A 57,671-nucleotide genomic window follows, 5' to 3' on the forward strand; every position below is an offset into this window, starting at 1 on the left:
GACTTAATTTATGCTTTTGAATTAGCATTGAAGAGACGCTTTACAATTTTTATCTGCCAACTATGGGATAATAACAGCCTTTTGCAAATCTTATATAATTATAACCGCTTGAACAAATTTCAGCGCGAAGGCAGCGGATTCATTACTCCACAAATTTTATCCGATTTTTTTACTGGCAAAACGCACGACCGAAAAACATCCACTCCACTGCTCTGGTATAAAACAGCAGCAGCATGGGAACTCAAAATATCAGCGAGTTCCGACTTTAAATCCATATTAAGTACTATTATCAATTATCTTCTAACCTCAGGAAAAGCGGAGCCCAGGCTTTGGAATATACCGTTGCTGAATGATCTTCTTTACGGTTATACGATACCATTATCCGCGTCAATGGGCTATGAACTTTCCTTGGATGAAATACGTTCGATTTTTTTTGACGCTTTGCAATCAGGACATACTGACCGTTGCACCTATTTATGGGAAAATAATCCCAAGCTGCGAAATACTATCCTGGCAGAATTGTTCAATTTGCCAAGTCCTGCAAACATGCTGCAATATCTGGCGGCCCTGACCAGAATAACAAGAACCTTTATCCAGGCCTTCAACTGCCAATTTCACGTGTTAGGACTACCATTGTGGGAGAGCTATTACACTTATTTTCTGGGTTATCCATTGGAAAATCCCCATTCAAGTTTGCCCAAAATTACTATTACTCCCGCCTTGCAACTGGAGATTTTTCAGTCATTTATCCAACAAAATAATTTCGACCGGACTATTGATCTTTGGCAATACCAGGAAAAATTATTCATAGAAAAATATTGGGACATGGATCAGCTAACCGCCCCAATCACAAACTGTTTCATAGCGCTTCTTCAAGCGCTGCCAGAAAGAGAAAACCCATACTTTTCGGCAATCGCCACAATGCTGGAAACAATCTGGCAATATCAGGAAAAATCACTGGAAACAGGGCTCAATAATTTAAATACTGTAGAGCTTAGGCCCGTCCTGAATAAACTGATATCCCATACGGATTCTCTATCATTTGCCGGCAACCTTATTCAGAAAATTTCAAAACCTGTTTCTCTCCGTTATATTGACAGGCTAAAACAACGGGAGAGACAACAGATCGCATGGGCAGAAATACCGGGAACCTTCAAATTTTTTCTGGAACATAATGAGCAAACCGATGATCCAGGTATGTGGAACTATGAATTTAACCCGTATAATCAACCTCAATAATGTCATACTCGACCATGCCGCCAGGTGTTTGTACGGTCACGGTATCATCAACATTTTTACCGATTAAAGCCCGGCCGATTGGAGAACTGTAAGAAATTTTATTCAGCTTGATATCGGCTTCGTCTTCGCCAACGATTTGGTAACGAATTTCTTTATCGGTTTCAACATGGCAAAGCAATACTGTAGCGCCAAAAACAACCTTGCCGTTATTTGGCAGCTTACTGATGTCAACGATCTGGCAATTGGATAGCTTGCCTTCAAGCTCCTGTATGCGTCCCTCATTAAAACTCTGCTGCTCACGGGCAGCATGGTATTCGGCGTTTTCTTTCAAATCACCGTGGGCGCGGGCAACAGCAATTGCCTCAACAATGCGTGGGCGCTCAACTGTTTTTAACCGTGTTAATTCTGCTTTCAGGGCTTCTGCGCCCTGTACTGTCATTGGATGTTTTTGCATAACGACCTCTAATGTAAATCCTGTAACCGGGTAACTGTTTCCCTATCCTCATACTTCATTGCCAGACACGCAGCTTCAGCGCCTGACAAGGTAGTAGTATAACTAACCTTATGCTGTAATGCATTGCGCCGTATTGCAAATGAATCAGCAATAGCCTGCTTTCCTTCCGTGGTATTGACAATAAAATCAATTTCATTGTTTTTAATAAAATCTACCACATGAGGCCGGCCTTCCGCTACTTTAAAGACCCGGCGGCAATCAAGACCGGCCGCTTGCAGGGCAAGCGCTGTACCGCGGGTGGCTATAATTTCAAATCCCAGCTCAATTAACCGCTTTGCAATTTCCCCGATTTTGGTTTTATCGGCATCCCTTACTGAAACAAATGCACGACGCCGTTTAGTAATATTCGAACCAGCGCCAAGCTGAGCCTTCGCGTAGGCCTGACCAAAACGCCGTGCAATTCCCATAACTTCACCAGTCGATTTCATCTCTGGCCCTAAAATACAATCGACGCCAGCAAATTTAACAAATGGAAACACTGGTAATTTAATGGAGTAAAACGGCGGCATGGGATAATGCTGACTTAATCCCTGTTGCTTAAGCGTTTGGCCGATTTTACAGCGTGCGGCGATTTTCGCAAGCGGAATACCGGTTGCTTTGGAGACAAAAGGTACCGTACGTGAAGCGCGCGGGTTCACTTCCAGAACATAAATATCATCCGCCTGGATTGCAAACTGGGCATTAATTAATCCAACCACACCTAATTTTAATGCCATCTGGCGTACCTGTTCGATCAAATCCTGTTGCACCACTACGCTTAAACTGAATGGCGGCAAAGTACAGGCTGAATCACCAGAATGAACGCCAGCCTGTTCAATATGTTCCATAATGGCGCCAATCATAACGTCCTGGCCATCACAAACGGCATCAATATCGACCTCTATCGCATCATCCAGGAATTTATCAAGCAATACCGGCGAATCGTTTGACACGGCAACTGCGTTGGCAAGGTAGTGGCGTAAGTCCTCTTCATGATATACCACTTCCATCGCGCGTCCGCCCAGTACATACGAGGGCCGAACTACCAGGGGATAACCTATCTGTTTGGCCAGCTCTACTGCTTCCTGCTCACTGCGTACGGTGCCATTTGCCGGCTGGTGTAAATCGAGTTCTGTTACCAGTTTTTGAAAGCGCTCGCGGTCTTCTGCCATATCAATTGCATCCGGCGATGTTCCAATAATCGGCACACCATTGGCAGCAAGCGCCTCCGCCAGCTTTAATGGCGTCTGTCCGCCATAGTGGACAATTATCCCCATTGGTTTTTCAACAGCGACAATGGCTAAAACATCTTCCAAAGTTAATGGCTCAAAATATAGTCGGTCTGCGGTATCAAAATCGGTAGAGACTGTTTCAGGGTTACAGTTAACCATAATCGTCTGATAGCCTGCCTCCCTGAGAGCCATTGCAGCATGGACGCAACAATAATCAAATTCAATGCCCTGGCCAATACGGTTTGGCCCGCCGCCCAGAATGATAACCTTTTTACAGTCCGTTTCAGGATTGGCTTCACAGACCGCCTGGTAACATGAATACATATAGGCAGTAGCGCTTGGGAATTCACCGGCACAGGAGTCAATCCGTTTGTAAACCGGGGCTACGCCCAGCTCTAGCCTCTTTTCCCGTACCTGTTCTTCGTTGCAATACAGCATTCGAGCGAGATACTTATCAGCAAAGCCTCGGCGCTTCAGATTATGCAAAGCGGCTTTATCAAGCTCATTAATTGTTTTGCCATAGACTGTTTTTTCAATCTGTACCAACTCTTGGATCTGCGCCAGAAACCAGGGATCGACTTTGCTTTCCTGATGAACTTCTTCAAGCGATAATTCATGACGAAACGCATCGGCAATATACCACAACCGATCCGGGGTCGGCTCCCGCAAATGGCCGCGCAGAACACTGAGCTCCCCTTTTTTAAACAATGGCTGCAACCCGTAACGGCCAATTTCCAGACCGCGGATAGCCTTTTGCAATGACTCCTGGAAGTTAGCGCCTATCGCCATCACCTCCCCCACTGATTTCATCTGGGTAGTCAAGGTCGTCGAAGTTTGCGGGAATTTATCAAAATTAAAGCGCGGAATTTTAGTAACGACATAATCGATACTGGGTTCAAAAGACGCCGGGGTTTTGCCGCCGGTGATTTCATTAGCAAGCTCGTCAAGGGTATAGCCCACGGCAAGCCGTGCCGCGATCTTGGCAATAGGAAAACCGGTCGCTTTGGATGCCAGAGCAGAACTGCGCGACACCCGCGGATTCATTTCTACCACTAACATGCGGCCGTCTTCCGGACTAATCGCAAATTGGACGTTGGAACCGCCGGTATCTACGCCTACCGCTCTTAATACCTTGATTGCAGCATCACGCATGCGTTGATATTCTTTATCAGTCAGTGTCTGCGCGGGTGCAACCGTGATTGAGTCGCCGGTATGAACCCCCATGGGATCGAAGTTTTCTATGGTGCATACGATAATGCAATTGTCATTTTTATCACGCACCACTTCCATTTCGTACTCTTTCCAGCCGAGTACTGACTCATCGATCAATAATTCGTGAGTTGGCGATAAATCGAGGCCGCGGGCGCAGATTTCTTCAAACTCTTCCCGGTTATAGGCAATCCCGCCGCCGCTGCCGCCCATGGTAAATGAGGGGCGGATAATCGCAGGATAACCAATCTGTGCCTGCACCTGAAACGCTTCTTCCAGACTATGGGCAATGGCTGAGCGCGGCATTTCGAGGCCAATCTTTTGCATCAGTACCCGGAATTTTTCCCGATCTTCTGCCCGGTCAATGGCTTCACGGGTAGCGCCTATCATTTCGACAGAGTATTTTGCAAGCACCCCTTCCCTGACTAAATCAAGCGCACAATTCAGCGCAGTTTGTCCGCCCATAGTCGGCAAGAGAGCATCAGGGCGTTCCTTTTCGATGATGCGCGCAACTTCTTGCCATTGTACAGGTTCAATATAAGTCGCGTCGGCCAGTTCAGGATCGGTCATTATGGTTGCGGGATTGGAGTTTACCAGAATAATGCGATATCCCTCTTCCTTCAGCGCCCGAACCGCCTGGGTGCCTGAATAATCAAATTCACAGGCTTGACCAATAACAATGGGACCTGCGCCAAGAATCAGAATTGATTGTATATCCGTACGTTTAGGCATAATAGCTACAAAAAAGATAAAGTGACCTATTTTACCGGCTTTGGTTTAAACTTTATACCCTTTGAATGGAACAATTTTGTTTTGTTGGGCTTTACAGCCCAACCTACGCTTTTTTTTTATACAACATGTAGGTTGGGCTGTAAAGCCCAACACTCCTTTAATGCGATGTCAGATGATACCAGACCAACCCCAACATCTCATGCAAAGCAATGGTCAAATAAACCAGATTTCGAGAATCAGGCAAATACCTTTTCTCCCAACGCTCATCTTCCCAATACAGGGTAAAATCAGTCGGCGCCGCAATCGGATTTAACCCTTCTGCCCGACAAAGCAGCATCGAGCGCGGCATATGCACTGCCGAAGTAACTAGATAAAACGGTCGATTACCCAGCAACTTTTTTAATTCCAGCGCCTCTGCAGCCGTGTTAATTGATTGCGATTCCAATACCAGCCTGTTTACCGGAACCGCCAATATTTTCGCAACGGTTGCCAGATGCTCAGCTTCTGGAATTTCCTGACCATAACCGCCGCCCGATAGCAACAATCTGGCTTCAGGCAATTGCCGGAAAAGCCGTACCCCTTCAATTAACCGCTTGAGACTCGCGCTATATAACAGCATATTAGCCGGTTTGTTTTCCTGATTTGATTGACCGCCGCTTAGAACAACAACCCATTTAACTGCTGGCTCCGGTGTTACAACTGAAGGATACTGCCCTTCCAGCCAGCTGGTTAATGTCCGGGGCAACCAACTGGTGCTAATCAGCAGAAAAATGAGAAAAACAAACATAAATGCTCTGAAAACAAATCGACTGACTGGTTGCCGATATAAGACCATCAGCAAAATGGCGAATAAAATCAGCGCCAGGAGAAACGGGTTTAATAACGCTTCCAATAAATGGCGCAGAACAAACACTATCTTACTCTCCTCATCAGATATAGCCCCAATAACGCAAATAATATCGTAGGACCCAATGCAGCCAGAACCGGCGGCCATTGAAAAACCTGACTGACCGGCCCAAAAAAGCGGTTGATAATATGGAAACCAAACCCGACTGTTGCGCCCGCCAGAAATTTTGATCCCATGGTTGATGAGCGCAAAGGTCCAAAAATGAAAGGAATGGCAAGCACCATCATGACCACAGTCGTTAACGGCTGAATAATCCGCTGCCAGAAAACCAGTTGATATCCGGTCACCGCCTGATGGTTATTTTTCTGAATCCGTAAATAACGGTTTAACTGGTGCAGGGTCATTTCATCCGGCTCACTGCTGCTGGCGCTCAAAATTGCCGGGTTTACCGATACATCCCACACCATCTCGTTAATCTTGCGGGCCTCTGTATGATCATCGCTAATAATTGTTTCGGCAATGTTATGCGCCAGCCAAGTGTTATTGACTAATTCAATTCGTTCAATTTTACGGGTCAGCTTCATACGATGGTTCTGATCAAATCGAAATTGATACACATTTTCCAACAGGCTGTTCGGCAAAATATTCCCGATTGCAATAAAGTCATTCTGATTGCGCAACCATACTCCGCGGGCGGTGCGTAATGTCTGGCCGCCGCTTAGCGCTTGCATACGATGATCATTAGCGATGCGGGATAAATGCGGAACAACTGTTTCGCCTATCACCGTTACCAGAGTAATCATAATAAAAGCGGCTTTCAGTACTGCCAGCGTGATCTGGCCTATGGACATGCCTGCCGCCCGCATAACAATCAATTCGCGGTGATTGGCCATAATACCTAAACCTATCAGGCAACCTAACAGACTGGCCATGGGGAAAAACAGATAGACCTGATAAGGCATCTGCAGGAAAACATAAATCGCCGCCTGCCAGATGCTATAATCACCACGGCCGATATCATCGAGTTGATTGACAAACAGCATAAATATTTCAAGGCCGGCCAGCATGAGGACAACCAGACCAATGGCAGCAAGTACAGTTTTCGCAATATAGCGTTCAATAAGTTTCATGCAGAGCTATCCCAATTTAACCTGGTTGCGCCAGACAAGATATAAGCCAATCAGCAAAAACACGACATGCAGCCACCACATGCCGAGCCAGACTGGGATTTTACCGGCAACGATCCAGTCACGGGCGATAAACATAAAATTGGCGTAAACAATATATAATAGGATTGCCGGCAGTAATTTGGCGAATTTGCCAGAACGCGGATTGACCCGGCTTAAAGGTACTGCAATCAATGTCAGGGTTAACACCATCAATGGCACCGAAATCCGCCATTGCAATTCAGCGGCCTTGCGCAGGTCCGGATTATTTACTGGTAACAAATCCGATGTTCTGGCGGTACGCATATCGTTTTCAATGACCACCTGCGGATGCGGCAATCGAGCTTTATATTGCTCAAAGGCAACAACCTGATAATTAGCCTGCCCGGGCTGCCCTTCATATTCACTGCCCTTTTGCAGAATCAGATAATCCTCCTGCGTCTCTTTATCAGTCTGGGCAAATGCTTTATCAGCCCACAAAATATTCCACTGCGGCACATTATCTTTGATAACCTGCCGGGCAAGAAAAACATTTTCCGCCTGAGTATGGTTCCGGGTCATCGCCTCGACATAGAATACCTGCCGGCCATTGGATATCTGTTGAAACCGGCCTGGCACTATGGTCTGAATCAAAGTCTGAATACCGGTTGCTTTTAACAATTTTGCCCGCTCAGTGGCGATATGGGGGCTTGCCCAAATCATGATGACAAATACAATGCATGCAACAACGACAGCCATGATATAACTATGTTTCAGCAATTGCGCCGGACCATATCCGCATGCCTGCAATACGGTCATTTCGCTCTCGGCATATAGACGGCCATAAGCAATCAGCAAAGCGACGAAAAATCCTAATGGCAGCAACAAGCCCATCAGATTAGGCATTTCCAGCATCATTAACTTCATGACAATCATCCCGGGTATCTGCCCACTGGCCGCTTTATTCAAGTAACGGACAAACTGATTACTCATAAAAATAAGCATCAGGATCGCCGTTAGCGAAGCCAGGGTAATAAATATCTCTTTTGCCAGATATCGGAAAATCAGCACGTTTTGTCTCAATATAGTTATTATCAGGAAGCAATCTTCCAAAATTCCCTCTCCCGCTGGCGGGAGAGGGTTAGGGAGAGGGTGGTTTAAATAAATACCCACTTCCGCGCACAGAGCACTTTCATTAGATAGCAAGGCTCATCAAATTTCGGTAAACTATCAGTTTTTACAGTGGATAGGAAGCAAAAATGAATTATGGATTGGTTGATTCCCTGGTTAACAGCAAAGATGCCTGTCTGGTAATCGGTGTGTTTAAAGACAGCGGCATAGAAAACTTCAAGGGTCTTGGCGATCAACAAATTCTGGCCGGTTTAGCCAGCCGGTTGCATGATGCCGGCGACATGGCCTGGCAATGTGAGACTAATGGCCGTAGCCTGTTAGTAATTCATTGCGGCGACAAAGCCGATTTTAATGCCGCATCATTGCGCAAAAGGATCAGCGATATAACAACTGCCCTGCTGAAACAAAACATTGAATCAGCAACAATAAGCCTGCCGCAGATTAACGGGCATGATGCTAACTGGCAGTTGCTGCAGATGGTTCTGCAAATTGATAATCACTGCTTCCAGTTTCTCGATTTTAAAACAGTAAATAAAAAACAACACAAACTCAGTACCATCAATTTTTCTTTATCGGATGCCGAGGCCCAAACCCTTGATATCGCATCAGCAATTACAACCGGGATCAGACTCGCCAAAACCCTCGCGGAAACACCGGCAAACCATTGTACGCCAACGCACCTTGCGACCCAGGCGAAACAATTGGGTAAGCAGCATAAAAAAATGAAAATCAAGGTTCTTGACGCCGATGATATGCGTAAACTTGGCATGGGCGCTTTCCTGGCTGTAGCGCAGGGCAGTGTAGAGCCGCCTTGTCTGGTGGAGCTTAATTATCAAGGCGGAAAAAGTGATGCCGCCCCGGTTGTGTTGGTCGGTAAAGGTATCACCTTTGATTCAGGCGGCCTGTCGCTGAAACCGGCAAATGCCATGGATGAAATGAAATATGATATGTCCGGTGCGGCAAGCGTTATCGGTACATTGCAGGCTTGTGCGCTATTAAATTTACCCATTAATGTGGTTGGGCTTATTGCCTGTGCCGAAAATATGCCAAGCGGGCATGCAGTAAAACCCGGCGATGTGGTGACCAGCATGTCTGGCCAGACTATTGAAATATTAAATACGGATGCTGAAGGCCGTCTGGTATTAGCTGATACCCTGACCTATGCCGAACGGTTCAAGCCCCGGTTTGTGATTGATGTCGCCACCTTGACTGGCGCGATGGTTGTTGCACTGGGTGCAGTAACAACGGGCTTTATGACTAATGATGAGTCTTTAGCCGAACAAATTATAGCCGCTTCACGCGACATAGATGATAAATGCTGGCGCATGCCGCTTGATGAGGCATATCAGGACGCTTTGGACAGCCCGATTGCCGATATGATTAACGCCGGCTTTGATCGCAGCGCCGGCAGCATCACTGCAGCCTGTTTCCTGTCGCGGTTTACCAAAAAATATCGCTGGGCGCATATGGATATTGCAGGCACCGCCTGGGTTTCCGGAAAAAAACGCCACGCAACCGGCCGCCCTGTTCCTGTACTTATTCAGATTTTACGCCATGTCGCAAATTCGCATTGATTTTTACCTGTTAAGCGAAAGCGGGTCTAACGCTCGCTGGCTGCTCGCCTGTCGATTATTGGAAAAAGCGTATCTGCGCGGGCATAGGGTGTTTGTTTTTTGTAATAATAAAGAACAGGCAGAATTACTGGATGAACTGCTCTGGACATTCCGCGAAGACAGCTTCATCCCTCACAACCTGCAAGGCGAAGGCCCAGAGCCGCCGCCGCCAATACAAATCGGCTACCAGGGCGAACCACGCGGTTTTAATGATATTCTGCTAAACCTGTCTGATACCATCCCGGATTTTTTCAAACGCTTTAAGCGGGTTATGGAAATCGTCGGCAATGATGATGATGCCAAAGCGATTAGCCGCACTCATTATCGAGAATATAAAAACCAGCAATGTGATTTACATACCCACAATATGTAGGTTGGGTCGTTTGACCCATGGCCGTCAAGCAAAGCTCCGATTCCTACGTGCCGCGGCTTGTCCGCGGCATCCATTGGATACTAAATCACGCACTCTGTATCATGGATACCGCGGACAAGCCGCGGTACGTAGGAAAAATTAGAATTGTAAATGTAAAAGCTTGACTGCGATGGGCCAAACAGCTCAACCTACGGTTTTACTTTAATTGCGCTTACCGGGATAAATGTCTCCACACCCTGACTGGTTTGCTGTTGTGCGCCCTTCCAGGCGTGGCCGTAGACTACTTCATAGGTTAAAGGGTATTTCCCGGATTCAGTCCGGTATTGCTCATAATTTGCCTTGAACGTTGTCCATGCCTGTTTACCGGTGAGACCGGTACAGCGTTGCGGGTTAATGTTACGCACGCCCTGCTGTTTCAGATTGTTAACAATGTGTTGCGGTGAAGGATAATGAACCGTCAGATGCTCCATATCTACGACAGGATCACCAAAGCGTTCTGCCATCAGAAAATCGCCGATATCATGCATATCAGCAAACTGATTGGTATGGCTGTACTGATGCACCCCTTGCCATGCCTGCCTTAACTCTTTGAAAGTATCCGGCCCAAGGGTGGAAAACATCAGGCAACCATCGGTATTCATTACGCGATTAAGCTCTCTAAATAAATCCCCTAGCGAATCTGCCCAGTGAATTACCTGATTGGCAAAGACCAAATCAAACACACCGTTGGCAAATGGCAATGTCATCATATTGCCATTCACCAACGGCCATTTTCGCCATAAACGTTGTTTTTTTGCCGCTTTGGCCAGCATGGCAAACGCCAAATCAACGGCAATAATCTGTGCGTCAGGATAACGCTTTTTCAGTTGATGGGAAAAATAACCAGGGCCGCAGCCGAGATCCAGAATATAACGCGGGTTAATTTTGAGATAATCCAGACGTTCAAACATCCGCAGTCCAATTTCATGCTGCACCTTGGCAGCCTGTTCATAATCGGCGGCATGTTGATTAAAAGCATTGCAAATTTCCTGCTGTCGATTCATCATCTTCTGGGACATAACATGGAGATCCAACTATCGTGCAATTAAAAATAACCAGTATACCACACTGGCTGCGAATACCAGCAATCTGTGTGCTTTGCAATCATTACTATCACGGCGATTTTGCAGTCTGTTCCCCCTGCTATCAGTTATTTGGCAAAATTACCAATCCCTGCATCATTTGCAGCATGCCGCTGGCAAGCGGCCAATCGTTGCAGTGCGGCAATTGCATCAGGCAAAAACCTGCCTTTGACAGGATTTATACTAACTATTTGTTTGAAGACCCCTTGCGCACCCTGGTACATTGGTACAAATACCAGCAATCCTTATTTTTACGCTCACTGCTGATCCAGCTCATGCTCGATGCGCTGCCTGTCGGGATTTATCAGCCTGATTGCCTGTTGCCGGTTCCCATGCACCCAGAAAGGCTACGGCAAAGAGGATTTAATCACACCGTGGAACTGGCGCGGTTGCTAGCCAGAAAACTGAAAATAAAATTTGATTTGGCCTTGTGCGAAAAAACAGTAAATACAGCAGCCCAGGTCGAGCTAAGCGGCGAGCAGCGAAAAAACAATCTCAAGCGAGCATTTAAGGTAAGAGTCAATGATTACCGTCATGTAACCATTATTGATGATTTAATTACAACGGGCAGTACTGCTAACGAATTAGCGGCAGCGTTAAAACAATCGGGTATTGAGCGAGTGGATGTCTGGTGCCTGGCACGCACCGGCTTATAAAAAAAGAGCCGCGTTTCCGCGGCTCAGTTAGAGATAACTCGGTTATTACCCGCCATCACCACCACCAGCAGCTGCTGCACGGCAACTGGCAGGTACATATTTGGTTGGAGTACCAGAACAACCCCAGATAACATCCCCATTAGCTCTGAGCTCAGGGGTTAATGTTATCACCGTACCCCCTGCCGGTTCTGTGCAAGTGACTGTGATAATACCATTTTCAATTGTTATACTCTGAACATTAGGTGTTCCACCAGCTGGGAAAGTATAACCAGCTTCTTCCGCAGTAGCCGGCAGTCTATTATTGGCAATTGCCGTTTCAGACACTGCCAGTTTTGCTGCAGCAGCCATATTCAACCCTTCAGTCACACGGGCACGAATGGTATAATCCTGATAAGCAGGAATTGCGATTGCTGCCAGAATACCAACGATTGCCACTACAATCATCAGCTCGATCAGCGTAAAACCTTTCTGTTTCATGGTTTGCTCCTTGATGAAAACGTTTCGCACACAGGATATCAATGCAAGTTGGATGCCAATATAGTTAGAGTAGGTTGAGCTGTAAAGCCTATAGCCGTCAGGTTAAAGAATTAAATTTCCAAATTCACCGTATCGTTCGGGCTGAGGAAGCGCTTCAGCGCTGTCTCGAAGCCTTAGCACAGTGCCAAGCCTTCGAGACAAATGCTTCGCATTTTCCTCAGGCCGAACGGGTATGGGTTGGGAATGTTGGGTCAAACGACCCAACCTACGTTCTTGCACTGACAAAAAAAGTCACATTTTGACATAAAATGAAATTTTCACTACCATAAATTATTTGTACAAGGCATAGCAAAATGAACCGAGAGCAATATTTAACCGGATTATTACAACGGACATTTAACCCGATTTTTCTCGAAGTGATTAACGAATCATCCCTTCATCATGTCCCGGAGAATTCAGAAACGCATTTTAAAGTTACTGTAGTCAGTAATTCTTTTCAGGCTAAATCACGCATTGAACGCCATCGGGAACTGAATAAATTACTGGCTGACCAGTTTGATCTCGGCTTGCATGCCTTAAGCCTGCATTTATACACACCCGAAGAATGGGAAAAAGCGGGTGGAAAAACCGGCCAATCCCCTGTCTGCAAAGGCGGTTACCGCCACGGTTGATATTTTTACCCCGGTGCCGCGTTTGCAGGGCTTTGTTGAATAAATCATTGGGGAAAGTCTGATTGTATGTAAAATAATCAAACCGACCATTTGTCATCCCCGCGAAGGCGGGGATCCATCCATCAAACAAAGTTAGGAGCTAACTTGAGACATGGATTCCCGCCTTCGCGGGAATGACAGTACTATTTATTCAACAAAGCCCGTTTGCAGCGGGTTGTTCTGAGCCATTCCAGAAATCATCCAGCATATTACCCACAGCCAACACGCTATCTGCCAGATGCTGTCCATTGGGTATATTGCTAAAGTGCAGACTGCAATTGACTATGCTAACGCCAAGATTCATGTTACTTAACGCATACATCCCAATTTTTGAGAATGAGGCGCGCTCGTTTTGGGCGAGAATACTCACAAGAGGCATAAGGAAACGCATTAACAATTCGGCATTGGTAAAATCAGGTTTCTTAATGAATTGATCAATGGCGATTGCCAAAGCAATCCAGTTGCCTAATTGCAAAGCCAGACTGATTTTATTGGCGCGCGGGAAAAAAAAATTATTTCTAGGCATACAGCTCTCCCTGTTATTTGCGCTCCTTTATAAAAAAATCTGTATTAAAATACAAGAGCACAGGGATTGTTTTCCCGCGAAACCAATTATTAAATTCGACCTATTAACATCAAAATAATCAAAATAAGCAGTATTGTTCCAATCAATCCGCTAGGTCCATATCCCCAATCTTTACTATAATTCCATCGAGGAAGACCGCCAACCAGCAACAATACCAACAGAATTATAAGTACGGTGCTTAACATGATTGCTCCTTGCATGTTGCTGGATTGCTTTTACAAGCAATCCAGACACAATAATAATCCTATCAATTAATTTGATAAAATCGGGTTATTGAATCAGTCACAGTCCGGTCTGCAAAGTCAGGCCAATTTTCTTTATTGAAGCCTGGAGCATTTTTTAACCGCTCCTCTGTGACGCCATTCAGAATATAGCAGTTATCGGTTGGATTGTAAGACAGCGATTGCCAGGGCACCGCAAAGAATTTATTGCCGAACCCGAGAATCCCGCCAAAATCCAATACCAGATAATTGACTTTACCAGACATTTTATCAAGGACTACTTCATTGATTTCGCCCAGATCTTCGCCAGCAGGATTAGTTACTTTTACCCCGGTAACTTCGCTGGCTTTGACGATAGTATGATTTTCCATTTTTCATTCCTCCATGAATTACTGAATATGCTGTGATTAGTCATCAACTTCACAAGTAATTTTTGTGCAATCACGGCAATTTTTTGCAGCCATATCAAAGCTGGAAGAAGCGGTACCGCGAGCATTCGCCATTTGGTCATCAGCGGCTTTATCAGACGCGACTTCACTGCTGCTGGCATTGGTGGTGCAGGTCCAGTTTTTGCTCATATCAGTTGTTGACGCCGCAAACACTGCAGATGAACCCAGTACACACATTGCAAGTACTAATTTTTTCATTTTGTCACTCCTTGTGTTGAAATTTCACTCCTGAATAACTGAAAATAATTTAACTATTTTCATAAAAAACAACGAAAAATTAAAAAAATACAAACTCATATTTCTCTGATTAATTACAACTATATTTAATGATAGTAGAATACGAAAATTATTCAAATCGATAATGAAAAAAATTACATATTAAATTTCATAAAAAACAATTCAAATAAATACAAATAATTACCGTATAATGAGAATCTGTAGGATACTGTCATTCCCGCAAAGGCGGGAATCCATTTTTCATGTTAGCTCCTTACCTTGTTTGATAGATGGATCCCCGCTTTCGCGGGGATGACAAATTTCTTAACTTAATAGCAATGGAAATACAAACTAACGATACTGTCATTCCCGCGAAGGCGGGAATCCATTTTTCAAGTTAGCTCCTTACCTTGTTTGATAGATGGATCCCTGCCTTCGCGGGGATGACAAATTTCTTAACTTAATAGCAATGGAAATACAAACTAACGATACTGTCATTCCCGCGAAGGCGAAGGGAATCCATTTTTCATGTTAGCTCCTTACCTTGTTTGATAGATGGATCCCTGCCTTCGCGGGGATGACAAATTTCTTAACTTAATGGCAGTGGAATACAAACTAACGATACTGTCATTCCCGCGAAGGCGGAATCCATTTTTCAAGTTAGCTCCTTACCCTATTTGATAGATGGATCCCCGCCTTCGCGGGGATGACAAATTTCTTAACTTAATGGCAGTGGAAATACAAACTAACGATACTGTCATTCCCGCGAAGGCGGAATCCATTTTTCATGTTAACTCCTTACCTTGTTTGATAAATGGATCCCCGCCTTCGCGGGGATGACAAATTTCTTAACTTAATGGCAGTGGAATACAAACTAACGATACTGTCATTCCCGCGAAGGCGGGAATCCATTTTTCAAGTTAGCTCCTTACCTTGTTTGATAGATAGATCCCCGTCTTCGCGGGGATGACAAATTTCTTAACTTAATGGCAGTGGAAATACAAATTAACGATACTGTCATTCCCGCGAAGGCGGGAATCATTTTTCAAGTTAGCTCCTTACCTTGTTTGATAGATAGATCCCCGTCTTCGCGGGGATGATAAATTTCTTAACTTAATGGCAGTGGAAATACAAATTAACGATACTGTCATTCCCGCGAAGGCGGGAATCCATTTCTCAAGTTAGCTCCTTCCCTTGTTTGATGGATGGATCCCCGCCTTCGCGGGGATGACAAATTTCTTAACTTAATGGCAGTGGAATACAAACTAACGATACTGTCATTCCCGCGAAGGCGGGAATCCATTTTTCAAGTTAGCTCCTTACCTTGTTTGATAGATAGATCCCCGCCTTCGCGGGGATGACAAATTTCTTAACTTAATGGCAGTGGAATACAAACTAACGATACTGTCATTCCCGCGAAGGCGGGAATCCATTTCTCAAGTTAGCTCCTTACCTTGTTTGATGGATGGATCCCCTCCGCGGGGATGACAATTTTCTTTACTGAACCGAAAAACCTGAATTTATCTTCCTAAACATTGCAGCCGCTTTTCTACTCACTTATAATGTTAACCTTTTTGTCAAACAGAGCGGGAATTGCCATGAAAGCATTGTCTACGGAAAAAATATCGGTGTTGGCACTGATTTTATTGATCACTGGCGCCATTGATAGCATCCGTAATCTGCCTGGCACTGCCCTGTTTGGTTCATCGCTGATCTTCTTTTTTACTGTCTCGGCGCTGATTTTTTTAATTCCCATTGCTTTGGTTGCGGCAGAGCTCTCGGCTGCGTGGTCAGAGGAAGAAGGCGGGGTATATACCTGGGTAAAAAACGCTTTTGGCGAAAATATGGCCTTTTTTACCATTTGGCTGCAGTGGATTAACACGCTGGTCTGGTATCCTTCTATCCTGTCCTTTATTGCAGGAACAATGGCCTATTTGATTAATCCGGAACTGGCTCAGAATAAGCTCTATCTAATCAGCGTGATTCTGGTTGTATTCTGGTCGTTAACGCTGCTCGGGCTATCAGGGCTCAGGGCATCAGCTACGTTTGCCAGTTTCTGTGCAATTTTTGGAATGATTCTGCCTATGGGGTTTATTATAGCCCTGGCGGTAATCTGGTTATTTCAAGGCAACCCGATTGCTATTGATTTAAGCCCATCTCATTTACTGCCTCACTGGCAAGACCATAATGCCTGGATGTCCTCTTTGACTGCAATCATGACTTCATTTTTAGGAATGGAGCTTGCGGCCGTTCATGTTCGAAACGTCAAGCAACCACAACGCAATTTCCCACGCGCCATGTTTTTCTCGGTATTGCTGATCCTGGGCACGATGATTTTTGGCTCGCTGGCAATCGCTTTTGTCTTGCCCCAGAATCAAATCAGCCTGGTAGATGGGGTTATGCAGGCATTTAACAATTTTTTCAGCGCCTATCACCTGACGGCGTTAATGCCGGTTACGGTAATTTTACTTCTGATTGGCAGCCTCGGCAGTATGGTTAACTGGATCATTTCCCCCGCTAAAGGACTGCTGCTGGCAGCTGACAATGGCTTTTTACCGCACTGGTTATACAAAAAGAACAACCATGGCGTCGCCTCTCGTATTTTAATACTCCAGGCAGTTATCGTGACTTTGTTATGCGGCTGCTTTCTGCTCTTACCCAGCATTAATGCGATTTACTGGCTGTTTACCGATTTGAGCACCGAATTATATCTGATGATGTATGTGCTTATGTTCATTGCGGCCTGGCGGATTAAGAGCAAATTTGCCGATATGCCCAGGCCCTTTAAAGTACCAGGCGGTAAATTCGGTTATTATCTGACTTGCACCCTTGGCCTCATCGGTTGCGCAGTCACCCTGATTGCCGGTTTTATGCCTCCTGAAAATAGTATGGACGTTGGCGGCGCTAATCATTTTCGGGTTATTTTTTCGATTGGTATCGTATTAATGCTATTACCTGCGTTTTTGCTTTACCTTCGGAAGAAGAAGCAGGTTGGGTAGTTTTAAACCAACCTGCAATAATTGTATTAAACCCTTGATATTCGTGGTCAATTAATACTCTCTTAAGCTTCTTATGATATAGTGCCAACCAAGTTTTTTCTCAGGATGCCCATATGTTGAACCAAAACTCTAATCCATGGCAAACATTGATTGATAAAGCAAAAGATGTTGTCAAAACACTGCGCGAAGCCGGCGCAGAAGAGCTGGCGAGAGAAATAGAAATCCTGATTATTGAAACCTGTGAAACTAAAAAATTAACATCAACTGAATCAATAAAAAAATACCAGGAGCACTATGAGCTGATATTAAGGGAGCTTCCTGAGAAACTGAGGCAATTTTATATAACAACTCAGATGAATGCCGCCCTGCTTCCTCAAAACGAGTTAATCAATTCAGTACTGGAAATGCAAAAACAAATACTCCTTTCCAGACTGACTCTAATTCGCAGCACATTAGAAAAACTTAAGAAAAATTTTCCAATTTCGCAAACTGCAGCACATGTTGAATTAAAATGCGAAAACTTTAAGCAAGTCATTAATAATGTCAGTGATCTGTTTAGAGTAACAAAAGAAATGGATAAATTTGAAAAGAATTTTATAAATTCCGCGCTAAAATTATTAGCTCCCTGCTTCGCTGATCAAAAACCATGGGATTCTCATCAGATTAAACTTAAACAAACCTTGGCACACCCCGCTATCGCTGATGTTATAAAATATATTGAAGAATTTGAATCTCAAAAGAGCGATTTTGTGGCCGCTTTACAGCAAAAGCATATTCCTCTTTTAGAGGAACTGCAGAAAGTTAAATCAAGCTTTGATCTAATCATCCCCGCGACAATACCAGAACAAGCCAAACCTGAAAGAGAATTTAATGACGCCCGGCAAAAGCTGGCAGATACCCTGTCATCTGAACCAAGGCCGCAATTATTACAACCACTGGAAGCAGCAGCTATTCAGTTCTTATACCAATTGGTTCTTGCCCGTCTAAAAGACAATCCGCTATTTACTGGCGAATACAATTTCCTCGAAAATCGCTCAATGCTCACCGGTAGTGATTTATTCGATGTCATAAAAAAGGCTTTAATCCGTGTTGAATCGATTATTAGTAATCAAAATCAAGAATATAGAGCTCGTTATAGCAAAAAACTAAATAGCTCATCAGGAAAGAAAAACCGGGATGCTATCATCACATTACTGAAGGAAATTGACGACAATCCTCAAAAGCCTGTTTCGGCCGCAAGAATTGCTGAATTAGATGAAAAATTGAATAACTCTATAGTTGAAGCGAAAAAAAGAACAGCCACTGTTAAAAAAATTGCAGAAATTTCAGGGCCAAAACCTTCTGAAACCAGCATTAATTGGGATGCCATGCCAGATCTGGCGCAATTTCAAACTGAAAGCCCGTTTGATTCAAACCTTGGCCATATCCGTCAATTAGTCGATCTTAATAGAGAATATCAGAAAATCGATCAAAAAATTATTCAGACGATCGTTCCAGATAGAAACCAGGGCAATAGGCTTTTTGGCCTCTCAAGCTCCTTCAGTGGATTACCTGGAATTAAAGAGTTGCTTTCCGGGATTAACCGTACTCAATCAGAGCCGCACAGTTTAACCGATTTGCCAGCGCTATCTTCCGATGCGGAAAGAGATGACATCCAGGCGTTAAGACATGAGCGCGCGATAATTGCACAAAGAATCACAGCCATCCAAAATGCGGTGAATCAACCAGCCAGCGAGCTCCAGGCACAACTCGCTAACGCACAAAAAAAGCTTGAAGAAGCGATAATGTCTTTCAGAAGAAAAATTGGGTCAACCCGTTGTCGTGTTAATACTGCAAATGACGATAGAGATGCCGCTTATCTGAATGCATTAATTATTACATTAGTCAATCGCTTTGCGGAGGCTAGAACGCAAGGATTTTTTAATCCTGAAAATGAATGCCTCAGACTGTTTTTTTGGCAATTGAAACTTCACCTGCCCACTGACGCAATCCAGGAGAACAAATCTGAATCGTGGATTCTGGAAACCGCTGTAAAGGCAGCAACACTGTATCGGACAACTCATGGTGCTTTCCTGACTGCCGAGCAAATAGCACAGCAAAATCAGGCTGACGCTTATGAAAAAAAATTAATGATGGAGTCATTGCATAAATTACTCACTGATTTTCCAATTGATTTTTATATCCTCAAAAATCAGGAAATTGCTGACCATGATAGTGTCATTGAAGTTTTCAATAATTTAAAGAAAACACTGCAAGGTTTTACTGCCAGAAACAACACATTAATTCTGCAATTAGATAATACCGGCATCAAAACTACCGGCGTGCTTAACGAATGCAAAGAAACGATTAATCGCAGAAAAGAGCAATTAAAAGCCCTTTTGAAAAAATACAACACAGACCGAGCTGAATTACTTGAGAGCAATGCCAACAATAGATATGAAGCCATCGAGAAACTGCAGCAAAAAGTTATGGCAGAAATCAAAAATTTAGCTAAAACTCAAGATATTGAAGCTGATATCAGTTCGTATGAACAGTTGTATCTGACTGAAAAGAAAAAAATGCAGGCGGTGCTGAAAGCAAAAATTCGACTGGCTGAAGAGGCACTCGCAGCTCGCAATCATTTTCAAGACAAGCAAAATAATGCTCCCGGCGTATCCCCCCTTGCGCAAAAGCCTCTTATAGATATTAAGCAGACGCTTAATAAACATATCTGCGCTGCAAATAACATCCTGACATCCACAGAACCGTTATCCAGTATTAAAGAATCGTGCGACATGTTTATCCAGGATCTAAACAGTCAGGTTAAGAAAGTGAAGGAATTTCTGGTAACCGCACTCAATATTGATAACAATATACTAAAACCGTTTCAGGATAAATCCACAGTTTATACTGATGAAAATCGTTATAAGCAGCCATTAATCACCCAGCTGGCTCAATCGCAGAAAACGTTAAAAGGTCTGCAGGATCAATTGCAAATGTTTAATCATATGCAAAAACCGGAACACTGGAATTCCTGGATCGATATAGTTGTAAACAAGCACCTGGAACTGGATACTTGCCGGCAAGAGCTCAGAAAAATCGATGAACTGGCCGGTATCGAACAGGTACGAATAATTCGTTCAAAATATCAACCTTATCTTATCTCTCTGACGCTTAAAAATAAATTAGTCAATGAATATGTCCGTATTCTCAAAAAATATAAACCAGAGGATACAATTAAACTCCCTAACCTTGGCCTCGATATCAGGATTCAATATTTGAACGATTTTGAGTCTAAGCCGGGGCTAGATAAGACCTTAAATAAAATAGATCCGCGTTTACTCAAGCTTGCGCAGGCGTGTCAGGAATTAAATCGCTTAAACCGCAACTTTATGGGATATGAGCCTAACGTACCGGCAATAACTCAGCAAGGCTATTTAACGACACTGATTGAAACCGTTAACCGCCATATTCATAACGATAAAATGGAACACTGGTCTGAAGGAGAAATTGGCCGCCGTCCTGGCTGGTTACAATCGTTGCGGCTGCTTATAAAACCCATACAGCAGGTATCGCATACTTATGCCAGAGCCCGCCAAATCTTTTTCCCGACTATTGGAGCATGTAAAACCGAGGCAATGCTGGTTAAGGAAGGCAACAAGTGTTATGAGGCGTTAAAACAGCACTTGCCAGAGCTAGCAGATCATTCGGCTCCGCCGGCACCATAAGAGCTTATTTCTGGGAAGAGAAATTTAGTGTTGGGCTTTACAGCCCATGGCCGTCAAGCTAAGCCAGGTACACAGGAAATTAGAATAGTAAATGTACAAAATTCCTTAACTGCCTGCTATGGGTTTTACAGCACATATTCGTTCGGCCTGAGGAAAATGCGGAGCATTTGTCTCGAAGGCGTGGCACTGTACCACAGGCTTCGAGACAGCGCTAAAGCGCTTCCTCAGCCCGAACGATGTGGTGAAATGTAGAAATTTAATTCCTTAACTTGACGGCGATGGGCTTTACAACGCAATCTACGATGGTTTGATCACAAGAACCTTGCTCCAATTAATCCTTGCCATGATGTCATGTATAATTTAAACTGCCTGAGTTATAAAAGCACCACTTGGAGCAATTCATGCCATACAATCAGCATTATTTTTTTGATGATCCTTTACTCCCCGCAGACGATCCCAAATTTTCTCGTTGTGCATTCTATAAAACTGACCTTTCCAGGCTCACAGGACCGACGACATTTAAAAATAGTGATTTTTACGCTCCGGTATTCGATGAAATCAATTTGGCAAAACATACTTTTGAAGATTGTAAATTCCATTACTTGTTACCCGCTACCTTTCTAAACCAATTGAACTCGCTCCCAGCCGAGAAAATCAGAGGTTTTCTCCTGAACAAAAATACTTTTAGTGATGATTTTATTTTTCAAGTTATTCGTGCAAATTGTACTAACATATTGCAAGAAGGGTTTAAATGTGGTTTTTTCACTGCAGATTCCCTGGACACGAAACTAATTGTATATAACCCTGTTCAATTTGCTATTAAATATGGTTGCGCCAGCAGTCTTCCCATTTTATTTCAGCACTGCAGGCCAGAAAAGATTGCAGAATCAGTTGATCGTTTTACCTGGGAACATACATCTGCCATCGGTAATCAAAAAACTTATTTTATTTCAAAATTCCGCGAGGAATTTCATAAATTTCTTACTCAGCGTCAATCTGATAAAAATATTCCCGAAACACTGGTGAAACAATTCGTGTCTCGTGAAGAAGCAACTCTGCCAGTTGTGTACAGCCAACAAGACGTGCCGGAAGCTAATTATGGCAATGGAGAAGCTTTTAAAGCGGATGCCGGTAAAATGCCGCTCGATCTTGCGGAGTATTATAGAAGCGCTGCCTCTTTAGAGCACTTATTTAAACACTATGAATTTACTTTTAAAGAGCCTCGGGAACGTTTAAACAATTTATTAGATATCGCTATTAAAGCAAAAGCATTACAACTGATTATATATTTAGTGCTTCATTCCCAGGCAACTCACAGCATTATTTCCAAAGGTCTAAAATATGTTCTGGCAAATCATCTGTGGACAGAGAGTGTCAATGCATTTTTAAATGAACGCGATTTGCCATCAAATATTGGTACACTTTTACTTATGAGGATAATGTCTGAGCATTCTGATCGCGCGATGGCAGCATTCAAGACATTTTTAACGCATCCCAACTGTACCCGCGACATGATAGTTGCCGGATCAGGTGATTTACTGGTAGATTCAATCCGTTCTGGTTCCTTGCATTATTTTAATGAGTTAATGGCCAGCCGACATGTGTATCCGGAATTATTATCTGCAAAGGTGCCTGACAGGCATTCAGGAACTAACATAAATATTTTACAATATCTTTATCAATCTCAGAGTAATGATCGAAATTTTGATTCTTTAGTAACCAGAATTGTTAAACACCCCAATTTTACTGCAGCAGCCTGCGGATCTCTGGCTGAGTGGGAAGCTCTTTTTCCGAAGACTTTTCCGGGTAGTAAAATGGAACAAATTATAATCCAACATTCGTTCCGCCCGAAGTATGCCACTTTTTTCAAAGCAAAATCATCGGTTCGGGATGGGGTCATCGCTTTACTGGAAGATTACACTTGTTGGTTTACAAAGTTTCATTGGGGACGTCATCACGTGCAAGAGGTCGAAAAACTACTGCGAGATATTAAACGAAAGCCAGCTATCGATAATGCAGCCCTGCTCGAACAACTTGAAACCTTTATGAATAAGCTCGGAAAATTTAATCAAACAGGTTCGTTAAGCAGACGAATGGCGTATATACAAAATCAATTAAGAAAAGACATTTTCGAAAAGTCAGAACCTGCTTCTGGTATTACTATCTAAGTGCGCCTACACCCTCTCCCGTATCGGGAGAGGGCTGGGGAGAGGGTTAAAATGACCAAATATTAACCATTTTTTGATTAATAGTATATAATTAATACCAGGCCTTGAAAAAGGTTATGTAAATGGAAGTCCAAACGTATAAGGAGATTACCATGACACACCAAAACAGAGACATGCACATTACTACTGAAGTGTTTAAAACTCCTGAAGCAGCTGAAAAAGCGTATCAGGATGCTCTTGATGAGGGCTATTTACCACAGGATATTAATGTGATTATGTCTGAAGATTCAAGAAAAAAATATTATGATTCCGTTCTGGTTAAAGAAGGTTCCAAAGCTTCTGAAGGTTTAGCTATTGGCGGAGCTACCGGCGCTGCAATAGGCGCTACTGCAGCGGCTGTAGCTGCTATCGGCACTAGCCTTGTTATCCCCGGGTTAGGTCTTGTTGTCGCAGGTCCAATAGCTGCCGGTCTTGCTGGAGCAGGCGCTGGAAGCATCACAGGCGGAATGCTCGGCTCGCTTATTGGCTGGGGCGTTTCTGAAGATAAAGCTAAAGTGATTGAATCAGGCATTAAAACTGGTGGAATTGCGCTAGGAGTCAATGAAACACGTCCTAATAGTCATTTATCTGCAAAATGGCAACAATATCGCAATCTGCAATAAGGTATTTTTTATTAAGCACCGTTAAACCTTGATTACGCTCCGCTGCATCAAGGCTACAATTGTACAGTAGCCTTGATGCAGCGCAGCGTAATCAAGGTTTTCTTTTTCACCCTCTCCCCAACCCTATGTGAAGTAGATTATCGATCTCTCCAGTAAGCCCTTTTCTTTTAAAAGCTTTTTGCAAACCCTTAGATGCCAGGGATGGCATCTGGAAGCGTCAGGATGACTTCATGCGTGTTTGCAAAAAGCTTTTAAAGGAAAGGGCTTACCCGCTCTGAACTTACAAGGCATAGGTGCCTAAACACGCGATAGAAACCTTGATTACGCTTCGCTGCATCAAGGCTACTTTCTATTTATTCAACAAAGCCCTCCCGATACGGGAGAGGGGGTAAGGTTGGGCTATCTATGTAAGAATCGGGCGTGTTCCAAATCTTCCAGCGTATTAATATCCTGTTGCGGCGGCGCGCAGGCAATATCTACCCGGATTTTGTACCCTGACCATAAAACCCGTAATTGCTCCAACGCTTCACAATGCTCAATTACACAGGGCGGCAGGTTGACAAATTGCTTAACAAAACCCGCGCGATACGCATACAGACCGATATGACGGAATGAATTACGTATACTGTCAGGTTCATCACGGTGAGCAGGAATGGCGGAGCGTGAAAAATAAAGCGCCTGATTAAACTGATCCCGAACAACTTTAACCACATTGGGATTATGCAACTGCTCAAATTTTTCAATTGGCCAGCATAAGGTAGCAACCGGCGCATCGCTACCGGCAATCATATTGGCAACCTGAGTAATCAGGGCAGGCGCAATGAAAGGCTCGTCGCCCTGAACATTAACTATAATATCGTCATCGCCAAAACCTTTACGGCTTATTACTTCGGCAAGGCGGTCAGTACCTGTTGGATGATCAACTGAAGTCATAATGACTTCTGCACCGAAATTACTGACATGATCGGCTATTTTATCATTATCGGCCGCAATGGTAATCGATGCCGGTTTAGCCTGGACAGCCTGGCGGTAAACGCGCTCAATTACGGATTGGCCAGCAATATCCATCAATAATTTACCCGGCAGACGAGTTGATTGATAACGAGCCGGAATAATAATATGGAACCCGGAACTGTTCACAATTTTTCCTTTTCTTCAAGCGTGAGCAGGCGCCCTTCCTGTTCCAGCATGACTGGAATATCATCTCGAATCGGATAAGCAATTCGATCAAAACGGCAAATCAATTCGTCATCTTTCTTAATCAGTTTGCCCTTGCAGAGTGGGCAAACCAGGATTTCAAGCAAGCGTTTATCCACGCGCTTCCCCTTGTGTTATCTGGTTACGGATATAAACCGGCAATGCGTCACCCGCGCTTACCGGCTGGATTTTACCACCTGATACCAATTGCAGCATATCTGCTGCGTCAGGATAAATGGTTTTTTCAATAATCATACGACCAAGTAAATCAGCAGTAAAAGATTCACGATACAGATTATAATTAACGCCGGCAACTATAATCGGACCCTCACCCGGCACGCTAATCGCATCAGCATTGCTCACCAGCTCCTGTTCCGAATACAGCTGGTGATCAAAACATGCCCAATATAGTTGGTTCATCCGGGCATCAATCATCGCAAGTATAGGATAAGATGCCTCATCCTGTTGTGCGGCGTAAGCAATAGCAGTCAAGGTACTTACCGGATAAAGCGGTAAATCATGAGCATAACCCAAGCCCTTCGCCATGCTGCATGCAATCCGCAATCCGGTAAAACTGCCGGGACCACGGCCAAAAACAATACCATCCAGCTGATTAAGCAGTAAACCGGCATCAGCCAGCAGTTGTTCAACCATAGGCAGCAATAGCTGCGCATGTTGGCGCTGGGCAGGCTGCTCAAGCCGTGTACCCACCCCATTTATAGTCAGGGCTACTGTTGCGCGCTCAGTTGAGCAATCAATCGCTAATAAGTTCATGTTCCAATTCAAGTTCGTTAATAAATTGTAATACCAATTGTTCATCCCGGGTCTTTTTAATCGCCGGCAAACTGGCCAGAATTGTCCGGCCATATTCCCGGCCATACAAACGCGGATCGGCGATCATCAATACCCCACGATCAGCAGTATCCCGGATTAACCGTCCTACTCCCTGTTTTAGCGCCAAAACCGCATTAGGCAATGATATTTCATCAAATGCCGAAATTCCCTGCTCTTTCAAATACGCCATTTTACCCGCCATAACCGGATCACGCGGACTGGCAAACGGTAATTTGTCAATGATAACACAAGATAGCGCCTCACCCTTAACATCAACGCCCTCCCAGAACGTTGCTGTACCGAGCAATACGGCGTTACCGTATTGGCGAAATCGGGCCAGTAAGATAGGTTTTGCCTCTTCCCCTTGAACCAGCAAGGGAAATTTTATCGCAGCCGCTAATTGTTGCGCGACTTGTTTTAAGGCCCGGTGACTGGTGAACAGAAAAAAGGAACGGCCGCCAAAAGCATTAATCACAGGCACCACCCTCTGCAGCAAATTATCATAATAACGACTGTCTTTAGGATCAGGTAAACCGCGGGGAAAATATAATAAGGCTTGTTGCTTGTAGTCAAAAGGGCTTGGCAATAACAGGGTTTTAACCTGCTTTAGCCCCAACGGCTTTAAAAAACATTCAAAGGAATCAGCCATAGTCAAAGTAGCCGAAGTAAAAATATAGGCACAGTCTTTCAGGGCCAGTAAAGCATTGAATGAATCAGATACATTAAACGGCGTAGCGTGTAAAACCAGCGTATGTTTAAAACGCTCCAGCCAAAGGATCATCTTTTTCTCGCCCTGATTAAAGCGTAAAGCCACCGCCTTTATTGATTCCAGACGCTCCTTACAACGTTTTACTCCGGCATTGTCGTTTAATTCCGCTTCTACAACACAGGTTTGTATCTTATCCAGTAACTCAAGGAATAATTGCCAGTTCTCATTAAAGCGCCGGCTACGAATCACCTGCTGCCAATTAACCCGGTCTTCGTATTCAGAAACAGAAAGCAAAAGCTGATCGCAAATCTGTTCAGCCTGCTGACTGTATTTTTTTAACGGCTGGTTTGGCAGATCAAGCACCGGCCATTCCCGCATTAAATCATCCAGCAGCTCACGGAGTTGGCGAGTTCCCAGGCGCTCGCCATTGAAATTGGTAGCAATTTCTGCCAATTGATGCGCTTCATCGAAAATCACTGCCTCAACACCCGGCAATAACTCGCCAAAGCCTTCTTCTTTCAACCGTGAATCAGCAAAAAACAAATGATGATTGATAACCACCAAATCAGCTTCCATTGCCCGTTTACGCGCTTTGACCAGAAAGCATTCTTCGTAATACTCACATTCACTGCCCAGACAATTTTCAGTGGTTGAAGTGACATAAGGCCATACTTGTGAGTCTTCACTGATCTCAGGCAATTCTGAACGCTCACCACTTACCAGCTGAGCAATTTTTTCTCGAATATGCAGCACCTCATGTACAACCTGCGGCGTTGCGAAACGCCCTTCTTCGGCATGCAATTCAAGACGATGGCGGCAGATATAATTGGCACGGCCTTTTAAATTCTGTATTTTGGCGGATAAGCCCAGCGCACGGATAAGAATCGGTAAATCTTTATGAAAGAGCTGATCCTGCAAGGTTTTGGTAGCCGTTGAAATCAATGCTTTCTGACCGCTCAGTAAACAGGGAATGAGATACGCAAATGTTTTTCCGGTGCCAGTTCCCGCTTCGGCAACCAGTGTCGATTTATCTGTAATGGCTTTTGCTATGGCGCGGCACAATTCAATTTGCGGCGGCCGCGCCATGAAACCGGGGATTGCAGTAGTCAGACGGCCTTTTTCACTTAATACACGCTGGCAAGAAGCAACAAGGTCATCCAGAGCAGACGCTACTTCTTCCACTCTTTTTCCAGGTATTGCAATTTGTCAGCAACACCCTCCCAGGATTTCGCATCATCCGGGGCATCTTTTTTGGCAGTAATATTTGGCCAGGTCTTGGCAAGCTCTGCATTTAAAGCCTGGAATTGTTTTTGATCATCGGTCAAATCATCTTCCGAAACAATAGCATTCACCGGGCATTCAGGCTCACAAAGCGCACAATCAATACATTCATCAGGATGAATAACCAGATAATTCGGCCCTTCATAAAAACAATCAACAGGACATACTTCAACACAGTCGGTGTATTTACATCGAATACAGCTTTCAGTAACAACAAAAGTCATTTGGCAAGCTCTTTGGTTAAGGTAATAATGCTGCTTATTAAAGCATAAGTGGCAGGGTTACCGCAATCTCAAGAGACAGATTAAATTTTGGGCTTTACAGCCCAAACTGCGTTTTTATGCTATATACGTTACGTTAAACATCAAACCATTCGTGTAGAAATGATTTTGTGATAAACCGGTATTTAAAGTCTGATCGTATGCTCTGCCTAACTCGCTTTTACCCCAGTTAACAAACTCATAACCCGCACCGACCTGCCAATGTTCATTCAGATTTTTTTGCAGGCCTATACCCAGGCTGTAACTAAAACTGGATTTTGTATGGTTGGAAAAATTGGGATTTACAAGCGCTTCAGGAATCAGCGGTGTATTGGTATAGCCATGCGAACGATTAAGACCTACGCCAACACTGCCGCTAATCCATGGGGTCAGGAAATAATTTCGGTCCGCCAGCAGTTTGCCTTTCACAGCTATTCGTCTGGCATTTACGCTGTACTGATATGAATGATTATCAAACTGCGGCTCGGTATCATCCCAGATGATTCCGTTCAGCCTGGCATTGGTCGTTGCAGCAAAAGCCAAACCGAACTGGCCTTGCAGTTGGTAAGGCAGCGGCTTCTGAAGGCCGAGAAACAATTCACCCGTAGCAAGAGTTTTGGTTTTTTTGGCTGCTACATAGGTTTTTTCAATTGTTGGGGTCAGATAAAAGGTTTGTGTTTCACCATTACTCGACCAGATAGGTCCGCCGCTTAATGCTGCTACCCAGGAACAATCTGCCAATTCAGGCAAAATGCTTGCTGAAGCAATACCAGCAGATAAACATAGTGGTAATGATAATAGAATAGCGCCTTTCTTCATAATCGCTCCCTGCAGCTATGATTACGGTTTTGGATACAATACTGTTTTAAAAAATTTACCAACAAAATAGTAAATTAAAAAATACCATGGTAACCTATTTTTGTACTGGTTATCAAGGAAAAGAAATGTCTACTAACATAGATACATTGGATGTACTATTGTTTTCTAAAATCAGGCCAGTAAAAAACGAAAGTTTTTCTGAATTTCATTAACATCGAACTTGTTCAGAAACAGAGAAAAACTTAACCAGGCGCTTAATGCAGCCAAATCTTTAAAGGGCGGCGGCAAATACACTGGCGGTACAAGCAATTGATGATCGCGTAATTCGGCCAGCAAAGGCAAATCATCCAGAACCAGTTTACCGGTAAAAAGCAACGGGATTAAATCGACCCGGCGCTGGCTGATCGCAAAACGCAGAAAATTATAAATCAGCAAAAACCCTTTGGCGTAAGACAAATCCTTGGTAAAAGCGCCGCCATCGGGCGTGCTGCCGCGAAATATCCTGACTGTATGGTTATAACTGTCATCCTCGCTTAATCCACATTCAATAAAATAGTTGTAGATATCGAGAAAATCAGCGCCTTGGCGAACTTTTTCCAACGCAATAACCCGATTGGTAAGCTTGCGAATTCGGCCAGGATAGGAAGAAAAAGTAACTACTTCCGTAATCACCGCCAGACCTTCCTGAATCACGCTGCTTGACGGCGAGCCTTTGGACAGGAAGTAGCAATACGGTTGCACAGCGCCATTAAGAGTTGTACCAACATGCACCCAACCTTCGTGCACTTCGAGGTATTTCAAATCCCTGTCGCTAAACATGGCATGCTGGCTAAGCTTGATATTATCCGCTCCTGCAGAGGCATCAGCAACCATATCATCGCTAACCATCACTGTGACTTTGCCTGGATGCAGCTCAAAGAAGGGGCTTAACCGCTCCTGTAACAGTTTTTGGGCTTCATACGGCGTATAATGTTTCAAATCAGCGTCCGATTGCAGCTGTACATCAAGTGCTGTTAAGACATCAAACAGTACGTTGCCAATTTCTGCCAAACGCGGCCCACCCGCATAAAACGCATCATCGGGACTGCCATAAAGTTCTTTTGAAATCTCGCTGAATGCTGGCGTACCACGGGCTGCAAGCATTTGAGCCGCTCGACTATATTCCTCGCATTGCCGCTTTATCAGCCTTGTCACCGGGGAGTATTGTCCCAATTTGTTCTGGGCATCCCGCAGAATTAATCTGAACTCCTCTTGCTTTTCATGAGCATCAAAAGGCAGCGGCTTGCTGTCATAATAGCTTTTATCTATCTCTGGCAGTTGCTGAGCCTCTTGTTCAAAAAATTTACGTCTAATCGAATCATCCCACTTAATAGTGTCCAGAATGCGGATAGCACGTTGCGCTTCCACAAGCCGAGCGGAAAGTTCCTGGATAACTACTAACTCATCGGATTCTATAGACATATTATTTTTACCTTATCAGGCTTGATCTGCCTGCATTTCTGGGGCAGAAGGCGGAGCAATATTCACCACTGCATTCTGTGTCCGGGGTGGCAAATCATAAAAATGGCTGATATTGGAAGCCGTTAACGGCGGCGGGATCACTAATTGTTCGCCATTCTGACTTTGCAGATAAACATGCTCACCATTAGTGGCATAACGTGATGAACACGCAGACAACAAAGCGGCAGAAACCATCAGTACTACTATTTTATTCACAACAGTCCTCATTTTATAACTAATTCAAGATCATGCAACACCTGAGCTATCTCAGCATGATATTTATCCGATAAAGGGGTCAAAGGTAATCTTAGCTCATTTTTAATCAAACCCATTTCACTTAAAACCCATTTCGCAGGAATCGGGTTTGACTCGACAAATAATAAGCGGTGCAAGGATGCAAGCTGCTCATTAACCCGCAGGCAAGACTGTTTGTCGCCATCTATTGCCGAATCACATATTTTTGCCATTAAGCGCGGCGCCACATTGGCGGTTACTGAAATCACGCCTTTGGCACCAGCCAGGATCCATTCCGCTGCTGTGATGTCATCGCCGCTATAAACATCCAGGCTACTCTCGCACAACGCTATAATCTGTTGCAGCCGGTCGAGCTTTCCTGTTGCCTCTTTAATACCGATTATATTTGATATTGACGATAAGCGGGCGACAGTCTCCGGTAACAAGTCACAGGCTGTACGCGAGGGAACATTGTAAAGAATAACCGGAATGGCTACTTCAGCCGCAATCCGGCTATAGTGCTGGTAAAGTCCTTCCTGAGTCGGCTTGATATAAGCAGGCGTCATAATCAGGGCTGCATGCGCGCCGCATTCCATTGCCATTCGGGTCAGTTCAATGCATTCCCGGGTTGCATTGGCCGCAGTACCGGCAATAACCGGAATCCGCTCTTTGACCTGCTCAACCACGGTTTTAATTACCAGATGCTTTTCTTCATGGCTTAACGTGCCTGATTCACCCGTTGTTCCTGCCGCGATAATAGCATGCGTTCCTTCTGCAATATGGAACTCCACTAACTCACGCAAACGCGGAATATCAACTGCATCATCCTGAAAAGGCGTAACCAAAGCGACCATACTTCCACGAAACATAAGCACCTCTTTTTATATCCCATTCTGCCAATACTACTGGCGTATCAAGATTTTCTCAAGGCCGATTATAAAACCTGGCTTAAAAATCCTGGTATTGCGCAATTTTTCACATGTCATCCCCGCGAAGGCGGGGAGATTCCCGCCTTCGCGGGAATGACAGGCATCACTTACTTGTTAATTTTATTTACACAATAAGTATTTTTTATACTAATATGTTAGTTGATGGAACTTAAAAAAAGGAAATTGATTATGAAAAAAACACTATCTGCTTTAACACTGATGGGCGCAGCAACACTTCTTTTATCAGCGTGCACTTCAACTCAGGTCGGTACAGGCCTTGGCGGTGCTGCTGGTGCAGGGATAGGGTATGCTGTTTCTAACGGAAGCGCTTTAGGTACAGTAATTGGAGCAGGCGCAGGTGCTTTAATCGGTAATCAGATCGGTCAGGAACAAGATCGCAGACAATGGTACCGTGATCACTATTACTACCGTTAATGTTGCCCCAAACTTACCTCTTTTGCCTCGCTTGACTAACAATCGGGGCAAAACATAAAATCATTGCTATACTGAAATAACAAATTTATTTACAAGGAATGTAGCCATGCGTCTAAAAAACAAAACAGCAGTTGTAACCGGCGCTGCAAGCGGAATTGGAAAAGAAATTGCTCTGCTTTATGCCAGCCAGGGCGCCAATGTCGCCATTGCTGATTTGAATCTTGATCAAGCGCAGATAACAGTGAATGAAATTGAGCAAAAAGGCGGTAAAGCCATGGCTGTTGCCATGGATGTCACTAATGAAGCTCAGGTTAACGAAGGAATTGACGCAGTAGCTGAACGCTATGGCAGCATTGATATTCTGGTCAGCAATGCTGGTATCCAGATTATTGATCCCATTGAAGATCTGTCGCTGGCCAACTGGAAAAAAATGCTGGCGATCCATTTGGACGGCGCATTTTTAACGACACGGGCAGCCGTTAAACACATGTATGCCGGTCAACGCGGCGGCAGCATCATTTATATGGGCTCGGTGCATTCCAAAGAAGCCTCCAAATTAAAAGCGCCATATGTCACTGCCAAACATGGCCTGATAGGACTGTGTAAAGTGGTTGCTAAAGAAGGCGCTGCCCATGGCGTACGTGCAAACGTAATCTGCCCTGGTTTCGTAAGAACGCCGCTGGTCGATAAACAAATTCCTGAACAAGCCAAAGAGCTTGGAATTACTGAAAACGAAGTGATCAAAAATGTGATGCTCAAAGACACCGTAGACGGTGAATTTACCACCACTGAAGACGTGGCGCAGACAGCGCTGTTTTTTGCCTCCTTTGAATCTAACGCATTAACGGGTCAATCATTAATCGTTAGTCACGGCTGGTTTATGGAATAATCATAACGGAGCTCATAATGAACGAATCACAAGTTCTTGAAAACGCATTTGCAATGCCTTTAACCAGCCCTTCTTATCCAAGGGGGCCTTATCGGTTCATTAATCGCGAGTATCTGATTATCACCTATGAAACCGATATCGATCTGTTAAGGGAAATTGTACCCGCCCCGCTGGAAGTGACAGAACCGGTAGTGAAATTTGAAGTAATCCGTATGCCTGACTCAACCGGTTTTGGTGATTATACAGAATCGGGACAGGTTATTCCTGTCAGGTTAAAAGGCAAGGAAGGCAGCTATACCCATGCGATGTATCTGGACGATCTGGCGCCTATAGCAGGCGGTAGAGAAATCTGGGGTTTTCCCAAAAAGCTGGCTCAACCAAGCTTAAGAGTTGAAAAAGAAACGCTGCTTGGTACACTGGATTACGAATCAACCCGTATTGCAACTGCAACCATGGGATATAAATACCAGACGCTCGATCCCAGGAAAGTTCAACAATCAATGACTTCGCCATCCTTCCTGCTGAAAATAATTCCGCATGTTGACGGCAGCACTCGAGTGTGTGAACTTGTTGAATATCAATTATCGAATGTTGAAATCAAAGGAGCCTGGACTGGCCCTGCCCAGCTGGAATTATTCCATCACGCGATGGCGCCTGTTGCTGGTTTACCAGTGAAAAAAGTGATTGCTGCTACGCATATTTTATCAGATTTAGTGTTACCTTACGGCAAAGTAGTCTATGATTATTTAAAGTAAGTGATAATAAATACTGTTTTGGTACGGATCAAGTATCTATCAGGGAACTATAAATGCTTATATTGCTAGGTTACGCTGTAATCCTGTTATGCGTTTTTGGGGGCTTCGTCCTTGGAGGCGGCCATATGGCCGCTATTATCCAACCGCTTGAATTATTGATTATTGCCGGGGCAGCCGTTGGCTCCCTGATTGTCGGGAATAGCATGATTCAATTAAAAGCAATTTTGCGCGCCTTGCCTAAATTGTTTAAATCCCCAACCAAGCCAAAACTGATTTACATGGATCTGTTAGGTTTAATGTACGCGCTATTAAATAAAGGGCGCCAGGAAGGTTTTATGTCGCTTGAAAGCGATATTGACGAACCGGAAAACAGTTCTATTTTTAATAACTACCCCCGTCTGATGGCAAAACATCATGTGATTGAATTTATCTGCGATTATTTCAGATTGATTATTACTGCCAATCTGCAACCCTTTCAGCTTGAAGCGTTAATGGACAGTGAAATTGAATCCCATCATAACGAAGAATTAATGCCGGCCACAGCCATTACCAAACTTGCTGACGGGATGCCTGCTTTCGGTATTGTTGCCGCCGTATTAGGGGTGGTCCATACCATGGAATCGATAACCCTTCCCCCTGCCGAGTTAGGGATATTGGTTGCTCGGGCATTAGTGGGTACATTCCTGGGTATTTTGTTAGGTTATGGTTTTATTGGGCCGCTCGGTAATGCCCTTGAGCAAAGAGCCAATGACACTCAAATGTTATTAATTGCGGTCAAAGTCATCATGTTGGCAAGTCTGCATAATAATCCACCTATTATTTCTGCTGAATTCGGCCGTAAAGTGCTGTTTTCAGAAGGCCGTCCAACATTTAATGAGTTAAACGAAGAAATTAAAACCGTTAAAGGATAGTTAGTATGGCAGGCAATCCACCTGGCAAGGAAACACAGCCAATTATTATTAAAAAAATTAACAAGCATCATGGTCACCATGGCGGTTCCTGGAAAATCGCCTATGCGGATTTCGTAACCGCTATGATGGCATTTTTTCTACTGATGTGGCTGCTGGCATCACTGAATACGGCCCAAAAAGAAGGTATTTCCGAGTTTTTCAAACAACCGCTCCGTATATCCCTTCTACTTGGTAAGAAAAGCGGGGAAACGCCGGTCAATATTAAAGGCGGCGGCGCCGATCTGCATAAAAAAGACGGCCAGGTAACAGCAAACAATCAAATGGTTATTCGTAAAAAACAAGTCAGCCAACAAGATCCGGCTAATGAAATGAAACAGCTTGAAGAACTGAAGAACACACTGACTGTCAGTATGAATACTGATCCCGGACTTTCTGATTTAAAAAACCGTATGCTGATGGATGTCACGTCCGAGGGACTGCGTATTCAATTGATTGATAATAAAAATCGTCCTATGTTCAGTCTCGGAAGCGATGAAATGGATCCCGATATGGTACAGGCACTCACAAAAATCGCCCAGCTTCTGGAAAAAATGCCAAATAAAGTAACCATTCAGGGTCATACTGATGCTCATCCTTATGAAAACCCGGATGATATTCTGCAGTCAAACTGGGAGCTATCAACCCAGCGGGCTAATGCTGCACGCCGGGCGCTAATTAAAGCGGGTTTACAGGAAGATAAAATTGTTAGGGTAAGCGGCTATGCCTCTACCATACTACTGGATAAAACCAATCCGTTGGCGCCGCAAAATCGCCGGATAAGTATTATTGTCATGAAGAAAAATGCATCTAACAAGATTTTAGAGCAGGATTAGGGCGTGTTGGGTCGAAACGGCCCAACCTACATTTACCGGAACTCTTCCCCAGCCTCATCCAGAGCCTGCCGCGCCACATCCGCAACAAGTTTATGCGCCGGAGCAGTCGGATGAACGGGATCAAAGAATAAATACCCCTCACAACTATCGGCTTCCGGTTTTAATTTAATTGCCGAAGCCATCCTGATCACTGACCCGCGCGTCCGCTTTTCAGCTACGATGTCATAGCAAGTGTCGGTCACATTATTAAATCCATATTGCTCAGGCGACGCAATGACCTGATCCAGAAAAGAATTGGCGTTAACATAGACCCAATCCACATTCTTATGTTTCTTCTTTAGCGCTTCAAATGATGCCAAAAGCATCTCGTTGTGGCGCTGGCTCAGTTCGGTTAACTGTTCACGGGAATTATACTCGCCGGCCGCGGGTGATTTACCCAAATCAGGCAGGTTTAAAACCATAATGTGCTTTGCTCCACGCGCAACCAGAAGCTCGATACCATCAACAATGCCTTTGTTGACACGCGCCAGGGTTTGCTCAGGGTCCTCAGGAACTACCAGATAATTATTAGCGCCAATCCAGACAATAAATAAACTGTCTTGGCTTGCTTTGTCTTCATGAGCAAGAAGATACGCGTCAATTTCACGTTTTAAAGTAAATAACACCCCATCATCATCTTCATTATCGTCCATAGAAATGCCTGCTCCGCCAAAAGCATAATCAAGCAGGCGGCTATTCCCTTCGCCAGGAAAATATGATTCAACAAGCTGCTCCACCCAGACTGGGCCATTGGAAAAACGGCCTTCATAATAAGGCGGTGATTGGGGCACTTGCTGCTGCATATAGTTATATAGGTTACCGTTATCAGACAAGCTATCGCCAAAAACAACGAAGTTTTTTAAGGGCGCAGCAGCAACAAGACTTGAAAAAAGTAAACTAAACAAAACAATTAGCAAATTCATAGGCGATCCTAAGTGCTTATAAAAACCCGACAATTATAAAGAATGCTCAGTAAACAATCAATTTTATTTACCAAAGGTATTGTTTAGGCACAAGAGGCTGAACCTTTCAACGCTACAATTTCGGTATTTTCTTCGACTGTTTGATTAGAGAAAAAACTAAAGTCATGAGTGGAAACATACTGCTGAGCTTCTCTGATTGCAGTACCGGGTTGTTCCTCGCCTGAAGCAGATAATATGTTTTCCATACCGTAAGTAAAAGGTTTGGAAGGCGGCTCAAACGATGTTTTTAATGGAATCAGTGCAGATAAAAAGCTATTGAATTCTTCCACACGCATTTTACCACGATAATGTTGACTGCCAGTAAGACTCTCTCTGTATTTTTCTTCCCATTCGACTAGCTTGGTAATTCGGTATTTCATGGCCTTGCAATTCAAAGCCATTTGATTAGATACAGCTTCGCAGCCCTTCATGTCTTTAGCTTGGAGCAACTCTAGCGCTTTCGAGAAATTATTGTGGAGCAGAATAAAACCCAGTTCGATCTCAGTATCGCGATAGAGATAGATTAATTTTGCTAACTTAACGCGTTGGCTTTTTTGCAGGAGTGAAGTACACATTACTCTATAAAGCTTATCCTTCATTTGCTGAAGAGACTCAAGCGAGCCAGCAGGAACTTTCCCATTTTTTGCAGCCTCCTTATAAGTTACTAAAGAGGCTTGCGCTTGTTTAATTAATTGTTCAAAGGTCTTAGGCATAATTTACATAACACTATTAAATTGTTTATATTTTATACCACAAACAAAAGCAATATACAATAGTTCTATTTTTTATTCTATTTTTTCAGTATAATAAACAACAAATTAGTCTGAGTAGTTAAATATGGTCTTAATAAGAAATCGCATTCCTGTAAAAATCGCTTTTTTTTCACCCTCAGGTAGGATTAAAGTAAAGTATAATAGGCTCGCTGATAATAATACCGACAAATTAATATTTAACACTGCTCAACTATACCAGCTCATAAATTGTTTTCAAAACAGTATCAGCTATTTAAAGTCGTTACAAGGGGACTGTTACTCGGCTATATCAAGATTCGCGAATAGCGCTGCAATGGCCTATCCTGGTTGTAGTGAGCCAGATCGGAAAGTACTTGCCAAAATTAAACCGGCTCAATTGCTGGCAAAAGCCTATACCGTCATCGAGTTTGATAAAAATGGCAGGCCGCGTAATAATCGTGAGCAGGTCTATATTGATTTCGGTGAAAAATTTGCAACCTATTGCCATGATAATCCAACGAAACTCACCCGGACTCAAACATTGTTAAATGAAGTGGGGATTATTATCAGCGCAAGCAATAGCGTGATTAGCCAAATGAATGTAATTACAGACAAAATACACTCGAAAAAAGACAAGGAAGAAATAACGATGGCAATTTATGCACTCAAATTGCACATTAATAATCTGACCAATATATTAACCCACTCCCCAATCCTGAAAATTGAGCCAGCCTGGAAAATCGCCGTGCGCGAGCAATGGAAAAAATTCAAGGAGTGGATTTTTGAGGTGATCGACAATATGCTCGGATGTTTTGATTGCACAGCCCCAAAACCTTAAAACAACGTAGGTTGGGCTGTAAAGCCTTTGTGCAGGACAATTTTTTTGTATTACGTGTAGGTTGGGTCGTTCTGACCCAACATTACCAATCTTCAATCACTTTTCAGATCTGAATCGCTTGATAAAAAGGCTTGTTGGGTCAAAACGACCCAACCTACACTTGCTATGGTGTATTTTGTTCTACTTTATTCAACAGAAGTAATCTTCAATTGTCTGCCGCAAACCCAGGCGCGGCTTAAACTCTGGAAAACCTCTTTCGCCATACCGCGAGGCAAGCATACTGTTGAATGATCATCATTAATTTTAAGCCCGGTAATCTGGCGGCTTTGCAAACCTGCTTCGTTAGCAATCGCGCCAACGATATTGCCCGGTTTTACACCGTGAATACGGCCAACATCAATCCTGAACGTTTCCTGCATGGCATTGTCCGTTTTAAATCCTTTACGGCCTTTATCATCACGGAACGGCCTGTCGCCACGGAATGGCTTATCGCCACGATCTGAACGAAAACCGCCGCTATTGCCGCCTTTAAAACCAGCGCCATCATCACGGCCACGGCCCTCTTTTCTGGGCGCCGCTTTAGGCGCGACTGATTTTTGCTGCCATGGTTTGTCTTTGTGCAGCTGTAATGCCAGAATTGCGGCAACATCCGCAGCGGTAAGCTCCGGATTGTTTTCCAGAAACTCATTAATAATCTTTTTATATGACGGTAAATTATCATGGCTGGCACGCTCAACAATACTGGCCATAAAACGCTGTTGTCTTGCTTGCTGAATAGTGTAGTCGTTAGGCACTTCCACTTTCTGAATACGCTGGCGGGTATGACGCTCAATTGTATTTAATATTCTTGATTCACGCGGAGTAATAAACAGGATGGTAACCCCGCTGCGGCCAGCACGGCCAGTACGGCCAATACGGTGAACATACGTCTCACAATCATGCGGAACATCATAGTTAATCACATGCGTGACGCGCTCAACATCCAATCCACGGGCAGCAACGTCTGTCGCAACCAGGATATCAATTGAGCCCTGACGGAACTGGCTGATGATACGCTCACGCAGAGCCTGGGTAATATCGCCGTGAATAGCCATTGCACGCAAACCCTGTTGCTGCAACAATTCAGCCACTTCCTCCGTACTGCTTTTAGTACGGGTAAACACGATAACGCCTTGATAATCTTCGACTGCTAAAACTCGGGCTAACGCATCCGGCTTCTGAACGGGCGATGCAAACAGGAAGCGCTGCTCAATGCTCTTGACCGTTGCCGTTTCAGAACGAATTTCAACAGAAACAGGAGAGTTCAAATAACTGCTGGCAATTTGTCGAATACGGTAAGGCATAGTTGCTGAAAATAAAGCGATTTGTTTCTCTTCCGGTAATTTGGATAAAATCAGCTCTACGTCTTCAATAAAGCCCATACGCAGCATTTCATCCGCTTCATCCAGCACAAAGGTTGAGAGGCTGCCGAGAATCAAAGTTCCGCGATCAATATGATCCAGAATACGGCCGGGCGTTCCCACGACGATTTGGGCACCGGCACGAAGCTGTTTGAGCTGACGGCCATAATCCTGTCCGCCGCATAAAATTGCTACTGTCGTACCTTTCTGATGCACAGAAAGCGCTTCAAACTGCTCAGCAACCTGAATTGCCAGCTCCCGGGTAGGCGCCAGAATCAACGCCTGCGTTGCCTGCGATTTAGTATTCAAACGGTGCAGGATAGGTAACGCAAACGCAGCTGTTTTTCCGGTGCCTGTTTGTGCCAGGGCAATAACGTCCTTTCCTTCCAACAGGCAAGGAATAGTTTGCGCCTGTACAGGAGAGGGTTTTTCAAAATTCATATCAGCCAGGGCTTTCAATAAAACATCGGATAAATCAAGAGCAGCGAAGTTTGCTATTTCGTGTGTCATAAGGTTTCCAATTAGATACAGTAATGTGTAAGCAGAACGAATATATATAAAATTTGTTCACTATAATAACAAAATAAACAGGATTTTGCACGAGTTTTATTTAATGCGTTTTTATGTCTTTGCTTTTATTAAAAATAAATCGCAAAGACTTAAATAAAAACGATTTGTGAACTTTCACGCATAGTAAAAACTATTCCGGCCATTGCGCGGTTTTTCGAAGTAAAAATCCACAGCCATATAAAACCATGCCGGTTAGTAATAGACACAAAATGCGAACCACAGTGGGTGTGGAAGCAGCGTCATATAAGAGCGCCTTGGCAGCCGCAGCAGCCAGAATAAGTAATGCCGAGCGTGTTATGAGCCTGTCTTTACGGTAATAACCAAAGCCAATTACCACCATGGCATAGAATAACCACAAGGCCGAAACCGCCAGCGAACTGTCCACCAGTTGATAGCAGGCGCTTAATCCGAGAATATGGGCAGCAGCGAGTAATATCCAACCATAATCTTCTTTACCTTTAAGCGTATTCCTTTGCCGTAGCAACATTCCCCACAGACTGCCGAATGAAACAGCAGCGACAATAGCCCAATACGGATCGCTATCGCCGAATAAATGCAGCAGGATATTAATATACTCAATGGCGAGAATAATAATCACTGCCAGACCAGGAACCAGATAGGGCAGCCTTTTTCTGCCCGTCCAGGTAGAGGACGGCAGGACAGCCAGGCTGATTACAAAAAAGCTGAATAACCAGGGCTTTAAATTATCCGGCAACAACTCCAGATAAACTGAATGGAAAAATACCAGCGTTGAAAAAGCCATAATAAGGGATTGGCTGCTGACTAATTGCTCTGCAAACCACTTGCGTGCCGAGAGATATAAACCCATCAGAATCATGGCAAACGCAATTGAGAACCATGGAGCAAGGCCGGGTAATGCCCGATTAATATAAAAATATTCCATAGCATAAAAAATAACCAAAACCGGAAAAAGGCTCCAGGCTTCTTTTTCAGTCATCGGTTGTTTGTTCTGCTGGGAATAAAAATAAGTGCCGATCGCAAATACCAGAAAATGCAAGGCCAGCACTACTGCGATAAACTCATCCTGTTGCAGGTTAAAACCAATCAGGCCAGTAATCAAAATCGCGAGATACGCAGCAATGGCTGTTAACGATCGTGATTTGACCCAGATTGACAAGGTTGCAAAAGTACAAGAACAGATTAAAAAATAATACAAAGAAAACAGGGTATCATCACGCAAATCAAGCGTTATCGGAGCAAGATAGGCACCCAGAGCCACAATAATTGAAAAAATATCATGCCGAAGACGCAGATACAACCAAATACAAACCCCGGACACCAGGCTGGTAAAACCAAGGCCGGCATGGAAGGTAATCAGAAAATATAATCGGTGCGCGGCAAAAACAGTAAGGTATAAAACAATTACTCCAGCGGCCGGTAACAGGCTCGCATAAGGTTTATCAGAAGACAGCAATAAAAAACCGCTGCCAATAAGCACGCCGCCGAAACACAAGGCCAGGCCAATCTGGCGTACGGGCGTTAGCCAGCCGCTATCAATCGCAAGCTTGATAATAAACCCTGCTGCCAGAATAAAGCAGATTACGGCAATCATTCCCAGCCAGTTGCCATGGCGTTCCACCGATTTTGTTTCAGCAGCTGTTTCAGTAATCGGCCGGTTAGCGCTATGGGCAACAGGTAAATTTAACGCTGTTTCCAGCCGAGCCAGCCGTTCTTCTATTGCCTGCAAACGTTTGCTTATTACCCCGGATTCCATGTCTGGCTTCCTCTAACCAATCTACAACAGCGCCGCTAACCGGCAGGCCTGATCAATCGCATGCCGCGCATCAAGCTCAAGCGCCTTGAATGCACCGCCAATTAAGTGGACTGATTTACCTGCTTCTCTCAACGGCTCGTATAAATCTTTTAATTCAGTCTGTCCGGCGCAAATAACTACCGAATCTACCGGTAACACTTGCTCCTGCTCGTCAATGCGGATATGCAGGCCCTGATCGTCAATTTTTTCATAACTGACGCCTGAGAGCATCACCACTTTTTTATGTTTCAGGCTTAAACGATGAATCCAGCCTGTTGTTTTCCCCAGCCGTTTACCCTGTTTTTCTTTTTTCCGCTGCAGCAGATAAACTTCACGTTCGGAGGGTTTCACCTCAGGTGTTTTGACGCCGCCGCGCTCATTGACCTTGATATCAATACCCCATTCATCGTAAAACTCTTGCCGGTTTTCATGATGTTCATGAGTAAGCCATTCGGAGACATCAAAACCGATACCGCCGGCGCCAATCACTGCGACTTTCCGGCCAGGTATTTTTTGTTCTCTGATTACTTCAATATAAGTCATCACTTTGGGGTGGTCTATACCGGGGATATCGGGCACACGCGGCTTAATGCCGGTTGCCAGCACAACTTCATCAAAGTCTCTCAGCATTTCAACTGTCGCTTCGGTCTGGTAACGGATAGCGACATTGTATTTTGCCAATTGATAGCTAAAATAATCGATAGTATTCTGAAACTCATCTTTGCCGGGTATTCGTTTCGCCAGATTGAACTGTCCGCCAATCTGCCCGCTTTTTTCAAACACAGTAACCAGATGGCCGCGCTCAGCCGCGACAGCAGCAAATGCCATCCCGGCAGGACCGGCACCCACAACCGCAATCCGTTTTGGATAAATCGCCATTTCATAAACCAGATTTGTCTCATTTCCAGCCCGTGGATTCACCAGGCAAGAAGCGCTTTTGTTGACAAAAATCCGATCCAGACAAGCCTGATTGCAGGCAATACAGACATTAATAGCATCGCTTTCGCCAATTCGGGCTTTTTCGGCAAACTGCGGATCAGCAAGGAACGGCCGTGCCATTGATATCATGTCCGCACAGCCTTCTTCCAGCACTCTGTTGGCTACTTCCGGGGTATTAATCCGGTTGGAAGTAATGATCGGAATCGTAATTTCCGGTTTCAGTTTTTTAGTGACATCAGTAAATGCGGCTGTCGGCACCATAGTCGCAATGGTAGGAATACGTGCTTCATGCCAGCCTATCCCGGTATTTAAAATAGTAGCCCCTGCCTGCTCAATTGCCTTGGCCAGAGTCACTATTTCTTCCCAGCTACTGCCGTCAGCAATCAAATCAAGCATAGACAAGCGATAGATAATAATAAAGTTGCTGCCAACCGCCTCCCGCACCTGGCGGACAATTTCAACAGGAAAGCGTATACGGTTTTCATACGAACCGCCCCATTCGTCAGTGCGTTGGTTGGTATGGGTTACGATGAACTGATTAATCAGATACCCTTCGCTTCCCATAATTTCAACGCCATCGTAGCCAGCAGTCTGGGCCAGTCTGGCAGCGCGGACAAAATGGCCTATTGTTTTAACAATGCGCCGTTTACTCATTGCCCAGGGTTTAAACGGGCTTATCGGCGATTTGATAGCGCTGGGAGCAACAGTAAATGGATGGTAGCCATAGCGCCCGGCATGTAAAATCTGCATGGCAATTTTACCGCCGGCTTCATGCACCGTCTGCGTGACCAGTTCATGCCTTTTTTGCTCATGGGCAGAAGTCATTTTAGCCGCAAAAGGCGCTAATCGGCCGGCACGATCCGGAGCTATACCTCCGGTCACAATCAAACCGGCGCCACCCAGAGCCCGCTCACGATAAAACGCAGCCAGCCGTTGCAGCCCTTCTTTATCTTCCTCAAGCCCTGTATGCATGGATCCCATTAAAATTCTGTTTTTTAAATGGGTAAATCCCAAATCAAGCGGCTGAAACAACGCTTTAAAAGGCGTATTATCGACTCTCAACTCCATGAGTATTCACCTTATCGCTAAAAGAATTGATTATAGAACATTTTTTCAGGAATTTGATACAACTAACTTATCGCGAAGAGAGCGAGAATTGCCGGCCGTTACCCTTGACTGTTTTTTGTTGAAAGCGAGTTGCGATCAAAGCGCCCGCCAATGCCAACAAACCGCCGCTCAGCGACAATACTGAAGGATACTCATTCAAAAACGCCACCCCCATTATCGTTGAAAGAATAGGCAAGGCATAAAGATACATAGAGGCATTTGAAGCCGACATATTATCCAGCACATAACACCAGGCGGCATAGGCCAGGGCTGCTGGAAAAATACCCAGATACACCACAGTCAGAGTTGCTTTATGAGACGCATACGGAAACTGGCGCCATAATTCAGGAGCGAACCAGAACAATACCAATGTTCCACCCCAGATCACCCAGGAAGTAATTGCTACCGGATGATAAGAACGCAAATACCGCTTTTGAGTAATACTATAAAACGCCCCGCTTAAAGAAGAAATTAAAATAATAAAGACGCCATTGCCGGCTGAACTGTGCTTTTCCGCCAGAATCATAAGCCCCAGCCCGATTGTACTAACCAGGATTCCCCACCAGGTTAAAGCCCCGGGCCGTTCCTTTAAAAAAAGAACTGCAAGCAAGGTAGTCATGACCGGCATTAACCCGATAACAAAACTCGCCACCCCTGCTGTGACTTCTGTTTCACCAATATTTAAACAGATATTATAGGCGCCAATGCCAATAGCCCCTATTGCCAGCAACTCAACGCGGTCAGCCCAGCGCATTTTTTTCTTCTCGGGTAAACACAGGTAGATAATTGCCATGCAGGCAGAGGCCACTAAAAAACGCAACAAAGCTAGAGCGCCAGGCGAATAGGAATCCAGACCAACCCGAATCCCGACAAAAGCAGAGGCCCAGAATATCAGGGTAAATATCAAGGAAAAACCAACTGTCAGCAACTTCATTTTAAAACAGGCCTCGCGCTTTCAAGCGAATATAAAAAGCATAACACTCCGCCCTGGCAAACGCCAGTCCGGTAAGCAATGCTCGGTGTTAACCTAATCTCCTGTTAATTTATTGAACTTTCGCTTAAATTTTTAATCCATTGCTGGCGTTTCTCTTCCCCCATATCCGCTTTTCGGATTGCATAATGCAAAATATAAAAACCATCTGGGCCAACCGTGATTTTTTGCAGTTCATCCTGAATTAAATTATCCGGTTTCGCGATTTGGAATTCAAAAAGCACCATGTCGCCCTGATTTTTTATCGTTTTAATGTGAGAAGTCAAACCGGTTTGTTCAAGGTTCTTGAGAACATTATCAGCAAATTGTTGCAGGGTAACCTGTTTCTGCAAGCCGGGGATAAATTGGCTGGTAACCAATTCTTGCCATTGCTCAACCTTATCACCAGCCGGAACGTACTCAATCGTTGTAATCTGGGGCGTTTTATTACTCCATGCCGGCTGCCATACGCGCTCATCAAAAATAATTTTTTGTTTTTCAACAGGTTTAATTTCAGAATTGGCATCCGGCTGTAACGCTTTGATGCTGCAGTACATTTCATTATTATAATTATAATATTCGACGCAACCGGGATTATTCTCTTTAGTTACCTTGATTAAGTCAGCAGGACTCACAGCAGCAAAGAGATCGAAACTTAAAGCAGAGAAAAGCAAGGCGGCCAATTTATTCATCGATAATCATCCTGATATCTTATTTACTATTAACTATAAGTGGAGTTGGCTATTTCTGCCAGAAAATACACTGGGAAGAGACGTGTTAGACTTTTAATTAATTTCTACATTTTACCACATCGTTCGGGGAAGGAAGCGCTTTAGCGCTGTCTCGAAGCCTGTGGTACAGTGCCACGCCTTCGAGACAAATGCTTCGCATTTTCCTCAGGCCGAACGGATATGGGTTGTCAAACCCAATACCCTTTAACGAAAACCTTGATTAAACAGAAAGGATTTAAACGCTTCGGCTGTTGGCGATAACTGTTTATCAACATGTTGAACCCAAAAAGCGCCGGTTACGGGATTGGTATAATCCGCAATGACGAATGATTTTAACAGATTATGCTTAAGCTCAAATTCCAGCATTGAATCGGGCAGGACAGAAATCCCCAAATTGGCCATTACTGCCGATTTAATGGCATTTTGATCGTTGATTTGGATTAGCCAAGGGCTATTCCTGCGTTTTTTAAGCAAACTATTTAACTGGTCGTAGTTTGCGCTTCCTTCATGACAGATAATAAAGGTTTCTTCAGCAAGATCGGCACTGGTAATTCTATTTTTATTAGCTAAATGATGTTGCGGCGACATGATAAATGTCATTGGCAAATCTACAATTTTCTCGCTGGTGTACTTGATCTGATTGACTGGATGTACTACAAGATAAAAATCAACTTTATTTTCATATAAATGCTTCAATTGGGTTGCCCTGTCGCCATCTCCAAATTCAAACTGTACTGAAGGATGCTGACTGATGAATTGCGCGATTGCTTTAAAAAATACCCTCTGCAGAGAAATTCCCACCGCTACTTTCAATTTGCCATTTATCTCATGATGAGCAGAAAAACAGGCCTGCTCGAAGAGATCAGCCTGCTCGATTATTTTTTTAGCATACTCCAGCAGTATATTTCCTTCATGAGTCAAATAAATTTTTTTACCAATAAATTCAAAAAGGATTTTAGCTAACTGTGTTTCAAGTTTATGAATTTGCTGGGAGACAGCAGGCTGACTCAAATGTAAGGCCCGCGCCGCGCTGCTAATGCTTGCATGATTTGCAACGGCAATAAAGATTTTAAGCTGCTTCAAGGTATAGTAAGTCATTCGAAATCCATAACGAAATCTTATTCATGTCATAAGGATAAATAATTTTTTATTATAAATAAAATAGTGTATCAATTGGAATAATAAAATTTAAAGGAGGAAATTTTTATGACACGTAAGATTGCGATTGTAACAGGAGGTACTGGTGGAATTGGCTCTGCCATTTGTCAACGCCTTGCTAACGATTATCAGGTAATTGCCTGTTATTTCAAAGGCGGACGGCATGTCGAAGCCCGCCTTTGGCAGGAAGCTCAAAAAACTGCAGGATTCGATATTGATATCGTTTATGCCGATAGTACCAGCTTCTCAGAGTGTGAAAAAATGGCGGAACTGATCCTGGAAAAATATGGTCAGATCGATGTTCTGGTTAATAATGCCGGCATTACCGCAGATTCCAGTTTAAAAAAAATGTCGCCACAGCAATGGCAACAGGTTATCGATGCCAATTTAACCAGCGTTTTTAATGTCACCCGCCATATTTTGCCTGCCATGCTGGAAAAAGAGTATGGCCGTATCATTAATATTTCCTCAATTAATGGCCGCAAAGGTCAATTTGGCCAATGCAACTATGCATCAACCAAGTCGGCTCTCTTTGGATTCACCAAAAGTCTGGCGCTTGAAGTAGCCAGTAAAGGCATTACGGTAAACACTATTGCGCCTGGCTATATCCAGACCCCCATGCTGGCGACGCTTAAGGAAGATATTTTAAACAGCATTATCGCCAATATTCCGGTTGGGCGATTAGGAAAACCTGGCGAAATAGCCGATGCCGTCCATTTTCTTGCATCCCCTGAAGCAGGATTTATTACCGGCGCTAATCTGGATATTAATGGCGGGCAATACATGTAAAAAAACTGCCGGTTAAATCAACGTTAATACTTCCTGTAAATGTTTAACCGGCACAACTTCCATTGGCAGAGCCTGTTTAGGCGCATTGGCATAAGGCACTATTGCCCGTTTAAAGCCATGTTTGGCTGCTTCACGCAGTCGCTCCTGGCCGCTTTGGACCGGCCTGATTTCACCGGCAAGGCCGACTTCGCCAAAAATGATTGTTTCCCGATCAAAAACCCGGTTGCGCAGACTGGAGACTACAGCCGCCAACAGCGCTAAATCGCTCCCGGTTTCAGTGACTTTAACCCCACCCACTACATTGATAAACACATCCTGATCAAAGGTTGCGACACCGCCATGGCGATGGAGAACAGCAAGCAAAATCGCCAGCCGATTATGTTCCAGCCCTGCGGCAACCCGTCTTGGTTGTTGACCATACGATTCATCAACCAGGGCCTGCACCTCGACTAACATGGAACGCGACCCTTCCCAGGTGACCATAATGACGCTGCCTGGAGTTGGATCGGGTTGACGCGACAGGAAAATCGCTGAGGGATTGGCAACTTCTTTCAACCCGCGGTCGGTCATGGCAAAAACACCCAGCTCATTGACCGCGCCGAAACGGTTTTTAATTGCCCTGATTACCCGAAAACGGCTATCATTCTGGCCTTCAAAATACAAAACGCTATCCACCATGTGCTCTAATACCCGTGGTCCGGCCAAAGCCCCTTCTTTGGTAACATGGCCAACCAGGAACACTGCCGTTTGTGTCGTTTTGGCAAAACGCACCAATTGGGCAGCGGATTCACGAACCTGACCTACCCCGCCCGGAGCAGAAGAAATTGTGTCTGTAAAAATGGTTTGTACCGAGTCAATTACAAGAACCCGCGGAACTTCTTTCTGGGCATGAGCGATAATCGCCTCGACCTGTGTCTCTGCTAATAACTTCAAACCTTCCAACGGTAATTGCAGTCGTTTGGCCCGCATTGCAACTTGTTGCAATGATTCTTCACCCGTGACATACAATACTTTATTCTGTAGCGATAAATTGGCAAGAGTCTGTAATAAAAGCGTTGATTTACCAATGCCTGGATCACCACCGATTAATACTACCGAGCCATCCACCAGTCCGCCGCCAAGCACGCGATTTAATTCCGACAAACCACAATCCATCCGTACTTCGCTGTGTAATACCACATCTTCGACGGCAGTTACCGCTGAGCGCTGATTGGCATAACTGCCAAGGCGTGCGCTGCGTCCGGGCGATGCCATACCCTCTTCCACAATGGAATTCCAGGCACTACACTGAACACACTGCCCGGACCATTGCGAAAAAGAAGCAGCGCACTGACTACAGACAAAGCGGGTTTTAACCTTCATAATTATCACATCCTCGGCCTACGGCTTGTTAAACTATCAAACAGTCTTTAATATTACTGCCTTTACTATAACAGATTGGCGACATGAACAAAAAACCATTTGAATGGGCAGTTATAGGCGCAGGCCCTGCTGGTATTGCAGCTGTTGGCCGTTTAATTGATCATGACATTCCGGCCAGCGAGATCTTATGGCTTGATCCCCATTTCAAAGTGGGCGACCTGGGTGCGTTATGGCGCAATGTCTCTAGCAATACAACCGTTGCCAGGTTTCTGGCTTTTTTACAGGCATCAGCTGCCTTTGGCTATCAGTCGGCTGACATTGATTTTAATCTTAACCATTTACCGCTTGAAGAAACCTGTATTCTGGCTGATGTGGTTGAACCATTGCAGTGGGTAACAAACAGACTGCTACCCAAAGTGGCCAGTTGCCAGACATTGATTCATCATATTTTGTTAAAAGAACGGCTTTGGCAGCTAACAGCAACTGAGCAATCATTTTTGGCCCGAAACGTCATTCTTGCCAACGGCGCTGCGCCTTCTACACTAAACTATCCCGGTATTCAGCAAATACCATTTGAAACCGCAATTGATAAAGAACAACTTGCCGCCTGTATCAGTCCCGGCAAAACCTATGGCGTTTTTGGCTCCTCTCACTCAGCGATTATCATTATCCGATATCTGGTCGAGCTTGGCGTTGAGAAAATTATTAACTTCTACCGTTCACCCTGCAAATACGCGCTGGACATGGGAGACTGGATACTGTTTGACAATACCGGGCTTAAAGGCCAGACAGCTTTATGGGCTCGGGAAAACATAGACGGAACATATCCGCCCGGCTTAAATCGCTATCCAGTGAATGAACACTCTATTGCCCGTCATCTGCCAGAGTGCGACCAGGTTATTTACGCAGTCGGTTTTGAACAACGCCGGAATCTGGATATCGGCGGTTATGAAAATGCTGATTACAACTCCAATACCGGTATCATTGCCCCGGGATTATTCGGCTTTGGCATTGGCTATCCTGAAACCAAAGCGGATCCATTCGGCACAATAGAGTCACAGGTTGGGTTGTGGAAATTTATGGTCTACCTGAATAAGGTATTACCTATTTGGCTGCAATACCATACCTGATGATATACGCTGCGTACGGCACTTCCATAAGACAGCAGGTACGAGTATACTTCCGGCTTTTAAAAGCAGGCGTGCACCATGTCAAAGTCAGTAAATTTCGAAAAATCGATGATGGAACTTGACGAAATCGTCAAGCAACTGGAAAAAGGCGAACTATCACTGGAAGATTCACTGAAATACTATGAAAAAGGCATTAATCTGGCAAGAAAATGTCAGGATGCATTAACTCAGGCTGAACAGAAAATCGAAATGCTACGTATAACTGCGACTGAATGTGATGGAACAACTGATGAATAACCCTCATATCAACCGCCTGCTGACCCACCACGAACGTGTTCTTGAACAGTTGATGCAATCAACCAATATTCCGGCTGCCCGTATAAAAGAATCGATTCTTTACTCGCTGTTTCCGGGCGGCAAACGACTCAGACCATTACTGGTTTATCTTGCTGGCGAGCTTTTAAAGCTACCCGTTAATTGTCTGGACATCATTGCTGCGTCAGTAGAAATCACCCATTGCTACTCTCTTATTCACGATGATTTACCAGCAATGGACGATGATGATTTCAGGCGCGGCAAAGCGAGCTGCCACCGCGCTTTCGATGAAGCAACCGCTATTCTCGCCGGTGATGGCATGCAAGCGCTGGCAATACAAATCCTGTTATGCGAACTCCCCCGTTTTCTGTCCGCGGAAAAAACAAATCGAATAACCTGCGAACTGGTGACCGCTAGCGGAGTAAGCGGTATGGTCAGCGGACAAAGCCTGGACTTGACTGAACTGGCTACTAAAACCGTTACCGAAAACCAACTGCGTACTATCCATTTACTCAAAACCGGTAAACTGATTTCCGCCTGTATCAATATGACTATCATTGCATCTGATACGGATAATGCATTGAAAGAAGCATTGCAAACCTTTGCCCATCATTTGGGTCTGGTATTTCAAATGCAGGATGATTATCTCGATCACTATGTATCAACAGATGTCCTTGGCAAAGGCCGGTCGTCAGATATTGCCAATCAGAAAACTACTTTTGCCAGTTTATACAGCCAGTCAGAACTTTCCAGCCTTATCAGCGAGCACTACCAGCTTGCTACTAAGGCACTGGCAATATTTGGCGATAATGCGCAAAATCTGCTGGATTTAACCCACTCTATGGAACAGCGCAGCCTTGATGCAGCGCAAGCGTAATCAGAGTCTGTCATTTTTACGGAGGTGGGATGACAATTTCCATAACTTAAGAGCAGTGGGCACATAGGTATCAGGCCAAGGCGTTTTACATAGATCTGGCTATAGATTCAAAATTACACAAAATGCCGAATTAATAGTATAATATCTGCTTCATTACATAATTATCTACCAATAAAAAACTATGCCTTCAAAATTTAAAGAACTCACCGGCGATGCCTTATCGGAAAAAATTGTTTCCCTTCCTGCAGAGATAGAAAGTTGTCTGCCATTAGGAGATTCCTTTTATATGGTATACCCCGATCAAGGGAAAAAATGGCAATTACTGGTAGATTACAAGCCAGAAGATACAGAAGATGGCATCTATAGTCAGACACATAACAGACTGGTTCATCAGAGCGAGGCGCTTGATCAAGCGCAGGAAAAGCTTGCGCAAAACCAGCTTGAGGGCTCTGCATATAATAACGACAGCGCCTCATTGAAACTTCATCTTAATATTAATAATATTGGAGAATTGGATGAAACGATTATTCTTGAATTAATCAAACTTTTGATTACTGAGGCAACTGCAGCAAACAGTATGCAATTTCATTTTAAAATCATTGATCCACGACACCATATTCATCCACGGTTCGCTAATAACGATCAAATTACTATCTATTTTGATAAATATTCTTCTACAGCCGATATGCTTAGATTAGCTGAAACGGTCCATAATTTTTTTGCAAAAAACCTTATACCGGAAAACAGTAACCCTTTAGGACCAAAAGATCGGTTTGTTTTTAACCCCTTTGTTTCCGCCCGTTTTGATAACAATAAATTATTGCAAAAATATGGAGTATATCCTTTTTTTGATTTGGCGTTGAAGAAGTTTTTTTCAGATAACAGGCACAGTGATTTGAGCCACGTTCCATTATGTGCGTTTGAAACAGTTTTTAATCGGATATTGCTCTCAAGCGTGCAGGATTTACAAGTAAATTCCAGCAATGAACTTAATCAGGAAACTGATGAAAAAATACAGAGAGAATTTGCGGCTATGGTTCAGAATCCTAAGGCTTATATTGGAGCAAAACGTAAACGTGGAACACCCACTGAAAAGCAGATCAATGCGTTTAATATACTGTTAAGCTGTATTCAGAAAGAGTATGCTGAAATGGGATTAAAAGAAGCGGATGCTAACGAACTGCACTGGCGGTTAAGGCAAGCTTTTCGTATGTATCGTTTGAATAAAGAAGCTAATTTTTATACTTATACCCGCTTAAAAGATAGTTGTTTAAAAACGCTGCAAGATATAACCAGGGGTTTAAGCCGGGAAGAACAGAGACAAATAAACAGGCGCGTTATGGGAGTTATTACTTCTATCGGAGCGCCTTTTATGTATCAGAATAAAAGAAGCAAAACGGTGTTTTTTGCTAATTCTGATGACATGCCCCATCAAAAGCTATTGGAAAAAATGGGTAGTTCAGATGTATTTGTAATAAGAGCAAACTCCGGGAAGGGCGAGGAGAATTCCTCGCCAGCTCTATAGTTTAAGTAATTTTACGCGGCGCTCAAGGTTTTCATTTTACTCTCTCCCGATAGGGGCAGAGTTAAATTTTATCCAAGCGTTAGAATCAGAGTAAGAACCATTACCAGTCTCTCCAGTAGGCCTGGCGCTCCGGAACTCGCGCCCTGACGCAAATTCGAACGATTAAGCCTGGTTAACCCACTAACCAGACTTAATTAGAGTAAGCAGAAGATTTACTGTTCGGTCTGCAAGAATAAGATAAATACTTTATGGAAATTTAGTTAATTAACAATTATAAAGGCATAATAATGTTTTTGTGACAGCAAAAGCCAAGACAAACCTTATAAATACTCCTTTTCACCCATTGTTCAATTTATTAAAAATTTATATCATTTCAAAATATTAAAAAGTCATTTAAAAACCTATTTATGAGAAACCATGGGGAAATTATTTGGGTATGCTCGAGTGAGCACTGATGATCAAAATTTGAACTTGAAAATTGATGCCTTGACGGGTTTAATTACAGAAACGGGGCAAATGCGAACCAGGATCTTAATTTTGTATAAAATAAGTTCTTTATTGCTAAGAACACCAAACTTTATCTCACTAAAAACTCTTTAAAAATTGGTTATATTCCTCTATACATAAGAGGTTTTACGAATAAGACTGTTCGCATTTGCCCCGTTTCTGTCAATAAGAAGAGGACATAATGTTCAACAAATCAATAAAAACTATTTTTTTAGCAGGAATATATTGTTCTTTTCTTGCTGTCTGTTTTGCCGGACCAAAGCATACAGATATTACCAGTGATGTACTGGTTGCCATGAAGGCATATAATATACCTGTAGTTGGTTATGCCATTATAAAAAACAATGAGATAGTCGTTTCACAAACCCTGTCTATTTATTCCAGCCTGAAAGTTTCGAAAAGCTCGCTCTTTCAGGCTGCATCCATTAGCAAAAGCATTGCATCGTATGGCGCGCTCAAACTGGTTTCAGAAAACAGGTTAAAGCTTGATGAGCCCGTAAATAGCCAATTAAAAAGCTGGAAGATACCGACTAATGAATATAATGAAAATGACCCGGTTATTTTAAGACAATTGCTGGATATGACATCGGGACTGTCTGTTTCCGGATTTCCAGGTCATGAACAGGATAAAAAATTACCAACCCTTCAGGAAGTACTGGATGGCAAGCCTCCCTCTAATACCCTGCCTGTCAGGGTATTTTATAAACCTGGAACACAATACTTCTATTCCGGCGGTGCTTTTCAGGTTCTCGAACAACTGATGGAAGATACAACCAGTCAACCATTTTCATCCTGGATGGAAAATGAAATTTTAAAGCCACTGAAAATGAATCAGAGCATTTTCCAGTATCCGCTGGACAAAAAATTTCATTCCATAGCAATTCCGGGATTTTTATTAGATGGAACCATGATTAAAGGTGGATGGAATAATTATGCAATATCTGCTTCCGGGGGATTATGGTCAACTCCAACCGATTTAGCCCGATTTGCCATAAGCGTTTCAAAATCCTGGCTTGGAAAAGATAATGAAATCATTAAACAATCCGTTGCCAGAATGATGCTTGCCCGTCAAAAGAATACAGACTATGGTTTGGGTGTTGTGGTCAATGGCAGTGGGAAGAATTTGAATTTCAGAAAAGCTGGCCATAATCTTGGCTATCATAGCCAACTAATCATGTTTCCTGAAAGTGGAGACGGCGTTGTTGTCATGACCAATTCTGAAAATGGTGGATCGCTTATTAACTATATGATTCCATTGATTGCTCAAAAATACCACTGGCCATGTTATTTTCCATATTTCGACGAACTCATCACAATTCCAGAGCGAGCATGTTAATAAAAAATTTTGTGAGAAAAATAACCTGAATCCATCAGAAAGCTTACTTTTGGGGATTCTTTCACAGGCCCCCATTCTTATGGAAAACAACACCTCTATATACAGGGGTCATGCTGTAGCAAGCGTTATGTTTATTGGTGGGCAGATGGCATTTACAGCAAGGTTCGCATGGACGATAAGCTGTGCCTTCTAGTGATTATTGGTGTCCGAGAGCGGATTAAAGGAACTTGTCGCCGTTTGTGATGGCTATCGGGAATCAACGGCTAGCTGGGAAAAAGTGCTGTTAAACTTACGTCAACGCGGCCTGCCTGCAGCACCTAAATTAGCGATTGGGGATGGTGCCTTAGGGTTTTGAGGAGCGATAAGCAAAGTTTATCCAGAAACCCGGCATCAACGATGCTGGGTGCACAAAACAGCTAATGTGTTGAACAAACTCCCCAAGTCTATGCAGCCTAAGGTGAAAGCTTCGCTACATGAGATTTGGATGGCTGAAAAGCGGGAAGATGCCTATATTATCCTATAAGCCTGATTGATTTCAATCAGGCTTATAGCTTGTTACATTTAAATTACATTGCTCCTTATCAGAATACTCAGCACGTAATTTTGCAATTATTTCTCCTGCAGGTTGCGCTCCCCCAAGCCCATGATGTTTCTTGTCATACAATGTTGTATCTATTGCAGTACCAGAAGAGGAGGTTTTAAATAATACCGGTCCAATATAATCGAAATTAAACTCAGGATTATTTTTTAATAACTTTTGAGCATTTTTCTCTGTAAGTTTAAGATTGTATTTATTAAAAAAGGGGATATTCGAAAGTGTCTTTTTTGTCCAATTACTTGCCAAAGCATTAGCATGCAATTCCATTAATAATCTAACTTTATTAAGATTGCCAATATTATGTAGCATTTTTTATCTCTTACAACTGTAATTTTAGTAAGGATATAATATAACGATGTAGCGTTAAACGCTATGCCTGTTTTGATTGCAATTCTGTTGCATTTGTGGGTGATCATTATATTATTTCAATAAAAATGATTAAAGCGGTTTGCGTATTGAGCTCTAACTGGCGTTCTGGATTTTGATCAAAGCTTCTGACTCGAACTTTAGCTTACCCATTTTCCACTCACCGGATATCCTTAACAAAAATGTCAGATTGAACTCTATAACTTTTTTAATAAATATGTCAGCAAATAATACAAAGCTATTTTTCTGACAGTGTTTTAAGGCCTTTGCCTGACATCAGGTTAGGGTATACCCTAGTGATAGGCAGCATTAAAAACTTGATTGTACTTTGCTGGCAAATAATCAACCAAAAATGTCTTGAGGATTATTTTTTCTTGTTGCCCGCCGACTTCTAGATTATTGTTGCCTTAAGGTGAAATAAAAAGGATTTTTCTGCGATGATAGTTGAACATCATGATATGGACGCAACGACTGATAACGCATTTGAAACGCTTATAGAAAAAGGACAAACTTTTGTTGATAAATCCCGGTTTCTTCGCTGGATAGATGGCGCGGGGATTAACATCCTTATGTGCGGAGAAGGGTGGGGGAAGTCTACAAATCTCTCTATGCTCCGTTCTTTTTTATCAAATCATGAGCCGCATCAAAGTGAATTATTTAAGGACTTAGCCATTAGTCGGCAAGGGGCTTACGGCAAATTTCAAGGCAAATACCCAGTGCTTTGGCTCGATTTTTCAAAACTTGGCTATGGCAGTACTGAAAAAGAAATAAAAGACGACTTGGTTGCTTCTGTTAGGAACTTGTATCAAAACTTTGAGCTAGAGCCGCCCAAAGACTTGGCTAGCAACAGATTACCAAGAGAAGTTCAGCGGCTTAGTGTTACACTCCGTGAGCGCTTTGGTTTACAACCAATTTTAATCATTGACGACTATGATAAACCAACCCGAATTGCTCACTATGGTGGTTTTTACCAAGCAATTAATTCGATTATTGAAGGCCTGTTGACTGCATGCTTAAAAAATACCGCTTACGTATGCCAGGCATTTTTAATTGGGCAAACCCGACCTGGCGATAAGCAAGTACCAACTAACTTTAATAATTTTAGCTTATACAGTATTTTTGATAGAAAGTTTCAGGGTATTTTTGGTTTTAGTCAGGAGGAAGTGAAAACGCTTTTTACCGCTCATAACCAAACCCTGGCAGAAGAGGACTGGCAGCAGCTTTCTTTGTGGTATGGCGGCTATTATGTTGCAGGTAAAGAATATTATAACCCCCGCTCGATTACTTGCTATTTAAATCAACTAAAGCTCGGCAATGCAGAGTTTAAGCCGTTTTTATCAAGTGAAAGCCCTTTTTTCAAAACCCTTTCTCCAGCAATTGTTACCCAATTAGGCAGCTTACTGAAAAACAATGCGGCAACGATTCGTCTAAGAACCGATGTATTTTCTAATTATTATCCAGGGAGTGAGGCAAGTGAAGCAGTCATGTTAAATCGATTGTTGTATAGCCAAATTTTAACGCCTACCCAAGCCACAAGTGATTTTGATAGTGGTGACTTCATTGAGGTAAAGCTTCCTAATCAGGAAATAACCTATTTTATTAAAAACCTTTTAGTCATGCATTATCAATGGAACGAAAGCTGTTTATCTAAAAAAGAGGTGATGACGTTCATTGGACAATATTTAACAGAAAATCCCAAGGCATCAATGGATGCAATTATTGAACTGGGCGCACTTGTCCATCAAAACAAATTCATTGAGGCGTCTGCGATGGTTAACACACTGAAAGCTAATCAAACCAATAACTGTTCTACTCAAGATAAAGACGATTCAGTAACATTGAGCCCGATTAGAATTTTAACTAATAATTCGCTCGGCTCTCCTATCCATTCTAATCGTAATAGTGCATTAATGATTGAGCAAAAAGAACAATCATTTCTTCCTTCTATGCAATAACCAGTACAGCGAAAATATATAACAACTTTCATAAGGCCTGGTTAATGTAAAAACCAGACTTTTCTTGCATAATTGTGCGGT

Annotated in this window: 52 protein-coding genes and 1 pseudogene (1 of these 53 cut by a window edge); 23 read left to right on the forward strand and 30 right to left on the reverse strand. The window is 43.6% G+C overall.

Translation table 11 applies throughout. From position 1 onward, the window contains the following. Positions 1-1,239: the 3' portion of a hypothetical protein gene (locus ACFORL_RS10580; RefSeq protein WP_382343803.1), read on the forward strand. The gene continues 216 nt to the left of window position 1, outside the view; only the last 1,239 of its 1,455 coding nucleotides appear in the window; its start codon lies off the left edge, out of view; its stop codon occupies positions 1,237-1,239. Here the strand turns inward: ACFORL_RS10580 and greA are convergent. The 5 genes from greA to lptF form a co-directional block, all read right to left on the reverse strand. After that, on the reverse strand, positions 1,214-1,693 hold the full coding sequence (greA, locus tag ACFORL_RS10585; protein WP_382343805.1) for a transcription elongation factor GreA: 480 nt from the start codon (positions 1,691-1,693) through the stop codon (positions 1,214-1,216). The two genes, ACFORL_RS10580 and greA, sit on opposite strands and share 26 nt — an antisense overlap. An 8-nt stretch (positions 1,694-1,701) precedes the next feature. Next, positions 1,702-4,905 carry a carbamoyl-phosphate synthase large subunit gene (carB, locus tag ACFORL_RS10590; RefSeq protein ID WP_382343807.1) on the reverse strand — a complete coding sequence of 1,068 codons (3,204 nt, stop codon included), beginning with the start codon at positions 4,903-4,905 and terminating at the stop codon, positions 1,702-1,704. Between the two features lie 157 nt (positions 4,906-5,062). Next, a complete protein-coding gene (locus ACFORL_RS10595; protein ID WP_382343812.1) occupies positions 5,063-5,818 on the reverse strand; it encodes a YdcF family protein in 756 nt (251 codons plus the stop codon). Beyond that, a complete protein-coding gene (lptG, locus tag ACFORL_RS10600; RefSeq protein ID WP_382343814.1) occupies positions 5,818-6,882 on the reverse strand; it encodes an LPS export ABC transporter permease LptG in 1,065 nt (354 codons plus the stop codon). The genes ACFORL_RS10595 and lptG overlap by 1 nt, the downstream gene beginning before the upstream one ends. A 6-nt stretch (positions 6,883-6,888) precedes the next feature. Further along, entirely contained in the window at positions 6,889-7,968 is a 1,080-nt protein-coding gene (gene lptF, locus ACFORL_RS10605) for an LPS export ABC transporter permease LptF (protein ID WP_382343816.1), read from the reverse strand. A 188-nt stretch (positions 7,969-8,156) separates the two neighbouring features. Here lptF and ACFORL_RS10610 point away from each other — a divergent pair, with 188 nt between their 5' ends. Beyond that, a complete protein-coding gene (locus ACFORL_RS10610) occupies positions 8,157-9,602 on the forward strand; it encodes a leucyl aminopeptidase (protein WP_382343818.1) in 1,446 nt (481 codons plus the stop codon). Next, complete coding sequence (locus tag ACFORL_RS10615; RefSeq protein WP_382343820.1) at positions 9,583-10,014, forward strand: DNA polymerase III subunit chi; 432 nt, start codon at positions 9,583-9,585, stop codon at positions 10,012-10,014. Before ACFORL_RS10610 ends, ACFORL_RS10615 begins: the two co-directional genes overlap by 20 nt. Before the next feature lie 188 nt (positions 10,015-10,202). On the opposite strand, the gene bioC is transcribed toward ACFORL_RS10615, so the two are convergent. Further along, entirely contained in the window at positions 10,203-11,057 is an 855-nt protein-coding gene (bioC, locus tag ACFORL_RS10620; protein WP_382343935.1) for a malonyl-ACP O-methyltransferase BioC, read from the reverse strand. Positions 11,058-11,092: 35 nt separating this feature from the next. Between bioC and ACFORL_RS10625 the strand changes: the two genes are divergently transcribed. After that, a complete protein-coding gene (locus tag ACFORL_RS10625) occupies positions 11,093-11,791 on the forward strand; it encodes a ComF family protein (protein ID WP_382343822.1) in 699 nt (232 codons plus the stop codon). A 45-nt stretch (positions 11,792-11,836) separates the two neighbouring features. Here ACFORL_RS10625 and ACFORL_RS10630 read toward each other — a convergent pair whose 3' ends face one another. Then, positions 11,837-12,268: a pilin gene (locus ACFORL_RS10630; RefSeq protein ID WP_382343824.1), complete on the reverse strand. Its 432-nt coding sequence runs from the start codon at positions 12,266-12,268 to the stop codon at positions 11,837-11,839. A gap of 353 nt (positions 12,269-12,621) precedes the next feature. On the opposite strand from ACFORL_RS10630, the gene ACFORL_RS10635 reads away from it, so the two are divergent. After that, positions 12,622-12,939 carry a BolA family protein gene (locus ACFORL_RS10635; protein ID WP_382343826.1) on the forward strand — a complete coding sequence of 106 codons (318 nt, stop codon included), beginning with the start codon at positions 12,622-12,624 and terminating at the stop codon, positions 12,937-12,939. Positions 12,940-13,129: 190 nt separating this feature from the next. Here ACFORL_RS10635 and ACFORL_RS10640 read toward each other — a convergent pair whose 3' ends face one another. The 4 genes from ACFORL_RS10640 to ACFORL_RS10655 all read right to left on the reverse strand — a co-directional run bounded on the left by ACFORL_RS10640 (position 13,130) and on the right by ACFORL_RS10655 (position 14,432). Then, positions 13,130-13,504 carry a hypothetical protein gene (locus tag ACFORL_RS10640; RefSeq protein WP_382343828.1) on the reverse strand — a complete coding sequence of 125 codons (375 nt, stop codon included), beginning with the start codon at positions 13,502-13,504 and terminating at the stop codon, positions 13,130-13,132. An 89-nt stretch (positions 13,505-13,593) separates the two neighbouring features. Further along, positions 13,594-13,764, reverse strand: coding sequence for a DUF3309 family protein (locus tag ACFORL_RS10645; RefSeq protein ID WP_382343830.1), 171 nt, complete (start codon positions 13,762-13,764; stop codon positions 13,594-13,596). Positions 13,765-13,811: 47 nt separating this feature from the next. Continuing rightward, positions 13,812-14,156: a PRC-barrel domain-containing protein gene (locus ACFORL_RS10650; RefSeq protein WP_382343832.1), complete on the reverse strand. Its 345-nt coding sequence runs from the start codon at positions 14,154-14,156 to the stop codon at positions 13,812-13,814. Positions 14,157-14,192: 36 nt separating this feature from the next. Beyond that, positions 14,193-14,432 (reverse strand): hypothetical protein, encoded by a 240-nt coding sequence (locus ACFORL_RS10655; protein ID WP_382343834.1) that lies wholly within the window; start codon positions 14,430-14,432, stop codon positions 14,193-14,195. Positions 14,433-16,048: 1,616 nt separating this feature from the next. On the opposite strand from ACFORL_RS10655, the gene ACFORL_RS10660 reads away from it, so the two are divergent. From ACFORL_RS10660 to ACFORL_RS10675, 4 genes are all read left to right on the forward strand, one after another. Continuing rightward, positions 16,049-17,449, forward strand: a complete 1,401-nt coding sequence (locus ACFORL_RS10660) for an APC family permease (protein WP_382343836.1) — start codon at positions 16,049-16,051, stop codon at positions 17,447-17,449. A gap of 113 nt (positions 17,450-17,562) precedes the next feature. Then, positions 17,563-21,156, forward strand: a complete 3,594-nt coding sequence (locus ACFORL_RS10665) for a hypothetical protein (RefSeq protein WP_382343838.1) — start codon at positions 17,563-17,565, stop codon at positions 21,154-21,156. Positions 21,157-21,557: 401 nt separating this feature from the next. Then, the gene (locus tag ACFORL_RS10670) at positions 21,558-23,324 is read left to right on the forward strand and encodes a DUF5617 domain-containing protein (protein WP_382343840.1); all 1,767 of its coding nucleotides are present in this window, start codon (positions 21,558-21,560) and stop codon (positions 23,322-23,324) included. A gap of 152 nt (positions 23,325-23,476) precedes the next feature. Next, positions 23,477-23,986 (forward strand): hypothetical protein, encoded by a 510-nt coding sequence (locus ACFORL_RS10675; protein ID WP_382343842.1) that lies wholly within the window; start codon positions 23,477-23,479, stop codon positions 23,984-23,986. 399 nt (positions 23,987-24,385) lie between these two features. Here the strand turns inward: ACFORL_RS10675 and kdsB are convergent, their stop codons facing one another. The 9 genes from kdsB to dapA all read right to left on the reverse strand — a co-directional run bounded on the left by kdsB (position 24,386) and on the right by dapA (position 31,689). Next, positions 24,386-25,126 (reverse strand): 3-deoxy-manno-octulosonate cytidylyltransferase, encoded by a 741-nt coding sequence (gene kdsB / locus ACFORL_RS10680; protein ID WP_382343844.1) that lies wholly within the window; start codon positions 25,124-25,126, stop codon positions 24,386-24,388. Continuing rightward, positions 25,123-25,302 carry a Trm112 family protein gene (locus ACFORL_RS10685; protein ID WP_382343845.1) on the reverse strand — a complete coding sequence of 60 codons (180 nt, stop codon included), beginning with the start codon at positions 25,300-25,302 and terminating at the stop codon, positions 25,123-25,125. The genes kdsB and ACFORL_RS10685 overlap by 4 nt, the downstream gene beginning before the upstream one ends. Then, on the reverse strand, positions 25,295-25,957 hold the full coding sequence (gene tsaB / locus ACFORL_RS10690; protein WP_382343847.1) for a tRNA (adenosine(37)-N6)-threonylcarbamoyltransferase complex dimerization subunit type 1 TsaB: 663 nt from the start codon (positions 25,955-25,957) through the stop codon (positions 25,295-25,297). Before tsaB ends, ACFORL_RS10685 begins: the two co-directional genes overlap by 8 nt. Continuing rightward, a complete protein-coding gene (locus ACFORL_RS10695) occupies positions 25,938-27,812 on the reverse strand; it encodes an ATP-dependent DNA helicase (protein ID WP_382343937.1) in 1,875 nt (624 codons plus the stop codon). The genes tsaB and ACFORL_RS10695 overlap by 20 nt, the downstream gene beginning before the upstream one ends. An 83-nt stretch (positions 27,813-27,895) precedes the next feature. After that, on the reverse strand, positions 27,896-28,231 hold the full coding sequence (gene fdxA, locus ACFORL_RS10700; protein WP_382343849.1) for a ferredoxin FdxA: 336 nt from the start codon (positions 28,229-28,231) through the stop codon (positions 27,896-27,898). A gap of 114 nt (positions 28,232-28,345) precedes the next feature. Beyond that, positions 28,346-29,086, reverse strand: a complete 741-nt coding sequence (locus ACFORL_RS10705; RefSeq protein ID WP_382343851.1) for an outer membrane protein — start codon at positions 29,084-29,086, stop codon at positions 28,346-28,348. 171 nt (positions 29,087-29,257) lie between these two features. Continuing rightward, the gene (locus tag ACFORL_RS10710; RefSeq protein ID WP_382343853.1) at positions 29,258-30,547 is read right to left on the reverse strand and encodes a flavohemoglobin expression-modulating QEGLA motif protein; all 1,290 of its coding nucleotides are present in this window, start codon (positions 30,545-30,547) and stop codon (positions 29,258-29,260) included. Between the two features lie 15 nt (positions 30,548-30,562). Then, on the reverse strand, positions 30,563-30,802 hold the full coding sequence (locus ACFORL_RS10715; RefSeq protein ID WP_382343855.1) for a hypothetical protein: 240 nt from the start codon (positions 30,800-30,802) through the stop codon (positions 30,563-30,565). Positions 30,803-30,810: 8 nt separating this feature from the next. Next, positions 30,811-31,689: a 4-hydroxy-tetrahydrodipicolinate synthase gene (dapA, locus tag ACFORL_RS10720; RefSeq protein ID WP_382343857.1), complete on the reverse strand. Its 879-nt coding sequence runs from the start codon at positions 31,687-31,689 to the stop codon at positions 30,811-30,813. Between the two features lie 249 nt (positions 31,690-31,938). On the opposite strand from dapA, the gene ACFORL_RS10725 reads away from it, so the two are divergent. The 5 genes from ACFORL_RS10725 to motB all read left to right on the forward strand — a co-directional run bounded on the left by ACFORL_RS10725 (position 31,939) and on the right by motB (position 35,611). Beyond that, the gene (locus tag ACFORL_RS10725; protein WP_382343859.1) at positions 31,939-32,184 is read left to right on the forward strand and encodes a glycine zipper domain-containing protein; all 246 of its coding nucleotides are present in this window, start codon (positions 31,939-31,941) and stop codon (positions 32,182-32,184) included. A 106-nt stretch (positions 32,185-32,290) separates the two neighbouring features. Further along, complete coding sequence (locus ACFORL_RS10730; RefSeq protein WP_382343861.1) at positions 32,291-33,073, forward strand: 3-hydroxybutyrate dehydrogenase; 783 nt, start codon at positions 32,291-32,293, stop codon at positions 33,071-33,073. Between the two features lie 17 nt (positions 33,074-33,090). Then, positions 33,091-33,828 (forward strand): acetoacetate decarboxylase, encoded by a 738-nt coding sequence (locus ACFORL_RS10735; protein WP_382343863.1) that lies wholly within the window; start codon positions 33,091-33,093, stop codon positions 33,826-33,828. 53 nt (positions 33,829-33,881) lie between these two features. Next, a complete protein-coding gene (gene motA / locus ACFORL_RS10740; RefSeq protein ID WP_382343865.1) occupies positions 33,882-34,739 on the forward strand; it encodes a flagellar motor stator protein MotA in 858 nt (285 codons plus the stop codon). Positions 34,740-34,744: 5 nt separating this feature from the next. Further along, positions 34,745-35,611: a flagellar motor protein MotB gene (motB, locus tag ACFORL_RS10745; RefSeq protein WP_382343867.1), complete on the forward strand. Its 867-nt coding sequence runs from the start codon at positions 34,745-34,747 to the stop codon at positions 35,609-35,611. A 32-nt stretch (positions 35,612-35,643) separates the two neighbouring features. On the opposite strand, the gene plaA is transcribed toward motB, so the two are convergent. Then, entirely contained in the window at positions 35,644-36,573 is a 930-nt protein-coding gene (plaA, locus tag ACFORL_RS10750; protein WP_382343869.1) for a GDSL family lysophospholipase PlaA, read from the reverse strand. Between the two features lie 83 nt (positions 36,574-36,656). Continuing rightward, positions 36,657-37,325, reverse strand: coding sequence for a hypothetical protein (locus ACFORL_RS10755; RefSeq protein WP_382343871.1), 669 nt, complete (start codon positions 37,323-37,325; stop codon positions 36,657-36,659). A 352-nt stretch (positions 37,326-37,677) separates the two neighbouring features. Here ACFORL_RS10755 and ACFORL_RS10760 point away from each other — a divergent pair, with 352 nt between their 5' ends. Next, positions 37,678-38,181 carry a hypothetical protein gene (locus ACFORL_RS10760; RefSeq protein ID WP_382343873.1) on the forward strand — a complete coding sequence of 168 codons (504 nt, stop codon included), beginning with the start codon at positions 37,678-37,680 and terminating at the stop codon, positions 38,179-38,181. Between the two features lie 185 nt (positions 38,182-38,366). On the opposite strand, the gene ACFORL_RS10765 is transcribed toward ACFORL_RS10760, so the two are convergent. The 6 genes from ACFORL_RS10765 to ACFORL_RS10790 all read right to left on the reverse strand — a co-directional run bounded on the left by ACFORL_RS10765 (position 38,367) and on the right by ACFORL_RS10790 (position 46,770). Then, positions 38,367-40,091 (reverse strand): DEAD/DEAH box helicase, encoded by a 1,725-nt coding sequence (locus ACFORL_RS10765; protein WP_382343875.1) that lies wholly within the window; start codon positions 40,089-40,091, stop codon positions 38,367-38,369. A 190-nt stretch (positions 40,092-40,281) separates the two neighbouring features. Next, positions 40,282-41,886, reverse strand: a complete 1,605-nt coding sequence (locus ACFORL_RS10770; RefSeq protein ID WP_382343877.1) for a DUF2339 domain-containing protein — start codon at positions 41,884-41,886, stop codon at positions 40,282-40,284. Between the two features lie 21 nt (positions 41,887-41,907). Further along, positions 41,908-43,932 (reverse strand): oxidoreductase, encoded by a 2,025-nt coding sequence (locus tag ACFORL_RS10775; protein WP_382343879.1) that lies wholly within the window; start codon positions 43,930-43,932, stop codon positions 41,908-41,910. A gap of 67 nt (positions 43,933-43,999) precedes the next feature. Next, complete coding sequence (locus ACFORL_RS10780) at positions 44,000-44,905, reverse strand: DMT family transporter (protein WP_382343881.1); 906 nt, start codon at positions 44,903-44,905, stop codon at positions 44,000-44,002. 104 nt (positions 44,906-45,009) lie between these two features. Continuing rightward, complete coding sequence (locus ACFORL_RS10785; RefSeq protein WP_382343883.1) at positions 45,010-45,633, reverse strand: hypothetical protein; 624 nt, start codon at positions 45,631-45,633, stop codon at positions 45,010-45,012. 243 nt (positions 45,634-45,876) lie between these two features. Next, on the reverse strand, positions 45,877-46,770 hold the full coding sequence (locus ACFORL_RS10790) for a LysR family transcriptional regulator (protein ID WP_382343885.1): 894 nt from the start codon (positions 46,768-46,770) through the stop codon (positions 45,877-45,879). A 108-nt stretch (positions 46,771-46,878) separates the two neighbouring features. Here ACFORL_RS10790 and phbB point away from each other — a divergent pair, with 108 nt between their 5' ends. Then, positions 46,879-47,619 carry an acetoacetyl-CoA reductase gene (gene phbB, locus ACFORL_RS10795; RefSeq protein WP_382343887.1) on the forward strand — a complete coding sequence of 247 codons (741 nt, stop codon included), beginning with the start codon at positions 46,879-46,881 and terminating at the stop codon, positions 47,617-47,619. 12 nt (positions 47,620-47,631) lie between these two features. Here phbB and radA read toward each other — a convergent pair whose 3' ends face one another. Beyond that, positions 47,632-48,981: a DNA repair protein RadA gene (gene radA / locus ACFORL_RS10800; protein ID WP_449280261.1), complete on the reverse strand. Its 1,350-nt coding sequence runs from the start codon at positions 48,979-48,981 to the stop codon at positions 47,632-47,634. An 83-nt stretch (positions 48,982-49,064) separates the two neighbouring features. On the opposite strand from radA, the gene ACFORL_RS10805 reads away from it, so the two are divergent. From ACFORL_RS10805 to ACFORL_RS10830, 6 genes and pseudogenes are all read left to right on the forward strand, one after another. Next, positions 49,065-50,111, forward strand: a complete 1,047-nt coding sequence (locus tag ACFORL_RS10805) for a pyridine nucleotide-disulfide oxidoreductase (protein WP_382343889.1) — start codon at positions 49,065-49,067, stop codon at positions 50,109-50,111. A gap of 78 nt (positions 50,112-50,189) precedes the next feature. Further along, entirely contained in the window at positions 50,190-50,408 is a 219-nt protein-coding gene (locus ACFORL_RS10810; RefSeq protein WP_382343891.1) for an exodeoxyribonuclease VII small subunit, read from the forward strand. Further along, on the forward strand, positions 50,401-51,303 hold the full coding sequence (locus ACFORL_RS10815) for a polyprenyl synthetase family protein (RefSeq protein ID WP_382343893.1): 903 nt from the start codon (positions 50,401-50,403) through the stop codon (positions 51,301-51,303). Before ACFORL_RS10810 ends, ACFORL_RS10815 begins: the two co-directional genes overlap by 8 nt. A 181-nt stretch (positions 51,304-51,484) precedes the next feature. Then, complete coding sequence (locus ACFORL_RS10820; RefSeq protein ID WP_382343895.1) at positions 51,485-52,828, forward strand: hypothetical protein; 1,344 nt, start codon at positions 51,485-51,487, stop codon at positions 52,826-52,828. 688 nt (positions 52,829-53,516) lie between these two features. Further along, positions 53,517-54,671 carry a serine hydrolase domain-containing protein gene (locus ACFORL_RS10825; RefSeq protein ID WP_382343896.1) on the forward strand — a complete coding sequence of 385 codons (1,155 nt, stop codon included), beginning with the start codon at positions 53,517-53,519 and terminating at the stop codon, positions 54,669-54,671. A gap of 120 nt (positions 54,672-54,791) precedes the next feature. Next, a pseudogene (locus ACFORL_RS10830) lies at positions 54,792-55,179 on the forward strand (transposase); the annotation flags it as partial. Positions 55,180-55,206: 27 nt separating this feature from the next. Here the strand turns inward: ACFORL_RS10830 and ACFORL_RS10835 are convergent. After that, on the reverse strand, positions 55,207-55,578 hold the full coding sequence (locus tag ACFORL_RS10835) for a hypothetical protein (protein WP_382343898.1): 372 nt from the start codon (positions 55,576-55,578) through the stop codon (positions 55,207-55,209). A 494-nt stretch (positions 55,579-56,072) separates the two neighbouring features. Between ACFORL_RS10835 and ACFORL_RS10840 the strand changes: the two genes are divergently transcribed. Beyond that, complete coding sequence (locus ACFORL_RS10840; RefSeq protein WP_382343899.1) at positions 56,073-57,590, forward strand: AAA family ATPase; 1,518 nt, start codon at positions 56,073-56,075, stop codon at positions 57,588-57,590. Positions 57,591-57,671: the final 81 nt, after the last annotated feature.

Source organism: Legionella dresdenensis (assembly GCF_042649825.1).
Taxonomy (GTDB): Bacteria; Pseudomonadota; Gammaproteobacteria; order Legionellales; family Legionellaceae; genus Legionella_C; species Legionella_C dresdenensis.

Excerpts from the sequence above, each read along its gene's own strand:
- greA (WP_382343805.1), bottom strand. The coding sequence starts at position 1,693 with ATGCAAAAACATCCAATGACAGTACAGGGCGCAGAAGCCCTGAAAGCA.
- carB (WP_382343807.1), bottom strand. The coding sequence starts at position 4,905 with ATGCCTAAACGTACGGATATACAATCAATTCTGATTCTTGGCGCAGGT.
- lptG (WP_382343814.1), bottom strand. The coding sequence starts at position 6,882 with ATGAAACTTATTGAACGCTATATTGCGAAAACTGTACTTGCTGCCATT.
- ACFORL_RS10610 (WP_382343818.1), top strand. The coding sequence starts at position 8,157 with ATGAATTATGGATTGGTTGATTCCCTGGTTAACAGCAAAGATGCCTGT.
- ACFORL_RS10615 (WP_382343820.1), top strand. The coding sequence starts at position 9,583 with ATGTCGCAAATTCGCATTGATTTTTACCTGTTAAGCGAAAGCGGGTCT.
- bioC (WP_382343935.1), bottom strand. The coding sequence starts at position 11,057 with ATGAATCGACAGCAGGAAATTTGCAATGCTTTTAATCAACATGCCGCC.
- ACFORL_RS10630 (WP_382343824.1), bottom strand. The coding sequence starts at position 12,268 with ATGAAACAGAAAGGTTTTACGCTGATCGAGCTGATGATTGTAGTGGCA.
- ACFORL_RS10635 (WP_382343826.1), top strand. The coding sequence starts at position 12,622 with ATGAACCGAGAGCAATATTTAACCGGATTATTACAACGGACATTTAAC.
- ACFORL_RS10640 (WP_382343828.1), bottom strand. The coding sequence starts at position 13,504 with ATGCCTAGAAATAATTTTTTTTTCCCGCGCGCCAATAAAATCAGTCTG.
- ACFORL_RS10645 (WP_382343830.1), bottom strand. The coding sequence starts at position 13,764 with ATGCAAGGAGCAATCATGTTAAGCACCGTACTTATAATTCTGTTGGTA.
- ACFORL_RS10650 (WP_382343832.1), bottom strand. The coding sequence starts at position 14,156 with ATGGAAAATCATACTATCGTCAAAGCCAGCGAAGTTACCGGGGTAAAA.
- ACFORL_RS10655 (WP_382343834.1), bottom strand. The coding sequence starts at position 14,432 with ATGAAAAAATTAGTACTTGCAATGTGTGTACTGGGTTCATCTGCAGTG.
- ACFORL_RS10660 (WP_382343836.1), top strand. The coding sequence starts at position 16,049 with ATGAAAGCATTGTCTACGGAAAAAATATCGGTGTTGGCACTGATTTTA.
- ACFORL_RS10665 (WP_382343838.1), top strand. The coding sequence starts at position 17,563 with ATGTTGAACCAAAACTCTAATCCATGGCAAACATTGATTGATAAAGCA.
- ACFORL_RS10670 (WP_382343840.1), top strand. The coding sequence starts at position 21,558 with ATGCCATACAATCAGCATTATTTTTTTGATGATCCTTTACTCCCCGCA.
- ACFORL_RS10675 (WP_382343842.1), top strand. The coding sequence starts at position 23,477 with ATGACACACCAAAACAGAGACATGCACATTACTACTGAAGTGTTTAAA.
- tsaB (WP_382343847.1), bottom strand. The coding sequence starts at position 25,957 with ATGAACTTATTAGCGATTGATTGCTCAACTGAGCGCGCAACAGTAGCC.
- ACFORL_RS10695 (WP_382343937.1), bottom strand. The coding sequence starts at position 27,812 with ATGGCGCGGCCGCCGCAAATTGAATTGTGCCGCGCCATAGCAAAAGCC.
- fdxA (WP_382343849.1), bottom strand. The coding sequence starts at position 28,231 with ATGACTTTTGTTGTTACTGAAAGCTGTATTCGATGTAAATACACCGAC.
- ACFORL_RS10705 (WP_382343851.1), bottom strand. The coding sequence starts at position 29,086 with ATGAAGAAAGGCGCTATTCTATTATCATTACCACTATGTTTATCTGCT.
- ACFORL_RS10710 (WP_382343853.1), bottom strand. The coding sequence starts at position 30,547 with ATGTCTATAGAATCCGATGAGTTAGTAGTTATCCAGGAACTTTCCGCT.
- dapA (WP_382343857.1), bottom strand. The coding sequence starts at position 31,689 with ATGTTTCGTGGAAGTATGGTCGCTTTGGTTACGCCTTTTCAGGATGAT.
- ACFORL_RS10725 (WP_382343859.1), top strand. The coding sequence starts at position 31,939 with ATGAAAAAAACACTATCTGCTTTAACACTGATGGGCGCAGCAACACTT.
- ACFORL_RS10730 (WP_382343861.1), top strand. The coding sequence starts at position 32,291 with ATGCGTCTAAAAAACAAAACAGCAGTTGTAACCGGCGCTGCAAGCGGA.
- ACFORL_RS10735 (WP_382343863.1), top strand. The coding sequence starts at position 33,091 with ATGAACGAATCACAAGTTCTTGAAAACGCATTTGCAATGCCTTTAACC.
- motA (WP_382343865.1), top strand. The coding sequence starts at position 33,882 with ATGCTTATATTGCTAGGTTACGCTGTAATCCTGTTATGCGTTTTTGGG.
- motB (WP_382343867.1), top strand. The coding sequence starts at position 34,745 with ATGGCAGGCAATCCACCTGGCAAGGAAACACAGCCAATTATTATTAAA.
- plaA (WP_382343869.1), bottom strand. The coding sequence starts at position 36,573 with ATGAATTTGCTAATTGTTTTGTTTAGTTTACTTTTTTCAAGTCTTGTT.
- ACFORL_RS10755 (WP_382343871.1), bottom strand. The coding sequence starts at position 37,325 with ATGCCTAAGACCTTTGAACAATTAATTAAACAAGCGCAAGCCTCTTTA.
- ACFORL_RS10760 (WP_382343873.1), top strand. The coding sequence starts at position 37,678 with ATGGCCTATCCTGGTTGTAGTGAGCCAGATCGGAAAGTACTTGCCAAA.
- ACFORL_RS10765 (WP_382343875.1), bottom strand. The coding sequence starts at position 40,091 with ATGACACACGAAATAGCAAACTTCGCTGCTCTTGATTTATCCGATGTT.
- ACFORL_RS10770 (WP_382343877.1), bottom strand. The coding sequence starts at position 41,886 with ATGGAATCCGGGGTAATAAGCAAACGTTTGCAGGCAATAGAAGAACGG.
- ACFORL_RS10775 (WP_382343879.1), bottom strand. The coding sequence starts at position 43,932 with ATGGAGTTGAGAGTCGATAATACGCCTTTTAAAGCGTTGTTTCAGCCG.
- ACFORL_RS10780 (WP_382343881.1), bottom strand. The coding sequence starts at position 44,905 with ATGAAGTTGCTGACAGTTGGTTTTTCCTTGATATTTACCCTGATATTC.
- ACFORL_RS10785 (WP_382343883.1), bottom strand. The coding sequence starts at position 45,633 with ATGAATAAATTGGCCGCCTTGCTTTTCTCTGCTTTAAGTTTCGATCTC.
- ACFORL_RS10790 (WP_382343885.1), bottom strand. The coding sequence starts at position 46,770 with ATGACTTACTATACCTTGAAGCAGCTTAAAATCTTTATTGCCGTTGCA.
- phbB (WP_382343887.1), top strand. The coding sequence starts at position 46,879 with ATGACACGTAAGATTGCGATTGTAACAGGAGGTACTGGTGGAATTGGC.
- radA (WP_449280261.1), bottom strand. The coding sequence starts at position 48,981 with ATGAAGGTTAAAACCCGCTTTGTCTGTAGTCAGTGCGCTGCTTCTTTT.
- ACFORL_RS10805 (WP_382343889.1), top strand. The coding sequence starts at position 49,065 with ATGAACAAAAAACCATTTGAATGGGCAGTTATAGGCGCAGGCCCTGCT.
- ACFORL_RS10810 (WP_382343891.1), top strand. The coding sequence starts at position 50,190 with ATGTCAAAGTCAGTAAATTTCGAAAAATCGATGATGGAACTTGACGAA.
- ACFORL_RS10815 (WP_382343893.1), top strand. The coding sequence starts at position 50,401 with ATGAATAACCCTCATATCAACCGCCTGCTGACCCACCACGAACGTGTT.
- ACFORL_RS10820 (WP_382343895.1), top strand. The coding sequence starts at position 51,485 with ATGCCTTCAAAATTTAAAGAACTCACCGGCGATGCCTTATCGGAAAAA.
- ACFORL_RS10825 (WP_382343896.1), top strand. The coding sequence starts at position 53,517 with ATGTTCAACAAATCAATAAAAACTATTTTTTTAGCAGGAATATATTGT.
- ACFORL_RS10835 (WP_382343898.1), bottom strand. The coding sequence starts at position 55,578 with ATGCTACATAATATTGGCAATCTTAATAAAGTTAGATTATTAATGGAA.
- ACFORL_RS10840 (WP_382343899.1), top strand. The coding sequence starts at position 56,073 with ATGATAGTTGAACATCATGATATGGACGCAACGACTGATAACGCATTT.